This is a genomic window from Cellvibrio sp. pealriver (assembly GCF_001183545.1).
Lineage (GTDB): Bacteria > Pseudomonadota > Gammaproteobacteria > Pseudomonadales > Cellvibrionaceae > Cellvibrio.
The window spans coordinates 3680452-3738122 of sequence record NZ_KQ236688.1; the positions used below are offsets into that span (position 1 = coordinate 3680452).

The 57671-nt window shown below is 47.3% G+C and carries 48 protein-coding genes (2 of these 48 only partly in view); 22 read left to right on the forward strand and 26 right to left on the reverse strand.

The genetic code is table 11. From position 1 onward, the window contains the following. The 8 genes from VC28_RS16065 to VC28_RS16100 all read right to left on the reverse strand — a co-directional run. Positions 1 to 384, reverse strand: partial view of a CapA family protein gene (locus tag VC28_RS16065; protein ID WP_231591894.1) — the beginning only. 624 nt of this gene lie to the left of the window's left edge; the window shows 384 of its 1008 coding nt (coding positions 1-384); the start codon lies at positions 382 to 384; its stop codon lies off the left edge, out of view. A 30-nt stretch (positions 385 to 414) separates the two neighbouring features. Beyond that, positions 415 to 1752, reverse strand: coding sequence for a phenylacetate--CoA ligase family protein (locus tag VC28_RS16070; protein ID WP_049631538.1), 1338 nt, complete (start codon positions 1750 to 1752; stop codon positions 415 to 417). 91 nt (positions 1753 to 1843) lie between these two features. Next, positions 1844 to 3640: an ABC transporter ATP-binding protein gene (locus VC28_RS16075; protein WP_049631539.1), complete on the reverse strand. Its 1797-nt coding sequence runs from the start codon at positions 3638 to 3640 to the stop codon at positions 1844 to 1846. A 29-nt stretch (positions 3641 to 3669) separates the two neighbouring features. Further along, positions 3670 to 4911, reverse strand: coding sequence for a glycosyltransferase family 4 protein (locus VC28_RS16080; RefSeq protein WP_049631540.1), 1242 nt, complete (start codon positions 4909 to 4911; stop codon positions 3670 to 3672). Beyond that, positions 4901 to 6046 carry a glycosyltransferase family 4 protein gene (locus tag VC28_RS16085; protein WP_156184348.1) on the reverse strand — a complete coding sequence of 382 codons (1146 nt, stop codon included), beginning with the start codon at positions 6044 to 6046 and terminating at the stop codon, positions 4901 to 4903. Before VC28_RS16085 ends, VC28_RS16080 begins: the two co-directional genes overlap by 11 nt. Next, complete coding sequence (locus VC28_RS16090; RefSeq protein ID WP_049631542.1) at positions 6028 to 6957, reverse strand: glycosyltransferase family 2 protein; 930 nt, start codon at positions 6955 to 6957, stop codon at positions 6028 to 6030. Before VC28_RS16090 ends, VC28_RS16085 begins: the two co-directional genes overlap by 19 nt. A gap of 173 nt (positions 6958 to 7130) precedes the next feature. After that, on the reverse strand, positions 7131 to 7748 hold the full coding sequence (locus VC28_RS16095) for a PEP-CTERM sorting domain-containing protein (RefSeq protein ID WP_049631543.1): 618 nt from the start codon (positions 7746 to 7748) through the stop codon (positions 7131 to 7133). Between the two features lie 134 nt (positions 7749 to 7882). Next, a complete protein-coding gene (locus VC28_RS16100; protein ID WP_082191578.1) occupies positions 7883 to 9019 on the reverse strand; it encodes a glycosyltransferase in 1137 nt (378 codons plus the stop codon). Between the two features lie 51 nt (positions 9020 to 9070). On the opposite strand from VC28_RS16100, the gene VC28_RS16105 reads away from it, so the two are divergent. Together VC28_RS16105 and VC28_RS16110 are read left to right on the forward strand one after the other, a co-directional pair. Further along, positions 9071 to 10216: a glycosyltransferase family 2 protein gene (locus VC28_RS16105; RefSeq protein WP_049631545.1), complete on the forward strand. Its 1146-nt coding sequence runs from the start codon at positions 9071 to 9073 to the stop codon at positions 10214 to 10216. Next, positions 10213 to 11349, forward strand: a complete 1137-nt coding sequence (locus VC28_RS16110; RefSeq protein WP_049631546.1) for a DegT/DnrJ/EryC1/StrS family aminotransferase — start codon at positions 10213 to 10215, stop codon at positions 11347 to 11349. The genes VC28_RS16105 and VC28_RS16110 overlap by 4 nt, the downstream gene beginning before the upstream one ends. Positions 11350 to 11353: 4 nt before the next feature. Here the strand turns inward: VC28_RS16110 and VC28_RS16115 are convergent, their stop codons facing one another. The 4 genes from VC28_RS16115 to prsK all read right to left on the reverse strand — a co-directional run bounded on the left by VC28_RS16115 (position 11354) and on the right by prsK (position 17563). Beyond that, entirely contained in the window at positions 11354 to 12787 is a 1434-nt protein-coding gene (locus tag VC28_RS16115; RefSeq protein WP_049631547.1) for an archaeosortase/exosortase family protein, read from the reverse strand. Positions 12788 to 12880: 93 nt separating this feature from the next. Continuing rightward, a complete protein-coding gene (locus tag VC28_RS16120; protein ID WP_156184349.1) occupies positions 12881 to 13828 on the reverse strand; it encodes a fibronectin type III domain-containing protein in 948 nt (315 codons plus the stop codon). A 249-nt stretch (positions 13829 to 14077) separates the two neighbouring features. After that, positions 14078 to 15463: a PEP-CTERM-box response regulator transcription factor gene (gene prsR / locus VC28_RS16125; RefSeq protein WP_049631549.1), complete on the reverse strand. Its 1386-nt coding sequence runs from the start codon at positions 15461 to 15463 to the stop codon at positions 14078 to 14080. A gap of 9 nt (positions 15464 to 15472) precedes the next feature. Further along, entirely contained in the window at positions 15473 to 17563 is a 2091-nt protein-coding gene (gene prsK, locus VC28_RS16130; RefSeq protein WP_231591794.1) for an XrtA/PEP-CTERM system histidine kinase PrsK, read from the reverse strand. Positions 17564 to 17764: 201 nt separating this feature from the next. Between prsK and VC28_RS16135 the strand changes: the two genes are divergently transcribed. After that, positions 17765 to 18166 carry a c-type cytochrome gene (locus VC28_RS16135; protein WP_049632464.1) on the forward strand — a complete coding sequence of 134 codons (402 nt, stop codon included), beginning with the start codon at positions 17765 to 17767 and terminating at the stop codon, positions 18164 to 18166. Positions 18167 to 18261: 95 nt separating this feature from the next. Here the strand turns inward: VC28_RS16135 and rep are convergent, their stop codons facing one another. Next, positions 18262 to 20280 carry a DNA helicase Rep gene (rep, locus tag VC28_RS16140; protein WP_049631551.1) on the reverse strand — a complete coding sequence of 673 codons (2019 nt, stop codon included), beginning with the start codon at positions 20278 to 20280 and terminating at the stop codon, positions 18262 to 18264. 229 nt (positions 20281 to 20509) lie between these two features. Between rep and VC28_RS16145 the strand changes: the two genes are divergently transcribed. Next, entirely contained in the window at positions 20510 to 22225 is a 1716-nt protein-coding gene (locus VC28_RS16145; protein WP_049631552.1) for a putative bifunctional diguanylate cyclase/phosphodiesterase, read from the forward strand. A 59-nt stretch (positions 22226 to 22284) separates the two neighbouring features. On the opposite strand, the gene VC28_RS16150 is transcribed toward VC28_RS16145, so the two are convergent. Both VC28_RS16150 and VC28_RS16155 read right to left on the reverse strand, forming a co-directional pair. Continuing rightward, on the reverse strand, positions 22285 to 23808 hold the full coding sequence (locus VC28_RS16150; RefSeq protein WP_049631553.1) for a YifB family Mg chelatase-like AAA ATPase: 1524 nt from the start codon (positions 23806 to 23808) through the stop codon (positions 22285 to 22287). A 128-nt stretch (positions 23809 to 23936) separates the two neighbouring features. Further along, the gene (locus VC28_RS16155; RefSeq protein WP_049631554.1) at positions 23937 to 24167 is read right to left on the reverse strand and encodes an accessory factor UbiK family protein; all 231 of its coding nucleotides are present in this window, start codon (positions 24165 to 24167) and stop codon (positions 23937 to 23939) included. Positions 24168 to 24567: 400 nt separating this feature from the next. Here VC28_RS16155 and VC28_RS16160 point away from each other — a divergent pair, with 400 nt between their 5' ends. The 3 genes from VC28_RS16160 (at position 24568) to VC28_RS16170 (ending at position 26733) form a co-directional block, all read left to right on the forward strand. Beyond that, on the forward strand, positions 24568 to 24906 hold the full coding sequence (locus tag VC28_RS16160) for a P-II family nitrogen regulator (RefSeq protein WP_049631555.1): 339 nt from the start codon (positions 24568 to 24570) through the stop codon (positions 24904 to 24906). A 31-nt stretch (positions 24907 to 24937) separates the two neighbouring features. After that, on the forward strand, positions 24938 to 26206 hold the full coding sequence (locus tag VC28_RS16165; RefSeq protein ID WP_049631556.1) for an ammonium transporter: 1269 nt from the start codon (positions 24938 to 24940) through the stop codon (positions 26204 to 26206). 188 nt (positions 26207 to 26394) lie between these two features. Beyond that, positions 26395 to 26733, forward strand: a complete 339-nt coding sequence (locus tag VC28_RS16170; RefSeq protein ID WP_007639554.1) for a P-II family nitrogen regulator — start codon at positions 26395 to 26397, stop codon at positions 26731 to 26733. Positions 26734 to 26842: 109 nt separating this feature from the next. Here VC28_RS16170 and VC28_RS16175 read toward each other — a convergent pair whose 3' ends face one another. Beyond that, on the reverse strand, positions 26843 to 27166 hold the full coding sequence (locus VC28_RS16175) for a hypothetical protein (RefSeq protein WP_049631557.1): 324 nt from the start codon (positions 27164 to 27166) through the stop codon (positions 26843 to 26845). Between the two features lie 304 nt (positions 27167 to 27470). Between VC28_RS16175 and VC28_RS16180 the strand changes: the two genes are divergently transcribed. The 8 genes from VC28_RS16180 (at position 27471) to VC28_RS16215 (ending at position 37033) form a co-directional block, all read left to right on the forward strand. Next, on the forward strand, positions 27471 to 27779 hold the full coding sequence (locus tag VC28_RS16180) for a hypothetical protein (RefSeq protein WP_049631558.1): 309 nt from the start codon (positions 27471 to 27473) through the stop codon (positions 27777 to 27779). A gap of 310 nt (positions 27780 to 28089) precedes the next feature. Next, a complete protein-coding gene (locus VC28_RS16185) occupies positions 28090 to 29517 on the forward strand; it encodes a high affinity choline transporter 1 (protein ID WP_049631559.1) in 1428 nt (475 codons plus the stop codon). Between the two features lie 146 nt (positions 29518 to 29663). Further along, positions 29664 to 30602, forward strand: coding sequence for a hydroxymethylbilane synthase (gene hemC, locus VC28_RS16190; RefSeq protein WP_049631560.1), 939 nt, complete (start codon positions 29664 to 29666; stop codon positions 30600 to 30602). Positions 30603 to 30605: 3 nt separating this feature from the next. Then, positions 30606 to 31454, forward strand: coding sequence for a uroporphyrinogen-III synthase (locus VC28_RS16195; RefSeq protein WP_231591795.1), 849 nt, complete (start codon positions 30606 to 30608; stop codon positions 31452 to 31454). Positions 31455 to 31458: 4 nt separating this feature from the next. Beyond that, positions 31459 to 32577, forward strand: a complete 1119-nt coding sequence (locus VC28_RS16200; RefSeq protein ID WP_049631561.1) for a uroporphyrinogen-III C-methyltransferase — start codon at positions 31459 to 31461, stop codon at positions 32575 to 32577. Next, positions 32577 to 33782, forward strand: coding sequence for a heme biosynthesis protein HemY (locus VC28_RS16205; protein ID WP_049631562.1), 1206 nt, complete (start codon positions 32577 to 32579; stop codon positions 33780 to 33782). The genes VC28_RS16200 and VC28_RS16205 overlap by 1 nt, the downstream gene beginning before the upstream one ends. Before the next feature lie 40 nt (positions 33783 to 33822). Further along, entirely contained in the window at positions 33823 to 36222 is a 2400-nt protein-coding gene (gene pbpC / locus VC28_RS16210) for a penicillin-binding protein 1C (protein WP_049631563.1), read from the forward strand. A gap of 121 nt (positions 36223 to 36343) precedes the next feature. Continuing rightward, positions 36344 to 37033, forward strand: coding sequence for an SDR family NAD(P)-dependent oxidoreductase (locus VC28_RS16215; RefSeq protein ID WP_049631564.1), 690 nt, complete (start codon positions 36344 to 36346; stop codon positions 37031 to 37033). Here VC28_RS16215 and VC28_RS16220 read toward each other — a convergent pair. Next, on the reverse strand, positions 37030 to 38265 hold the full coding sequence (locus VC28_RS16220) for a DUF418 domain-containing protein (protein WP_049631565.1): 1236 nt from the start codon (positions 38263 to 38265) through the stop codon (positions 37030 to 37032). The two genes, VC28_RS16215 and VC28_RS16220, sit on opposite strands and share 4 nt — an antisense overlap. Before the next feature lie 297 nt (positions 38266 to 38562). On the opposite strand from VC28_RS16220, the gene VC28_RS16225 reads away from it, so the two are divergent. The 4 genes from VC28_RS16225 (at position 38563) to VC28_RS16240 (ending at position 41259) form a co-directional block, all read left to right on the forward strand. Continuing rightward, positions 38563 to 39969, forward strand: coding sequence for an MATE family efflux transporter (locus VC28_RS16225; RefSeq protein ID WP_231591797.1), 1407 nt, complete (start codon positions 38563 to 38565; stop codon positions 39967 to 39969). A 29-nt stretch (positions 39970 to 39998) separates the two neighbouring features. Then, positions 39999 to 40388: a hypothetical protein gene (locus tag VC28_RS16230; protein WP_049631567.1), complete on the forward strand. Its 390-nt coding sequence runs from the start codon at positions 39999 to 40001 to the stop codon at positions 40386 to 40388. Positions 40389 to 40436: 48 nt separating this feature from the next. Next, positions 40437 to 40895 carry a GNAT family N-acetyltransferase gene (locus tag VC28_RS16235; protein ID WP_049631568.1) on the forward strand — a complete coding sequence of 153 codons (459 nt, stop codon included), beginning with the start codon at positions 40437 to 40439 and terminating at the stop codon, positions 40893 to 40895. 70 nt (positions 40896 to 40965) lie between these two features. Further along, the gene (locus VC28_RS16240; RefSeq protein WP_049631569.1) at positions 40966 to 41259 is read left to right on the forward strand and encodes an addiction module antidote protein; all 294 of its coding nucleotides are present in this window, start codon (positions 40966 to 40968) and stop codon (positions 41257 to 41259) included. Positions 41260 to 41418: 159 nt separating this feature from the next. Here the strand turns inward: VC28_RS16240 and VC28_RS16245 are convergent, their stop codons facing one another. From VC28_RS16245 to VC28_RS16275, 7 genes are all read right to left on the reverse strand, one after another. Next, positions 41419 to 41850, reverse strand: coding sequence for a hypothetical protein (locus tag VC28_RS16245; RefSeq protein WP_049631570.1), 432 nt, complete (start codon positions 41848 to 41850; stop codon positions 41419 to 41421). 132 nt (positions 41851 to 41982) lie between these two features. Next, entirely contained in the window at positions 41983 to 42402 is a 420-nt protein-coding gene (locus tag VC28_RS16250; RefSeq protein WP_049631571.1) for a hypothetical protein, read from the reverse strand. Positions 42403 to 42441: 39 nt separating this feature from the next. Further along, the gene (locus VC28_RS16255; RefSeq protein WP_231591800.1) at positions 42442 to 43293 is read right to left on the reverse strand and encodes a glycoside hydrolase family 11 protein; all 852 of its coding nucleotides are present in this window, start codon (positions 43291 to 43293) and stop codon (positions 42442 to 42444) included. A gap of 115 nt (positions 43294 to 43408) precedes the next feature. Further along, positions 43409 to 45316, reverse strand: a complete 1908-nt coding sequence (locus VC28_RS16260; RefSeq protein WP_049631573.1) for a putative bifunctional diguanylate cyclase/phosphodiesterase — start codon at positions 45314 to 45316, stop codon at positions 43409 to 43411. Positions 45317 to 45510: 194 nt separating this feature from the next. Beyond that, positions 45511 to 45864 carry a DMT family protein gene (locus VC28_RS16265; RefSeq protein ID WP_049631574.1) on the reverse strand — a complete coding sequence of 118 codons (354 nt, stop codon included), beginning with the start codon at positions 45862 to 45864 and terminating at the stop codon, positions 45511 to 45513. A 12-nt stretch (positions 45865 to 45876) separates the two neighbouring features. Further along, positions 45877 to 46272, reverse strand: coding sequence for a hypothetical protein (locus VC28_RS16270; RefSeq protein WP_049631575.1), 396 nt, complete (start codon positions 46270 to 46272; stop codon positions 45877 to 45879). Between the two features lie 39 nt (positions 46273 to 46311). Then, entirely contained in the window at positions 46312 to 47160 is an 849-nt protein-coding gene (locus VC28_RS16275; protein ID WP_049631576.1) for a 23S rRNA (adenine(2030)-N(6))-methyltransferase RlmJ, read from the reverse strand. Between the two features lie 147 nt (positions 47161 to 47307). Between VC28_RS16275 and VC28_RS16280 the strand changes: the two genes are divergently transcribed. From VC28_RS16280 to VC28_RS16290, 3 genes are all read left to right on the forward strand, one after another. Continuing rightward, positions 47308 to 49149 carry an autotransporter assembly complex protein TamA gene (locus tag VC28_RS16280; RefSeq protein WP_231591801.1) on the forward strand — a complete coding sequence of 614 codons (1842 nt, stop codon included), beginning with the start codon at positions 47308 to 47310 and terminating at the stop codon, positions 49147 to 49149. A gap of 16 nt (positions 49150 to 49165) precedes the next feature. Continuing rightward, positions 49166 to 53056 carry a translocation/assembly module TamB domain-containing protein gene (locus VC28_RS16285; RefSeq protein ID WP_049631577.1) on the forward strand — a complete coding sequence of 1297 codons (3891 nt, stop codon included), beginning with the start codon at positions 49166 to 49168 and terminating at the stop codon, positions 53054 to 53056. A gap of 126 nt (positions 53057 to 53182) precedes the next feature. Beyond that, complete coding sequence (locus VC28_RS16290) at positions 53183 to 54289, forward strand: glycoside hydrolase family 5 protein (RefSeq protein ID WP_082191579.1); 1107 nt, start codon at positions 53183 to 53185, stop codon at positions 54287 to 54289. Positions 54290 to 54302: 13 nt separating this feature from the next. On the opposite strand, the gene VC28_RS16295 is transcribed toward VC28_RS16290, so the two are convergent. Continuing rightward, entirely contained in the window at positions 54303 to 55211 is a 909-nt protein-coding gene (locus tag VC28_RS16295; protein ID WP_049631578.1) for a type 2 periplasmic-binding domain-containing protein, read from the reverse strand. 20 nt (positions 55212 to 55231) lie between these two features. Then, positions 55232 to 57671, reverse strand: partial view of a TonB-dependent receptor gene (locus VC28_RS16300; protein WP_082191580.1) — the 3' portion only. Its footprint extends 329 nt past the window's final position; only the last 2440 of its 2769 coding nucleotides appear in the window; the start codon falls outside the window, past its right edge; the stop codon is at positions 55232 to 55234.

Genomic DNA, 57671 nt, shown 5'->3' on the forward strand with positions numbered 1-57671 from the left:
GATTCCTTGATGCACATAGATTGTTGGCTGTGCTCCGTTAAGTCCTGTGTAGGTTAAACCGTGACTTTCAAGAATTTGCAGGTTTTCTTTGAATGATTCTACGCCATGTTGCACTGAGTGATTATTTGCAACTTGTAAAACTTTAATGTTATGTTTTTTAAGAAGGTTTGCAGTGCTTGGAGCAGCTCTTAGAACAACACTTTCTGGCTCGTTGGGATTAAGTCCTATAGAGCAAATTGAGGCTTCGAGATTGCCGGCAATCAGATCGGCTTGTTTAAAAATGTGTTCTACATGTGAAAACAAATCTTTTGTTTTAGCAAACGTGCCTGGGCCATTCCCAAAGTTTGTATAATATTCACCTAAATTTATGTCGCCCACGAACATAAGTTTCACTGTTTTATCTCCAAATACGTTTTACTTTTTGATCTTGGATACTACGCTTTTAAACTTGCCGTTCGAGCCCTTTTCGATTTTTTCTACATATTCGATTTTTACATCAATTGAAGAGCTGGTTCTCTCTTTTATGTTTTGTATTAATAAGTCCGCTCTAAATGCAATTGAGTTTTCATGATTTAATACAACAAAAACAGTTATTTCATGAAAGGATTCCTGAACAATTTGTGCATTAGCTATACCGTCTATACCCTTAAATGCTGGATCCATTCTTCCGACTTTTCTACCTTCGGGTGTAATTATTATGTCGTCAAGCCGACCATCTATAGAGGTAAAAACATAGTTACCCTCTGTAGTCTCCTTACAGACAATATCACCGATCTTATAGCGCAACAATGGCATACCAAAATTAAGTAATCCCGTTGTAATCACTTCGTAATAGGTATCGAAAACATTCTTCGTTTCAATAACCGAAAATCTCGGGTTTGCGTAATACTTATCTCCTGATGAAAAAGCATTGATTGCCATTTCAGTGCAACCGTAATGATCAAGTACTTTTGTTTCGAATGTGCTTTCTATCAGTGTCCTTGCTTCGTTACTGAGATTTTCTGAAGACGTTAAGACAACTTTAGGTTTGAAATCGAATTTAAGGCCACGATAATTTGCTAGCTTGATAAGCTCAACTATTGCGGATGGATAAGTATCAATGAACTCCGGTTTCCATGAATTTAATGCATCAACATAATACTTAATGTTTTCATCTGATATGAAATAGGACGATATATACTGAGTCTTATTAAAAAAGTCGTATCTATCAGGGTGCGTTTTGGGTGACTTGTAAAGGATTCTGCCTGCAAGTGTCGTACTTTTTGAGCGATAGTGACATCCAAACTGCTTCAATGCTGCATTATAAATCGCATAGTTTATTCTTCTGGACTCGTCCGTATACTTAATGGATAGCGGTGTACCACTGCTCCCACTGGTGTTGGCGGTTTTTAATTGATGTCGAACACCTTCTTGATTAGATATAAACTCATCTTTGTTCGCTAAAATATCGGCCTTTGTTATGATAGGTAAAATATTGTTAATGTCAGTTGGAAGTATTTTGGATGTATCTACGTTGCGTAAGTATTTCTGATAGAAAGGTACATGATGCTTGCAATAACTAATAAGTTCCCTCAGTCGAGCTGCCTGCGCAGCAAAATCTTCAGGTGTAAAGTTGTTTAACAGAATTAAGTCACCCTCGTATTCCTTCGGAATATTGCCAGAAAATCTCTCTTTGTATAACTTCGCACCGAAAATACTTAATGACATATTTTGTGCTGTTCGAGGAAGATTTAAATAGATGTTTTGTAGCATATGAAATCCTTACTATTCACAATTCAGAGTGTCGCGTTGCATCAATCTAGCTAATATGCCGCTCTGACTAGTAGCAATTTTGGTGGTAATGCTAAATCATAAATCCTTTTTCAATCATTGATTTGAAATACTCATTTTCTGCAAACAGTTGCTCATAAGAGCCGTCCGCAATCAATTTACCTTCTGCAATAACAGAAATTTTGTCTGAAAGTTTGATTGCTGCAGGTCGGTGCGAAATGACAATAATCAGCACTTCTTTTTTGAGCTCATTTAAAAGATTCATCAAGTCGTGTTCTGATTCTATGTCAAGCGCGCTGGTTGGTTCATCCAGTACTAGCACTTTATTGTTGCGGTAGAGCGCTCTGGCAATTCCTATACGCTGACGTTGGCCGCCACTCAGTAGTTTTCCATCTTGGCCAAGGCCTGTTGCTAACCCTTGCGGTAACTTTTCAACAAACTCCATTGCATTAGCGTGAATGAGTGCTTGTTTGACCTTTTCCAGATCTATATCTTGTTTATCCACGCCGAAAGCGACGTTAGCAATAACATTATCGTCCAGAATAAAAATGTGCTGGGGTACATATCCAATCGTTGCTTGGTAGGCGGGCAATAGTTCTCCTTGAATATTGTGATCCCCTGCTTTTATTTGTCCGCTAATTGGTGGAAGCAATCCAAGAATAATATCAGCCAGTGTGGATTTTCCAGAACCTGATGGCCCTGCAATCGTATTTAATTTTCCTTGTATAAAATTGATTGATACATCGTCCAGCGCGAGATTGTTAGTATTTGGGTATTGATAAGAAATATTTTCTAATATTATTGAACTAACATTTTTCATTGGCTCTGCTTTTGTCTGAATGTTTTTTTCAACTATCACATCCAAATAAGACTTCAATTTCAGTACTACGCTGCCATTCGCACTCATACTTGAGATTGATTTATATATCTGTTGCATTGTGGGTAACAATTTATAACCTGCAATGGCGTAAATACTCAAAATTGAAACTACGCTGTCGCTATTGCTACTGGACAATACCAAAATAGCGAATAACAGAATTGCACTGAAAGAAATGGTTTCTATGGCAAATCTTGGAAGGTCGCCGGAAAGTGCAATATATGCAGTTGAATCGAGGCCGCGTCGATTAATGGTGCGATAGTTTTCAGTATATTTACTTTCGAGATTATTGAGTTTTATATCTTTTATGCCAATAAATGATTCAGATAATATGGCCTGAACTAAACGGTTGCGCTCAGTAATGATCTCGCCGTGCTTGGCGAGAGACTTTTTAATGATCCAGTAAGTTCCCAAGTAGGCTCCACCAATAAGCAGTGCTGATCCAATAGCAATAATAGGATCAAGAAACAAAAGGCCGACGAGAATAATAAGAGCGACAAATGCCTGGCTGCACATAATTAAATAGGGTTGTAGAACCATATAAATAAAGCGAGGTGCATCTGCAGAAATGGTCGAGATGAGTTTGTTATAGTTGGTAGATTTATGAAATAAATAATCTCGGTTGATAAATTTTTCGAAGATCTTAAATTGAAAATCACTGCCTAAGCGAATAGAAAAGCGTAGTTGAACCCAGAGCGTAAATGCGCTGATACCATTCGAAACAACAATCATTGCGATCGATAACAAGGCGAAGCCGAGAATAAATTCACTATCAGACGTAAAATTACCAATATCATAAATAGTGGACAGTACTTTATTGGTGTGTATGGTTTCCGGATTTGAAATAATGCCAACGAAAGGGGCTACGCTAGCTACCCCCACTACCTGCACTATTGCAGAGAATGCAAAAAATAACTGCAGTAGCAGCATCTTTGTTTTTTCTTCTCTGCTCAGAACGGCGTAAATACTGCGGATGATGCTTAGGATGTACATAGACAGTCAGCGTCCATTATGAATATAAATCAATGGGAAATATCGGATTTCTGTTTTTCGAAAGTCGCTATCGCATTGGAATAGATCGTGCGCATTTTCTGCTGAATAAGCTCAGCTCCCCAGTTTTTATAAGCATGCTCTTTACCTGCTTGTGCAAGTGCTTTTGCATCTATGCTGCCTTCTGCAATCTGGTTAAGCAGGTTAACCAATTCGTCAGTGTCTCCTGGGGGATATAATAATCCTGTTTTTTGGTGAATAACTGCTTCTGATGTTCCTCCTGTATCGGAAGTGACAGTGAGCACACCTAATTGCATCGCTTCTATAAGAGATCCGCCCAATGCTTCAAACCATAACGGTGTTTGTAGTGCGATATCAGCGTAGTGCAATAAATGTAAAACATCATCTCTGTGACCAACTAGCAGCACTCGATCAGAGAGTTGGTGCTCCTGAATTTTTGCTCTTAATGTTTTTTCATACTCTTCATCGCCTTCAAAGCTGCCGGCTAATATCAGTGCAATCTTGGGGTGTTTATCTTTAAGCTGGATGATTGCATCGATTGCAATATGTTGACCTTTGTCGTGACAAATACGTGCCGCATGCAGTATGACAAGATATCCGTTGGCCTTAAATTCTTGTATAAAATTCAGGTTAGATGCTGTTGTTTTGGCGAGAGTTTTTTCAGAGTCAAAGGGAGAGTGGACGACTTGGCATCGATCTCTTGGTAGTGTTTGTAGCAATTCCAGATGCGCTTTCATTAAGTTGGCACTAACAAAAATATAATCATTTGCCCGGCCCAGCATTTTCCCTTCTGCCCAGCGATAATCATCCAAGTGACGGAAATAGTAAATCAACGCAGCTTTTTTGATTGTGGCTAATCTATAAGGCAGGAAATGAGCTCCTCCATTTGCTTGAACTAAGTCGATATTCAAAAACAATGTCTTCATTAGCGTTTGTATAACAACGGAGTATTCGTTGAGTAGATCTAATAGAGCGATAAACTTTAAACCAAAGAAACGCATTAAGTTATTACTGGTGAGTTCTTTAAGTGCTTTGATATGGGCACTTTTTCGTTGGTAGTTGTAAAACGAAAACACACGCTTCGCCGTCACATGTCCGGAGAGCGGTTTGTTATATAGATCTTTAAGTGGGTGATAGTTAATGAAAATAAATTGGAATTCTTGCAGTTCATTGGCAAGATCTACCGCTCTTGCAATTGAGCCGCCCGATGTTTCAACCTGATCAAAAATAAGAATTGTTTTTTTATTCATCATTTGCCCCGCCGATGATATTTGCCATCTTTTCTATTTGCATTGAAACAGAGAAGTTATTTTCAGCGCGCAATCGGGAGCTTCTGGAGAAGTCCTGTGCGAGCGCAGTGTTGCCGCACAAGGACGTTATTTTTTTTGCGAGCTCGACATGATTACCGGGGGTAATAAGAAACCCATTTTTATTATCTTCAATGGTTTCAGAGAGACCTTGTAAATTAGAAACGATCAAGGGCAGTCCGGAAGCCATCATTTCTACACTGGACATGGTGAACGAGTCCCAACCAGTAGAGGCGATAACGCCAATAGTGGAGCTACGCATTAAGGCAGCAATATCGTTGCGATAGCCGGCAAAAGTAACATGGGCTTCTGCGGCCGTGCCAGTTAACATCTCTGTATACGTATTTGCTTCATCACCTTTGTTGCCGCAGAGTACAAAGTGAATATTATTCAGCTGGCCTAGGCTGGCTAAGTGAAGAGCAGCCTTGATAATTGTCCTAACACCTTTGCGTTCTTCCATGTGACCGGAATAAAAGACAATACGATGATTTTCTGGAATGCCCAGCGTGTGATGCGCATAAAAATTTTTGCCGTAATCAGGGTAAAATTTTTCAGTGTCTACACCTAAATAAAGTACTCGAGTAGCGCGATTTGGAACGCCCCTGCCGTGAGTGGCTGTATGGCGCATGGCTTCTGATTCAAAAACAAATAAATCCGGTCTATTTTTTCTTAGTAAAAACTCTATTTTTTTTAGCCAGAGTTTTAAGCCTGAATTAATCCCACTCATACTGGCACCCCAGTAGGAGATTATTTTTTTCACACCATTATCTTTTAATAAATGAATAACGTTAGCTGGATAGCCAAGATCGAATGCAATAACAGTTTGAATATTGTTATTGCGCAAATAAGGAATGAGTGTCTCTGGATTGGGCTTGCGGTAATCGCAATCGATTTTATTTGATGTTTTACTATCCTTTAATCCATTAAAGGACCAAAAAACACGGTCTTCTGAAAATCCGGCACGTAATGCAGCTTGATGAAATACATGTTCCAGTGATGAGATCGCATAGCCGGTGTGTTCCTCGCAGTGGATCATAATCAAAATAGCAGGTGCAGACGCTTTCATGACGATTTCAGCCACAGTTTTATCAGGGTGAGATTTTTGCAGATACACAAGTAGTGATAGAAGCGCGCTGCTTTGTCCATTTTTACTAATGCGAATATAAATTTCAGTGAGGCACTGAAAGAATTGGTTAGTGCGTCAATTAGTAAGCGAACAGGTCTGCCCATCAATTTTTTGCGCGCAGTCAATTTGGCTATATGAAAAGACGAGTGTGCACCATCAACAAAGAGTTTTTTAATATTTTCGCTGGTGTATTCGCGCTCTTTGAGTCTGTGGCCTACGCCTGCGGATGGAAAGTAAATTACCTTGTTTTTGGCCCAAACCATTTTGCGATAGAGCAGAGTTTCTTCACCTGCAGCAAGTTTGCTGCCTTGGCGGCCGAGATTGGGGTCAAATCCTCCCAGTTCAATCAAGAGCGTTTTTCGCACACAAAAATTTTTTCCATAAAATTCACGGTGAATATCATTTATTTCGAGTAGGCTGTCACCGTAATCCAGCCCTACAAAGCAGGGTGTATATTGAGGAAGAAACCACCAAGGTTTTGGTCTATCCCAAATAATACTGATTTTGCTGTAAAGGCAGTCGGGCGATAAGTTACGGATGGTGTTGATATATTCTTTCGTCCAATTAGCGGGAATATCTGCATCATCATCAGTAAATAAAATATATTCGCCTTGGGCTTTCTCCAAGCCAGTATTGCGTGCGTGCGAGAGCCCTTGTTTAGGCTCAAAGTAATAATGAAAATGCGGGTGTCGAGTGGAAAAGTGTTGCGCGATCTGTGCGGTGTGATCCGGCGAATTATTGTCGACAATAATTATTTCGATAAGGCCTGGTTCAGGCTGATCCATAGTCGCCAATTGATTCATGGTGATTTCTAATGAATCGGCGTTGTTGTAAGTGCATAGCACTATGCTGATAAGCGGTTTCATTTCCCTGGTCGTCTGCGTAGGCATTATTGAGTTTTCGCCGTTAATATTTATGCGAAAGTGTTATTTGTGAGGCGGGGAATTCTACCACAGGGATTAATAAGAGTTTGTTGCAATGCCAAATCCACACAATAAAAAAAGGCACCCAAGGGTGCCTTTTTCTTCGAAGCAGCTAATTATGCTTTTTTAGCTTGACGACGACGGGACAATCCAAGACCCATCAGGCCAAGACCGAGCAGAGCAAAAATACCTGGTTCTGGAACTTCCAGTGCTTTAACAGAGAATTCGTCTCTTGCACCGCCAGCCCAGAATTTGATTTCATCAACAGTGATGCCACCAACAACGAAGGTTTGTTCGCCGTTAGCTTGTGATGAGTTGATACCGTAGAAGGTCAGGGTTGGAGCAACTTGTACGCCGCCAAACCACAGTGACAAATGGCCAACCTCGCCTTTTACGAGGTCACTGCCGTCGCCGCCTTCATTGTCCTTGTTGAACAGGTCAGTAACTTTGATTGATTGCAGAGCGGTTGGGCTTGCAAACAAAATTCTGATGTATTCAGCGCGATCAATTTCATCAATTTCACCGCCAACAACGCCCAAACCGTCTTGAGGGTCAGCGGCGAATAACAGTGAACCAGCTGGGCCTGCGATAGCAGTAACGCCGCCGACGGTGTGGCTTGGTTGGTTGTTAGCAGCTGGAGTCCAGGCTGCTGAACCGAAATCGATAATGAGTGCGTTTGCTTGTGCAGCTGCGAACAGTGCACTTGCGGCGAAAAGCTTGCTAATAAGTTTCATTGTCTATCTCCATGATAAGTGAGTGTTTGGCGACCAACCTGGGTCGTTAGCGAGGCTAATGCATAACCTGTGCCACATCACAAAATCCTTTTTAATCAATTGCTTGTGTATTGATTTAATTTGGTGGTGTAAAGCTATTCGACATTTCTATGGTTAAGCTCGAAATAAAGCTGTAGTGTGCGTCGGGCATTTTCCTCGCTGGTATAAGTGGTGTTGAGTTGGGTTTTGATGGGGTGTTCAAATAGCTGTAACAGAGTTTCGCTATAGCCATTCACGCTGTGCTCAGTGACCAGTAACTGAGGGTAATCAGCGAGAACTTCACGTAGTCCCCCTACACTGTGAGCAACCAGCGGTTTGCCTAGCGCAAGTGTCTCCAGTGCTGTCATGGGGGTTCCCTCATGATCAGAGCACATCACAATAATGTCTAGTGCTGCAATGGCTGCTGTTGAATCGGTTCTGTGGCCGTGAAAGATCATCGCTTCGCCAAGGCCCAGCTGCTGCGCTTGAATGGTTAGCTCGTTTTTTAGCTTCCCATCACCGATAACGTGAAATTTCAATTTATATTTTGGATGTGAGTGTAGGAGCTGGCTGGCGGTTTGTATAAACAGGTCGACCCGCTTGACAGGCTCCAGGCGTCCGACGATACCGATATGAATGTGCTCTTCTGCCTGTGTGCGGATATCGGAGGCTGGTGTTAGCGCGGCAAGCGAGCGGTTGTCGATGCCGTTTTCGATAATGTGTATGTGTTTGGGTGGAAATCTATCGGTAAGCTTGTGCGCGAGATCTTTTGATACTGCTATGACAGCATCCTGGGCATATTTTCCGGTGAGGTCATCTAGCCAGACAATCAGGCGTTTCAAACCTTGCGGTTTGTGTTCGGGGGCTCCATGGGTTGTGCGCAGTGATGTGATTCGTCGCCAGGGAAAGAGGTTGGCTGCGAGATTGGCAATACTTGCCAATATGTTTTCTTTTTGGCGATGGGTGTGAATCACATCCGGGTTTACAGCTTTTATCACTTTGATAAGCCTGCCGATAATACCAATGCCGGATATATGCTGTTCATCAATAATTTCGATAGAAATGTTTGCGTGTTTAAGTTTGTTTGCAAGCTCACCATTGTTCATTAACACAACATGTAGGTCGCAATGATGTTTAAGGGCGCAGAGAAGTGTAAATGCCTGAACTTCTGCCCCAGCCCATAGGTCACCAGAAATGATGTGCAAAACCTTGATATGTGGGGTTAAAATCGGCGGGGTTGCATGTTTTTGCATGGTGTCGGTGTCTTCAGCGAATTTTGTTAGGGATAGTTTACAGAGGTTAAAATGTTAACATTTTTGTTTTGGTTGTTTTGTATCGCGGCGCTTTATAGTTATTTTATTTATCCGCTGGTGTTACGCGTGTTGGTGGCAAGGAAGGGCGTGAAAACCAATGCTGCAGTAGTCTCTTCATCGACAGCTGCCAGTGTTTCATTAATTGTGACTGCGTATAATGAAGAGTTGAGGGTAAGGGCAAAAATAGAGAACAGTTTGCAATTAGAATTTGATGCATCGGCATTTGAAATTATTGTTGCTTCCGATTGTTCTTCTGATGCTACTGATGAAATTGTGCGTGAATATGCTGATCGGGGTGTGCGTTTGGTGCGTGCGCCAGAGCGTTTAGGTAAGGAGCATGCTCAGCAGTGCGCTATTGAAAAGGCGAGCGGCGAAATTTTGGTGTTTAGTGATGTTGCAACAGAAATTCCTGCCGATGCGATTAAAAAGTTAGTCGCTTATTTTAATGATCCTAGTGTAGGAGCTGTGTCCAGTGAGGATCGCTTCATTAGTCAGAATGGCACGGTGGCTGGTGAGGGCGCATATGTAAAATATGAAATGTGGCTGCGGCAGCAAGAATCCCGATTGGCTGGATTGGTTGGTCTAAGTGGTTCTTTTTTTGCTGTTAGAAAATCGCTGTGTAGTGATTGGGATATACATTCACCTAGTGATTTTAATACTGCATTGAATACTGCAAAGGCAGGGCTAAGGGCAGTGACTGCCCCGGATGTGCTTGGGTTTTATCAAGACTTGAAGGATCCATCAAAAGAATATCAGCGGAAAATAAGAACTGTTATTCGCGGTATGACAGGATTGTCACGCCATGCGGAGGTGCTGCGTTTTGGTAAATTTGGATTTTTCTCCTTTCAGGTAATATCACACAAATTAATGCGCTGGTTAACTCCGTGGTTTTTATTGGCGTTATTTTTGACGAATGCATTGATCGCCGACGATGGGGTATTTTATTTTTTAACCTTCTTCGCGCAATTGGTATTTTATTGCGTAGCAGTAGTTGCACATTTTTTGCCAAACCTTCAGTCCATTTCAATCATTAAACTGGTGTACTTTTTTGTGCAAGTAAATATTGCCTTGCTAGATGCTGGAATTAAATTTATTGCTGGTCAGCGTATGACAACCTGGAAGCCTTCTGCGCGATGATTTGGTATGGTGATCTTGCTCCTGTAGGGAATCGTATTTCGCTTGAATCACGCGAGGAGTGCCTACTGGAAAATCAGTTTGGTAATTATCAATATTGGCTTGATTCCGGTACATCAGCGTTGGCGTTAGCGTTGCTTGATGCCAAAGCGAATTTTCCTGATATTGATAAGCCGCGCGCAATCATTCCAGGCTATTGTTGCCCTGATCTGATTGCTGCTTGTGTGTATGCGGGTGTTGAGGCGGTAGCAGTTGATATTAGTCCTAACGATCCATCCTATGATTTGGCGCAGTTGCGATTGCATTTGGATTCACAAGTTATTGCGATTATTGCAGTAAACTTTTTAGGAATTAGTGAGCGTTTGGATGAGCTGTCTAAGCTTATCGCTGATTTGCATTTGCGTACGCGTGTGATAGAAGATAATGCGCAATGGTTTCCAGAGGAAATTGGCCGCGCGCAGTTTAAATCTGATTATGTAACCTTTTCTTTTGGTCGCGGGAAGCCAATAAGTTTGTTGGGAGGTGGATTGCTTTGGGCAAAAGAACCTGTTGCGGCGAATGCTGCAGCTCACATTGAGCCGTCGGTACATTCTTCCTTCACGCTAAAATTGAAAATTGCAGCGTATAACTTGTTGCTTAAGCCCCAGTTTTACCAATTGTTAAATCGTAATCCTTGGCTTCATTTGGGTGAAACTCGCTATGTGCCGCTCGAAAAAATTGAGGCTCTCGATGCTTACAGGCGCACGTTACTGAGCGTAAATTTTACTCGTTACAGTAATCGAGAAAATCGGCTGTCACAATTTATCAATAAAACAGTGATCGATTGTGGTGTGCAGACGCTTTCTGATCATTGCGCTTCTCGTCAAAAACGATTATTGCGTTATCCCTTGTTGTGCCCGGATAGCGAGAGTCGCGATAGATTGCTTTTAGAGTTAAGTGCCGCTGGCCTTGGCGCTTCACCAATGTATGCGGCAGCTATTGATCAGATTGCCGGTGTGGATGGGTTGGTGATTGTTCCCCACGCATTAGTTAATGCTAAAAACTTTGCTGGGAGATTTATGACATTGCCAGTCCATGAGCAGGTTACGCAGGCGTATCTCGCGCGTATATTGGCTGCTTTGTCCTCCTTTCGTTAGGAATTCAGCCCTGCGGAATACTGATTACAGGCAGGGCTCTAATTAATTTATCCAGTTCGTTTTGACAGTTATTCGAGCAATTTGCTTGCGCTACTAATAATCCGAAATATTTGTCACCCATAGCATTTGCCATGATTTGCAAAAATTTTGCAGCGATATACTTTTCAGTGTGTATCTTGCCAATAATATATTGCGTGGCGATGATCGTTCTGGTGTTGCTGCCTACTTTTTTATAGATGGCTATTGCAAATTTATTCTCGGGGTTGGAGAGTGAACGTTCAAGTGACCATTGCGATCGATCAACCACCCCTTGTATAAACGGCACTATCTCCCCTCTTGGGCTAGTGGGCATATGAGTAAATAAATCCACGCGGATTTTTATTTCTTCATGTGTTATTAGTCGTTTATCCAGATGATTAATATCAGGGCTGGGTTCTGCACCTATGCGTTCTTGCACTTCCGTTTTGAACTTATCAAGATGACTTAGCTGTAGCGGCGAATGTGTTGGTGGTATGTCTGAGTTAACATAAAGAAATATTGGGCCAAGACTAAGTGCAATCAGCGATAGATAGTGTGGTCGAGCGGGGAGGCTGACTGTTTTTGCTGGATCTCTATTGATGGGCGCAAAATAAATTGCTGGTACGAGCAAGCATGCAAATAAGATCCAGCCAAAGGTTTCGTGATCTTGCATCAGGCTGCTGCTCATTTCGGTGTGATAACCGATAAGCACAAGCAAGTAGATGCGCAGCCAATTGGCGAAGAGACCTAATAGTGCCGCGATTAAAAGTGTTATGAGTGAAGTGCGAAGGCTATATTGATTGATCAAGATGAGTATGTAGCCCATCAATAACGAAATAATTAGATATCTAATACCGGAGCATCCATCGGCGATGTAGATAGTGCCACTGGGTATAAATAGGCTGCTGCCATCGATAAGTACGGTCAAGTTACTGAGCTTTACGGCTTTGCCTACAGCGAGCGCGCTGAGGTCAACGAGAGTGCTTGTGAGTTCAGACCAAATCGGGACGGTAAACAATAATAGGCCGAGTATTGGTAGCACTGTCAGCATGGTTGAAGTAGAAAAGCACGCGCCTATAAAAAAGCAGAGTGTAGCGATCAACAGGAGGTATGCGGGCAGGCTTATGCTGAGGCTTTCGAACAGGTACCACCCCAAAGAAGCACCTGCTGTTGCCAGCATCAGTAGCCAATGTAGGGTATTTGGTGATTGGCAGCTATCGGTTGTTACGTAGTTACAGCGTCCAAGTAAAACGAGCATTACGCCAATGGTAGGAATAGCGTGAGCCAGGTCTTGATCCCAGAGCACCCATTTTTGCCACAGCGTCGCAAGGCTGGGGGAGTACAGCAATGCGACGATAGATATTGCAGCAAAAATAGATAAAGCTCTGACTGGAGGGGTCAAATTTTTAAATAAATCCATATACAGAACGCTATTCAATCCGATGTGTTGTGATGCGGTTCATAATAGCGCGTGCGAATAAAAAAATCCCTAGTTCAATCTTTGAGCATGAAATTATTGTGAAACCTTCACAAAGCGGCTATAGACGCCGTTGATATCAAAAACTGCTATTTCAAATTCTGTGCCGCTGGCATCAGCGTGTGTGTATTCAGTAACTTGATTGCTGTTAATCACTATATAGGTGAAACGTTTATCCGTAGCTTTGCGGTAACGAATTTCATATCCACCAATTTCGTCTAATTCAAGATATTGTCCATTTTCCCTTTGGCTGGGGTGTGCCCAGGTCAGTTTGGCGGATTGTTGGCTTGTTGTACTACTTGATGCTGAGGAAATGCTTTTTGAGCTGCTGGAGTTTGATTTAGAACTACTTGAGCGACTGCTGTTCGGATTGGCTAGCGTCCGCACGGTGAAAACGGGTGATTTTTCCGACTTATTGCCCGATGTATCAAATACAGTAATTGTGTATTGGTAGTCTGTGTATGCAAGTAGCTGATAATCAGAAAGTATGGTGGTTGGATGGTCAAGAATTGCAATCAATTGCCCGTCACGCTCGATCTCGTAATGGTCAATGCCAGCATTATCTGTCGCTTCATCCCAAATTAATCTGAGGCTGTTTTCCGAGAGCTGGTAAAGAGACAGCTTGGTTCCTGATGGAGGAGTGGTATCTGTACCGCTTGATGCTAATGAGCTATTGGCGGTACTGTTATTAATGCTGCTACTTGAGCGGGATGCTCGCACATAAGTCTCTGAGCTTGTAGCGGAGGATGACTTATTCATGCTGCTGATGCTTGATGAGGTAGCTTGAGGGGCGCTGGACGATTTTGGTTCCGATGAACTTTGCTCTGCAATACTACTTGCTGCCATCGAGCTGTGATCTGGCTTGTTGATGACTGTGCCACCACCACCGGTTTCTGATGAACCACCACCGCCGCACGCGGTCAACATTATCGCGGATGACGCCAGGACGATGGCGCATATGCTCTTTTTAACGCTGTTGTACATCTATAACACCTACTTAATTTGGTCTTGAATGGTTCACTACCTGTGAACCAGTTGTAGCACCTGTGTATTAAACATGTGCTAGCCACATATTTTTTTATGAATTTCGCGATTAAGTATCCAGTTATTGTGATGAGCAATCCATTCTGAAGTACGTAGGCATATTCCAATTGATTATGAGACGGTTTTCAGCTGGTGTTGGATTGGTTTCAAGCAAGGATGATAGTTAAGTAACGCGCTCACTCACTTTCTTTAATCCCCTGCATCGCCATTACTGAGATATTGCTGATTCATGTCATATTTTTTTATCAAATCATAAAATGTTGGGCGGGTGACGCCGAGCAGTTTTGCTGCTGCGGAAATGTTGTTATCGGTCATGCTGAGTGCACGGAGAATGGCTCCCCGTTCGGCTTCCTGACGCACATGGCGAAGGTTCAGTGAAAGATCTCCTGCTTCTGCCAGCCCCAAGTCTTCACGTGTGACATGTTTGCCATCGGCCATAATCACGGCGCGCTTTATCTTGTTTTCCATTTCACGGATGTTGCCTGGCCATGCATAGTTTTCAATCGCGGCTATGGCATCCGGGGTAAAGCCAGTCACGTTTTGGCCGTGTTCCTTGGCAAACTTCAATTTGAAATGACGCGCGAGTAATACCTTATCGCCCAGCCTGTTGCGCAGAGGAGGGATCAATACCGTCATTTCACAGATACGATAGAAAAGGTCTTCGCGGAAACTTCCTGCTTTTACCATCTCTTCGAGGTTTTTGTTGGTGGCGCAAATGACGCGTACGTCAACAGGAATTTCTGATCGTCCGCCCACACGCTCAATAACTCTTTCTTGCAAAAAGCGCAAAAGCTTTGCTTGAAGATTGAGAGGCATATCACCAATTTCATCAAGAAACAGGGTGCCTTCATTGGCAGTTTCCACCTTGCCTATGGTGGTTTTGTTAGCACCGGTAAAGGCGCCTTTTTCGTAACCGAAAAGTTCACTTTCAATCAGGTTTTCGGGTACAGCTGCACAGTTTATTGCAACAAAGCGTTTGTTTTTGCGCGGGCTGAGTTGATGGATCGCTCGTGCCATTACCTCTTTGCCGGTACCGCTTTCTCCCAGCAGTGTGCAGGTAACGGTAGTCGGGGAGATTTTTTCCAACTGGCGACAAATTTTTAACATTTGCGGGTCGTTGGTAATCAGGCCTTCCAAAGGTTCTTGTTGGGACAGGCTGATACGACGGTTGTAGTCTTCCAGTTCGTGGATATGGAAGGCGCGTTGGACAATAAGATCCAGAGTGTTGGGATCTACCGGTTTTTGATAGAAATCATAGGCCCCCATCGCGACCGCGCGCAGTGCATTGTCGCGATCAGTTTTGCCGGTCATCACAATGACTTTGCTATTGGGGGAAATGCGCAGAATATCCTGGATACATTTGAACCCTTCATCGACACCGTCTTCATCCGGTGGTAAACCCAAGTCCTGGATAATGACTGAAGCCTCATGCAGGCGCAGTGCTGCGATGGCGTCCTGGCGATTGTCGGCGACGATGGTCTCGTATTGGTCAAAGTGCCAGCGCAATTGGCTTTGCAGTCCTGCATCGTCTTCGACGATCAGTAATATAGGTTTGGTTGAGGCTGATTTGCTCATGCGTTTACGCTAATCCTTGTTCAACGGGAGGGATATGGTGATAGTCGTGCCTTCGCCCAATTCGCTGGCGACATTCAGTGTGCCGCTGAGCTCACTGATGTACTCGCGCGATAGGTAGACTCCTATGCCCATGCCTTTGCCGGATTTGGTTGTTTCGAATGGTTTGAATAACCGATTGTGGATGAAATCCCAGTCCATCCCTGAGCCGGTGTCTTGAATGACGATGGTGACCCAGTTATTGTTGACCTGAAGTGTAACATGAACTTGGCCGTCGTCTGGCGTCGCTTCCTGCGCATTTTTAATGAAGTTAGTGATGGTCATTACCAGCCTGACCTGGTCGGCATTGATGGTGCGCTGGGTGGTTTCTATTTCGGCGGTCAGCTTGGGTGCGCTGCGTTGGCATTCGCTAATAGCTTGTTGCACGACCTCCATGATCGACAGGCGTTTAACCAGATCTGAATCATCGCGGCGCAATTTTTTCAGCAGGTTATTCATGCGGTCTACAGAGTTGCTGATGGTTTTGATTGCGTCTTCAAAGAATGCCGGATTGCCTTTGTGCTTTTCGGCGTTGCGTACGACCAGTGCTTGCTGGGCAATCAGGTTGTTCAAATCGTGAATGATGAAGGCCACCAACTTGTTGTAAGTATCGAATTGCCGACCTTCAACCAATTGCTCTGCTTGTTGGTGCCGTTTGAGGTAACTCGCAATCTGGCGTCCCATGGTTTTGAGTAGATCGAGGTCTTCCCAGGTGAGGGTTTCATCGCCACCGGGCTTGGTCAGTGCAATAAAGCCAACCAACTCTTCACCCACAATTAATGGAAACAGCAGCCACAGGTCGGGAATGTTATGCGCCCAGTGAGGTAGCAGCTCATTGTGCTGGCTGAGGGCTTCGTTATCGCCACTGTCGGGGATAAACACCCATTCCGATTCTATAAACGCGCGGCAAAACGGGCTATCGACCGGCTCCTCCTGTAAATCAACAAAGCTGGGTAGATTGGCGCGATAGACGGGCTCATAAAAGCCTTGTTTGCGCAGCCAAATGGCACCGCTGGGCGCGCGCGTGGTGGAGGCGACTGCAAAAAAGGCGCGTTGGTTGACCTCACTGGCATCGGCTGGTTGGGCAAGGTAATTGATCAGACGCAACCACTCGTTGCGATAATCGTACTTGTAGCGGAACAGGTGTTTATTGATCAAAACGGATAGTTTCATCCGGATACGGCTGGAGACAAAAACAGTCGCGATGATGAGTACTGCGCCGACCAGCAGCAAACTGTAAAACACAGTGCCCCAGTTGCCGCCGTACAAACGCACGTAATAACCGCCGAGTGACAGTACAGTGATCAATATTCCGACACCCACTAATGACGTGGTATAGAACGCAATCGGGCGGGATAAATTGAAATTGGCAGGGCGTTCATGCCGTTGTAGCAGCAGCATTCCGCCAAGGGCCATAAACAAACAGGTGGCGATGGACACTGCGGCGCGTGACTGCCACAGCATAGGGTCGAGGCCTTTAAAAATCAGGGCATGGGTAAATAGATAAATGTCGTACAGAAAAATGGCGGCAAGGTTCATGCACAGCAGTTTGATCTGGCGGTCGTTCTCGGCGGCAAAGCGATACAGCTGCTCCACACTCACCAGCGCAATGACGGCGAGGCCCAATGCAAACCAGACCGACAAGCCCGCTTGATTCATATTGGGCAGGAACAACATGGCAATTGCCAGCGCGGTAATTGGCCAGCCCCCACTGAACAACAATTGCAGGCTTGTTGGCAGTTGCCGACGTTGGGTATTGTGTTTGAGGCTGAGGCTGATACAGAGCACCCAGGCGTTAAAATGCAGGTATTCCAGAATAATCAGTATGTAGAGCGGTATCTGGTAGGTGGAGAAGGACAGGGCAATCGCGCCAAGATGAAGGGTGTGGACAGCAGCAGCCCCGGCAAACACCCAGGTTTTTTGTTTTCGCACCAATTGGAATAGATAAGCCAGCATCATCAGGGCAGACACAATAGCTGCGCTGAAGTAGGCGACAAAGGTGACGCTGTTATATTCCATACCGGCAATAATCCTGTAATAGGTATAAGACTTGGCAATAAGCATAACAGCTGGTCGTGGTAGATCAAATTGCAGCAAGAATCTTCATGCCGACATCTAATACTGCCATCGCCTGTGTGGGTATTTGCCGCTATAATGCGCGCCCGACGCTATCAGGAACCCTGCAGGTGCCTGATGATTTACAAAGGCATTGCTGCAACCGTGTTTCAGTGAGCCTATATCAATGAGGAAAACACCGTGAGCCAAATGAAAAAATTGTTCGGAATTTTGTTAGTGAGTGCTTTGGTGAGCGGCACAGCTATCGCTAACGACGACGAAGTCCAAGCGCGTATTGCCCCGGTAGGCAGTACCTGTATGTCTGGGGATGACTGCGCAGCAGCGCCAGCTCCAGCCGCGGCAGCTGGCCCAAAATCAGGTAAGGATGTATACGGTGGTTTCTGCACCACTTGTCATGGTGCTGGTGTGATGGGCGCGCCTAAATACGGCACAGCCGCTGATTGGGCTCCGCGTGCCGCCAAAGGTAAAGACACTCTTTATACCCATGCTATTAATGGTTTTAACGCCATGCCACCAAAAGGTATGTGCGCCGCCTGTTCTGATGATGAAATCAAAGCGGCGGTGGATTACATGCTGGATGGCAGCAAGTAATATTGGGTTAAGTGGGGGGGGGCTTGAGAGCTCTCCATAACAACAAAGGCGACCTCTGGTCGCCTTTGTTGTTTTTAGCTTTTTGTTACGCCTGATTAATCAAACAGGTTCAGCAGATTGGACAGGGTCTCCTCCCCTTTGGCGATATTTTTTTCCGGGCTCTGTTCGCCAAAACCTTCCCACTCGACATCATCAGGCGGTAATTCATCCAAAAAGCGGCTGGGGGTGGTTTCGCTCATCTCGCCAAACTGTTTGCGTTTGCCGGCGAGGGTCATGCTCAAGGTACGTTGCGCGCGAGTGATGCCGACATAGGTCAAGCGACGCTCTTCTTCGATGTTGTTATCTTCAATGCTGTTGCGATGTGGCAACAAATCCTCCTCCATTCCCACCATAAATACATGCGGGAATTCCAATCCTTTCGATGCATGCAAGGTCATCAATTGCACCTGGTCACTGAGATCCTCCTCCTCTTGCCGTTCCAGCAGGTCGCGCAGTACTAATTTGGCGATAGCATCCTCGATACGCGACTCTTCGTCTTCATCATCGTTGGCACTTTTATCGAGGCTTTTTTGGAGCGATTCCACCAGATAAAACACATTTTCCATGCGCTTTTCGGCGGCTTTGGGGGTGTTGGAGTTTTGGTGTAGCCAGCCTTCGTAGTCGATATCGTTAAGCATCTCGCGAATGGCATCGACCGGTGCGTCGCCACTGCAATTGCGTTTCACTTGGTTGATCCAGTGCGCAAAACGCTGCAGCCGCTCCAGGTTTTTCTCGGGAATGCGACTTTGTAAGCCCACCTCGTCCAGTGCAGCAAATAAACTGATTTGGCGCTCGCTCGCATATCCGCCCAAGGCTTCCAGAGTGCTGGTGCCAATTTGGCGGCGCGGAGTGTTGATCACGCGCAAGAATGCGTTGTCATCATCCGGGTTTACAATCAAGCGCAGGTAGGCCATGACATCCTTGATTTCGGTTTTGGCAAAAAATGAGGAGCCGCCGCTCATTTTGTAAGGAATCTGGTGGTGCTGTAGTTTCATCTCCAGCAGGCGCGCTTGATGGTTGCCGCGATAAAGCACCGCAAAGTCGCGGAATTTGTATTGTTTTTGCAGGCGTTGGGTAATGATTTCGGTGGCGATGCGCTCGGCTTCTGCCTCTTCATTTTTACAGCGGATGACGCGGATAGGATCGCCCAAGCCCATTTCACTCCACAGCGCCTTATCAAATTCATGCGGATTGTTGGCGATGAGATGGTTGGCGACGCGCAGGATGCGGCTGGTAGAGCGGTAATTCTGCTCCAGTTTGATCACCCGCAGGTTGGGATAGTCTTGCTTGAGCTGACTCATGTTTTCCGGACGGGCACCGCGCCAGGCGTAGATGGACTGGTCGTCATCGCCCACCACTGTAAGTGCGCCACGGTTGCCTACAATTAATTGCACTAAAAGGTATTGGCTGGAGTTGGTGTCCTGATATTCATCGACGAGCAGGTAGCGGATTTTGCGCTGCCAGCGCGTCAGTACATCAGGGTTGGTTTGGAACAATTCCACCGGGATGAGGATCAGGTCATCAAAGTCCACTGCATTGTAGGCGCGCAAAGCCTGGTTGTAGCGCAGGTAAATCATGGCGATGGTCTGTTCGCCCTGGCTTTGCGCCATGCCCAATGCACGCTCGGGAGTGACCAGATCATTTTTCCAGTTGGAAATTTGGTGTTGCACCAAGTCCAGATGATCGCTGTCCAGATCGCCATCTTTGAGCATCAGCTCTTTGAGCAGCGAGCGGGCATCTTCAGAATCGAAGATGGAAAAGCCGGGTTTAAAGCCGAGGCTTTTGTGTTCGCGGCGGATGATATTGAGGCCCAGGTTGTGAAATGTGGAAACCGTCAGCCCTTTGGATGCACTGCCTTTTACCAGTTTACTGGCGCGTTCCTTCATTTCGCGCGCGGCTTTGTTGGTAAAGGTGAGGGCGGCGATATTACGCGCAGGGATTTCGCACTGTTCAATCAAATAGGCGATTTTGCGCGTAATCACGCTGGTTTTGCCGCTGCCTGCCCCCGCCAGAACCAGACAGGGGCCATCGATATAAAGCACGGCTTCTTTTTGGCGGGGATTCAGTTGCGACACAGGGGTAGCCTTGGACAAGTGGGCTGGCATTCTAACAAGCCCGCTCCGCGTTGCAATTAGGACATGCATCGTTAAGCAAAGCGGTTTTGGATTGCTATAACTGCAAGGTAAAAGCAGTTGGTTTGTAGCGGTTATTTGTTATATAGCAAGGCGTTCAGTTTGCTTGGGGGCACTGTTACCATTGAGCAGATTGGCGTGTGAATGGTGTTTTTTTAAGGGATCGAGAGTAATGGAGCGGAAAATAAAAATCCTGTTTATCGACCGTGAGCAAGGTGAATACCTGCTCATCGCCGAGATTTTGTCTCACATTCGCCATGTGGAGTACGAATTGACCTGGTGCGATGATTTGGATTCCGCATTGGGGAAAATTTTATCCCAGGAATTTGATGTTGCCCTGCTCGATTATTATTGGGGCGATATGAATGCGCGCGACCTGCTCAATGCGGCGCGTGTGCAAGCCTGCCAGACCCCTATTGTGGTGATGACCGATGAAATGGAAACCGAGGTTGACCGCGAGGCCATCCGCGCCGGTGCTGCGGATTACCTGATCAAAGGCCAAATTGATCACCTGCTGCTGGAGCGCACCCTGCGCTATGCCATCGAACGTAAACAGACCGAGCAGCATCTAAGTCGCCTCGCGCACTATGACCCTTTGACCGATGTGCCCAACCGTATTCTGTTCCGCGATCGCCTTGAGCATGCGATTCATCTGGCCGAGCGCGACAACACCAGTTTTACCCTTATGTTTATTGATCTCAATGGCTTTAAAGAGGTCAACGACAACTTTGGTCACGATGCTGGCGATGCGATTATCCGCATCTGCGCCGAGCGTTTGGGCGCGTGTTTGCGCCGTAGCGACTCTGTTGCGCGCATGGGCGGCGATGAATTTACCCTGCTGCTGCAAAACATTGCGGTGAATACCGATGTCGCCCACATCGCCGAAAAAGTTATCAAGGCGATTGAACAACCGGCGGAGATCAATGGGCACGAAGTGGTTGTGGGCTGCAGTGTGGGTATTGCGATTTACCCGCAAGCTGGGCGCGATGCCGATACTTTGCTTAAGCACGCGGATATGGCGATGTACAAAGCCAAGCAAGAGGAGGGCAGCAGCTACCGTTTTTTTACCGAGATGATGAACCAGGATGTGCGTCGCCAGCTGCGGCTGGAATCCGATTTACGCGCTGCACTCAAGAAGCAGCAATTTGTATTGCATTACATTCCGCGCGTGGATGTCAGCACCGGCAAGGTGGTCGCGCTTGAAGCTTTGCTGCGCTGGGACAAACCGGGTGTCGGCATAGTGAACGCCAGCGATTTTATCGCCACCGCCGAAGAGACCGGCATTATCAACGCGCTTGGGTATTGGGTCATCCGTCAGGCATGTAATGATTTGAAGCTCCTGCAATCTATTTGGGGCGACCATTTGATGATGGCGATCAATTTGTCCATCCGCCAATTCAAAGACGACAATCTGGTGCACGAGGTTGCGCGCATTTTTGCCGATAACGATATACAGCCGGGCGATATTGAATTTGAAATCACCGAGACGGTCTTTGCCGACAATATTGAGTTGATCTCGCTGTGCATGCGCCCGTTGTCCTTTTTTGGCATTAATTTTTTACTCGACAGCTTTGGTGCGGGCAACTCATCGCTGCTGCATTTACAGCGGTTGCCGATCAGCACCGTCAAAATCGATTTGGGCTTCTTGCAGGAATTAAACCGCAGCCATACCGACAAACGCCTGGTCTCCGCCATGATTACGCTGGCGCACAATTTAGGAAAGTTGGTTGTCGCTGAAGGTGTGGAGACCAAAGAGGAAAAAGAGTGGCTCAAGGAAATGGGTTGCGATTTGATGCAAGGCTATTACTTCTCGGCACCCAAATCCTACGCTGAAATTGTCAGTTGGTTGCAGATGTCAGTGTCGCACCAACATCTGACACCTAATTAATCCATTCTCCGGAGAATGGATTAAAACGGACAGCTTGGTTATCGCGCGCCATATGTCCGTCAGCTGCCTGAATTTCCGCCACCGCTCTGCCGGTCAAGTGTCCGGTAACTCAGTGCTTCGCTGATATCGACCGTGCTGAGTTGCTCGCGCCCGGCCATGTCGGCGAGGGTGCGCGCCAATTTAAGTACACGGTGATAGGCGCGGGTGGACAATCCCAGCTTTTCAATAGCCTGTTCCAGCAACATTTTGTCGGCAGGTATCAGCTCGCAATAGCGTTCCAACTCCGGTGCAGTCAATTGATGATTGGCTTTCCCCTGCCGCGCTATTTGGCGCTTGCGCGCTTGTTCCACCCGCAAACGGATAGTGCTACTGCTGTCGCCGAGGGTTTTGTTGTGCAGCTCACCTTGGCGCAGGCTTCTTACTGGTACGTGCATATCGATGCGATCCAGCAGTGGGCCAGATATCTTGTCGCGGTAGCGCTTTACCTGGTCGGGGGTGCAGCGGCAGCGGTTGGCGTCGCTACCGTGATACCCGCAGGGGCACGGGTTCATCGCGGCGACCAGCTGGAACCGGGCGGGAAAACAGGCTTGGCTGCGCGCGCGCGAAATCCGCACTTCGCCGCTTTCAAGCGGTTCGCGCAAGACTTCAAGCACTTTGCGTGGGAACTCGGGCAGTTCGTCCAAAAACAACACCCCTGCGTGCGATAGTGAAATCTCTCCCGGCTTGGGGTTGCTGCCACCACCCACCAAAGCAATGGCCGAGGAGGTGTGATGAGGTGCCCTGAAGGGCCTTTTTCGCCAGTGATAATCCTGCGACTGTGCGGCCACAGAGTAAATCGCGGCCACATCCAACATCTCCCGCTCGCTTAAGTTGGGCAATATTCCCGGCAGACGGCTCGCCAACATGGTTTTACCGGTTCCCGGTGGCCCGTAAAACAACAGGTTATGGCCGCCGCTCGCGGCAATTTCCAAGGCGCGCTTGGCGTGCGATTGGCCTTTTACATCCAGAATATCCAACGATTCCGCGTGCAGATCACCTTCATCCAATTTTGCTTCTGCTTGCGGTAGGGCTTCGCGCTGGTGCAAGTGGGCACATACCTGCAATAAGTTAGCTGCACCAAATACGCGCGTTATCGTACTAAAGGCGGCTTCCGCTGCGTTGTCACTGCTAACAATCAGGCCGCGTTGTGCATCGCCACAGGCCAGTGCGGCAGGCAGCGCTGCACTGATCGGGCGCAGCTCTCCCGAGAGCGCCAGCTCTCCCAGAAATTCGTACTGTTCCAATTGCCCTGCGGGAAGCTGTCCGGACGCGGCAAGAATGCCCAGAGCGATAGGTAAATCGTAGCGTCCGCCCTCTTTAGGTAAATCCGCCGGTGCAAGGTTGACGGTAATCCGCTGGGCGGGGAATTCGAGATGGCTGTTGATCAGGGCGCTGCGCACCCGGTCTTTGCTTTCTTTAACTGCTGCCTCGGGCAGGCCGACAATTGAAAGACTGGGTAGTCCGTTGGAAATATGAACCTCAACGGTAACCTGTGGGGCGTTAATACCAAGCTTTGCGCGTGAATAGACGATGGCGAGAGACATTGACGATCCTTGTGTTTGTTTTTAAAGAAGTTTTCCTATCGATACGCGCGACCTTTTCCTGCTTGTGTGCCTGCGCACGATAGGGCAATGACTATAAAGGAATCCGGTTGCGGAAAATACGTATCAGATCATGCTTTGCTTTCCAGTTCGGCCAGCGCTTGTTCCAGCGTCTCCAGTTTCTGGCGGGTGCGCTGGAGCACTTCCGTCTGGGCATCAAACTCTTCGCGTGTGACCAGATCCAGCCGTGCCAATGCAGATTGCAGCATTAGGTGGAGTTCCCGTTTGGGGATCAGCTGATCGGTTTGGGAGAACTGTGACTGCAACTCTTCCAATAACCGCTGTGCTGTGTCTTTGATCATGAAATACCCCCTGCTTTTGCTGTGAGCAGGCAGTTTACCGCTTCACCTTCCCCGCTGCATTAATCCCTCTCCCTGAATGGCATTCCCGCTGTCTATCGACCTCCCAGCAGGCTATTAAATGTGGAATTTGATGACGATGTGCACAATTGGTGCTTGTTGTTTGCTGTGTTGATCAAAAATGGTGCATCACTTGTATGCGAACTTGGATATTTTTGCTTTTTGTATTCTGAATTGAGTGTAAGTTTATGATTTTTATTGATTTTATGAAATTGGCCTGCTCTGTGCAAAATTCCGGATGAATCATTAATGGAGCCGACAATGTTACATCCGTCTGCTCCAGAGAGTCTTTCCGGTGTTTCCCGCACCCTCGGGTGCGGGAATTTTTTCAGGAGTGTGATCAATGAAATTGGTAACAGCGATCATCAAGCCATTCAAGTTGGATGTAGTGCGTGAAGCGCTCTCCGATATAGGTGTGCACGGCATGACCGTCACCGAAGTAAAAGGTTTTGGTCGTCAGAAAGGCCATTCCGAACTCTACCGTGGGGCAGAGTACGTGGTGGATTTTTTGCCGAAAACCAAAGTAGAGATTGCCGTCTCGGACGCTGAAGCTGATTCAGTGGTTGAGGCCATCAGTAAGGCTGCGAACAGCAGCAAGATTGGTGACGGCAAGATCTTTGTATCCGATTTGGAGCAGGTGGTGCGTATCCGCACCGGCGAAACCGGCGACCAAGCGTTGTAATTCACTTTAATAAACAGACGGGGAACAACCAATGGAAGAGAATATTTATCATCTTCAGTATGCGATGGACACCTTTTACTTTTTGGTGATGGGTGCCTTGGTAATGTGGATGGCAGCAGGTTTTGCCATGCTCGAATCCGGCTTGGTTCGCGCCAAGAATACAACTGAAATCCTGACCAAAAACGTGGTGCTCTATGCGACAGCTTGTACCATGTATCTGGTGTGCGGTTACGCGATCATGTACGGCGGCAACTTCTTCCTTTCAGGTATTGCCGATGTCAATGTTGATGAAACCCTGAAAAGTTTCGCTGAGCGTGAAGATGGTTTCACCGGCGGGTCGATTTATTCAGGCGCGTCTGACTTCTTCTTCCAGGTAGTGTTTGTTGCCACCTGTATGTCTATCGTTTCCGGTGCTGTGGCCGAGCGTATGAAGCTCTGGGCATTCTTGCTGTTCGCCGTAGTGATGACCGGTGTGATCTATCCAATCGAAGGTTCCTGGACATGGGGCGCAGAAGGTCTGTTTGGCCTGAACATCGATGACCAATTCGGCTTCAAGGATTTTGCGGGCTCAGGCATTGTGCATATGGCGGGTGCTTCTGCAGCTTTGGCGGGTGTGCTGTTGCTGGGTGCTCGTAAAGGTAAATACGGTCCAAACGGTGAAATCAATGCGATCACCGGTGCTAACTTGCCAATGGCGACTTTGGGTATGTTGATCCTGTGGTTTGGTTGGTTTGGTTTCAATGGCGGTTCAGTTCTGAAACTGGGCGACATCGCCAACGCTAACACTGTTGCAATGGTTTTCCTTAATACTAACGCTGCAGCGGCTGGTGGTTTGCTGGGCTCATTGGTTGTTGCCCGTTTGCTGTTCGGTAAGGCTGACTTGACCATGATCCTCAACGGTGCTTTGGCTGGTCTCGTCGCCATTACCGCAAGCCCTGATACTCCAAGTGCGCTGGCTTCCGTCATCATTGGTGTGGTTGCGGGTGTGTTGGTAGTGTTCTCAATCCTTGGTCTGGACAAGTTGCGTATCGATGACCCGGTGGGTGCGATTTCTGTTCACGGTACTGCGGGTCTGTTTGGTCTGTTGGTTGTTCCATTCACCGCTGAAGGGACTACGTTCCTCGGTCAATTAGCCGGTGCAGCGATTATCTTCGCTTGGGTATTCGGCGCTAGCCTGGTGGTTTGGTACATTATCAAGTTGGTTATCGGTATCCGCGTCTCTGAAGAAGAAGAGTTCGAAGGTGTTGATATTGCCGAGTGCGGTATGGAAGCTTATCCAGAGTTTACTCGCTCCAAGTAATAACAATCACGCTGCCTTGTTTGATTGTGATCAAGGCAGCGTAAATACCTCACCTACTTTATAAAGTTGTTGTTGATGTGTGAAGCTTGGGTGTATCTTTACTGCAAGCTTTCGGGCTCACGCCGATCCCATGCGAGGGCATGAGTTTCTGGCACAGCATTCACAAGACTCCAGCAAAGGAATTAATAATGAAACTGATTACCGCTGTTGTAAAACCATTCAAACTTGATGACGTGCGCACCGCATTGTCAGACGTTGGTGTCCAGGGCATGACTGTCACTGAAGTAAAAGGTTTTGGTCGTCAAAAAGGCCACACCGAACTTTATCGTGGTGCTGAATACGTTGTAGATTTTCTGCCGAAAGTAAAAATCGAACTTGCTGTTGATGATTCAATGGTTGAGCAGGCGGTAGAAGCTATTACCAAAGCAGCACAAACCGGAAAAATTGGCGACGGTAAAATTTTTATCGCACCATTGGATGAAATTATCCGCATCCGCACCGGTGAAACAGGATCAGACGCAGTTTAATTGACTGTATTTTCCCTGCTGCTGGTAATTTCCAGTAGATAAAAAACGTCACAATTTTGTGGCGTTTTTTTATGGCTGCTGATATAGCGTGAAAGATGATGCTGATTATTTAAGATAAAAATTTAGTCAGGCTTGCGCGCAATCGATTAATAAAAACTCGCTGCTGAATAAAAAAATAAATAGGCAGTGCAACAACCATCAACAGTATCGCGCTGGTTTGTTGCGACATGCCAAGTGCTGGCCTAACCACAAGCACAAAGAAAAAACACAGGGCTGCCATAGTCAATGCGCTGATGAGGTTGTTGCGCCAGATACGCATTTTATTTTCTTCAGAAAAAGCATCTTTATAGGCTTTTGCAAGCAACGCTTGTTGCTCTGGCAGATCAAATGACGACAGTTCAGGAAAATGTTTTACAAGGCGTTTAAAGTTCATAAGCAGGACAAAAGAAACCCAAAATGGATGTGTGGATATTTAGTGTGCAAATTTTTGGTGAAATTGATCTTGTTGTCACTTTTTTGCACGCATCTAGCAAGCGCTAGACTTGCTCAAGGTTAATAACTAAAATCCGCCGCGATGGCAGTGAGTAAGATAAAAAAAGCCTAAAAATTTATGGCCAATAGTCATGACGTTTAAAAGAGTCTGCGCTATATATTAGCCGAAGCCATTGCTGCTATCAGTAATGAACAAGTCGGGATAAAAACCAAGATCCACATTGTACAAGTTTTCAGGTGACATTATGACTGATGAAGACCCCATTAACGATGAAGAATTAGAAGACTCAGTAGACGGGGAGGAGGATGCCGACGAGGCGGATGAGGCGCTCGATAGCGATGACGCAAGCTTCTCAAGTCCTGCCAGTAAAGTAGTCGAATCAGAGGCGCTGGAGGATTTCAGCATAGCGTCACGCCAAAAAGCGCGCGATGAGCTGGAGGCTCAGATTGCTGCATTCTTGGCCAGAGGCGGTAAAATCAATGAGGTGCCTGCAAACGTCACCGCTGATCCGCCTAAAAAACCGACACCCGATTATGGTGGTCGCCCTATTTGATCAGCCGATTAAGTAATACCAAAGCCCCGCTTAACAGCGGGGCTTTTTTATGGGCAAGTTAATTGCATAGAAAAGTGGGAAAAGAGACCTTGCAGGTCGTAATTTTGGTTTAATTTTCAGGTATTTCCATTATATTAGCGCTGAAAAATACAGGCGCATTTTTGGTTGTGCCTGCGCGGTCATTTTCAGTTTGTCGGGCGAGTCCAGACTCAGTTTTCCAGCATGTCGCTATTTAATTCCGGTGCGTCTGCGGTGAGTGTGCACATCTGTTCCATTCCAATAACTCAGCCAAGATTAAAGGAACCAACGAATGTTAGTCAGTTTTGTTGTGCTCTATCTGCTCATTTCAATCGGGATCGGGGTCTATGCCGCGACCAAAGTCCATAACGCGAAAGACTACATTACAGCGGGCAGGCAGCTGCCGATGGGTGTGGTTATCGCCATGGTGTTTGCAACCTGGTTCGGAGCAGAAACGGTTCTGGGTATTCCTGGCACCTTCGTGGAAGAAAATCTGGGTGGCCTGATTTCAGATCCTTTCGGCGCTTCCTTTTGCTTGATGTTGTTTGCGCTGGTATTTGCACGCCCTCTTTATCGCAAAAATCTGCTCACCTTGGGTGATTTTTATCGCGAGAAATACAGCAAGCCGGTTGAGATTGTGGTGTCCATCGCGATTGCGCTCTCGTACCTTGGTTGGGTTTCTGCACAAATTACTGCGTTAGGATTGGTGTTCCATGTATTGACCGACAGCGCCATTAGTATGGAATTGGGCATCATCCTGGGTGCTGCGATTGTCATGACGTATACGCTCGTAGGTGGCATGTGGTCTGTTGCAATGACCACTGTGGTGCAGATGACGGTAATTGTCGTCGGGTTGCTGTGGATTGCGTTTTTGGTGTCGGACCAAACCGGTGGTGTGGCTCCTGTTGTAAAACACGCCTATGAAGCGGGTAAATTTGAATTCTGGCCGAGTTTGGAATGGGCCGCGGTGATTACCTTTATTGCCGGTTTTCTCACCATGGGCTTTGGTTCGATCCCGCAACAGGATGTATTCCAGCGTGTGAACTCTGCCAAAAGCGAAAACATCGCCGTATGGGGGACTTTCTTCGGTGGTGTGGCCTATTTATTTTTTGCCGCTATTCCACTTTATCTCGCGTATTCCGCGTTTATGGTTGACCCGGAAATGGCGGCAAGAGTGAGTGAGCAAGATTCCCAATTAGTGCTGCCGACTTTCGTGCTGGAACATATGCCCGTGTATGCCCAGATTATTTTCTTTGGTGCGTTGTTGTCGGTCATTATGAGTACCGCGAGCGGCACTTTACTGGCTCCTTCCGTTACGCTGTCAGAAAACGTGATCAAGGAGTTGATGCCCAATGGAAAAACCATGAGCGATAAACAATTCCTCACCATGATGCGCATTGTGGTAGCGCTTTTCTCGGTGTTAGTTGCGCTCTATGCGCTTTACTCGCTGCAGGAAGAGACATCCATCCACACAATGGTCGCCAATGCATACAAAGTGACTCTGGTGGTTGCGTTGGTTCCTTTGTTTGCCGGAATTTATTGGAAAAAAGCGAGCAATTTCGGCGCAGCAAGTTCAATCATCGCCGGACTTGTAGTGTGGATTCCATTGGAATTCATCATGCCTGATGCAGTACTTCCACCCCATTTTGCCGGATTTATTGTTGCTGCAGTCGTCATGGTTGTTGCCAGTCTTCTCAAGCCTGCCAAAGCAGCTGTTTGATCCCTTTTTCTGGTTCATGGATGAGCCTCTCCTGTGTTGTATTTCCCTTTCCTGATTCTTGAGTCGCGGCGAATATCCCCTTTATGCCTATTTCGGGGAGGCTGATGTTATCATTTGCATCTTGTTAACTTACCAGTATCAGATCCATGTCGACTCCTTCGCTTCTGCGCATTGCCACCCGTAAAAGTTTGCTTGCCCTGTGGCAGGCGGAATATGTCAAAGCCGAATTGGAAAAGCATCATCCCGGTTTGACGGTTGAATTGGTGCCGTTAACCAGCCGTGGCGATAAAATTCTCGATGTCCCTCTCGCCAAAATTGGTGGCAAAGGCCTGTTCGTCAAAGAATTGGAACAGGCTTTGTTAGCAGGTGATGCGGATATCGCGGTGCATTCAATGAAAGATGTCCCCATGGATTTTCCAGCGGGTTTGGGGTTGGCGGTGATTTGCCCGCGCGAAGATGCACGCGATGCATTTGTTTCTAACCGCTTTCATTCGCTCGATGAATTGCCGCAAGGTGCAGTAGTGGGAACATCAAGCTTGCGTCGCCAGTGCCAATTGCTTGCCCATCGTCCGGATTTGCAGATCCGGTTTTTGCGCGGTAACGTGCAGACGCGCCTGCAAAAACTCGATGATGGTGAATACGATGCAATTATTCTCGCCGCTGCGGGTTTGATCCGTCTGGAGTTGAAAGAGCGTATCCGTACTTATATCGCGCCAGAGCAAAGTCTGCCCGCCGGTGGGCAAGGTGCAGTAGGCATTGAATGCCGCAGCGATGATGCCGCGACGCTCGCTCTGATCAAACCCTTGCATCACCAAATCACTGCTGAGCAAGTGTTGGCAGAGCGCGCGATGAACCGCCATTTGCAAGGCGGCTGCCAGGTGCCCATCGCCTGCTATGCTATTCATCGTGGTGATTCCTTGTGGTTGCGCGGATTGGTAGGTGCACCCGATGGTAGCCAGATGTTGTTCGATGAAATTTCCGGTGCAGTGGCAGATGCTGAAAAAATGGGAATCGAATTAGCCGAGCGTTTACTGGCGGCTGGTGCCGATAAAATTCTCGCTGAGGTTTACGCAAACGCGGAATAAGTCATGACGGCCAAGCTGCAAGATTTTTGTGTCGTGATCACGCGGCCTGCTGCACAGGCAACACCATGGGCGGCGCAGTTAACGACATTGGGATTCACCTGTGCGTATTGGAATTTGCTGGAAATATCGGCGGTAGCCAGTGAAGAAAAAATTCGCGCGATTAAAAACAAAATTCTGGATTTTGACCTTTATCAGAAAGTTATTTTTGTCAGCCAGAATGCTGTGGATTTTGGCATGGAGTGGCTGGAAAATTATTGGCCGCAGTTGCCAATCGGCATCGAGTATTTTGCTGTGGGCGCAACTACGGCTAAAAAACTGTCTGAATATGGCGTTACTGTACAAGACCTTGCGATAAGTAGCCGTGGTGGAATGACCAGCGAGGATTTATTAACGGCGGAAAACTTGCAGCACGTCGATGGCGAAAAAATCCTGATTTTTCGCGGTTGCGGTGGACGAGGGCATCTTGCAGAAGAATTGCGCAAGCGCGGTGCATGGGTTGATTACTGTGAATTGTATGAGCGTCAATTACCGGCAAACGCAGCGGAACAATTGGCGCAACTGATGGCATCAACCGACGTTGTGCATAAAGAAATTATTGTGAGTCTGCATAGCGGCGAAAGCTTGCAAAACATGTTAGATGCAATAGCGCAAAAACCTGCGCAAGAACAACTGCAAATACACATGTGGCTACAGGGGCGAATATTATTGGTGCCCAGCCAGCGAATCAGGGATGCGGCACAAACAGCAGGATTCAAGCGAATTATCTGCGCTGAAAATGCTACAGACAACGCCATGACGGCAGCCTTGTTACATTATTGTCGCACACAAGAGTGCACTTCATTACAGGACTAACACAGTGACTGATTCAGATACGACCGTTCAATCACCCGCTGATAACGCATCCACCAAAAATTATTCTGCGAGCAAAGAGGCTGGCGTTGCCAATAAAACCCATGCCGGCAGTTTTGCGTTGTTGTGGTTTTTTATTGTGTTGTTATTTGCCGCTGTGTGTTACGGAGCCTATTTCGTTAGCAAGCAAGCAGAGCATCAAAAAAATGTTATTGATAGTCTGCTCAACCAACTTGAGCAACAAGTGCAAGCTGCTGAAACTCGTCAGCAAGTCATGGAAAGTAATATTGAAAAAGAATTGGTCGAGCAGCAAGAAGCAGTTCAAGCGAACCTGAATGATCTTGCAGAACAACTTGATAGTAATAATGCCCGTTTGATGTCGCTCTCCAGCGTCAATCGCGATGAATGGAAATTACAGGAAGCACAATATTTATTGCGGTTGGCTGACCAACGTATCTTGTTGGAAAAAGATAGCCAGAATGCATTGGCATTAGCATTATCAGCAGACGATGTATTGCGCGATATAGACCAGGCCGACTTGGTTGGCGTGCGCAAATTACTGGCAGAAGAAATTGCGGTATTGAAGTTAGCGGGCGTGATTGACCGCGAAGGTATCTATTTGCGGTTGTCCGCATTGTCTAATCAAATTGAAGCGATTCCTTTTATTGAACCTCTGGGAACCCAAAGCGATCTTCTGGAAGAAGAAGTGATTCCGGAAAATGAAACGTTGAAGCAAAGAATGACGCGCGGATTTTATAATCTGTTGCACAAACTGGGTTCTTATGTACGGGTGCGCGATCATGGCAAAACCATCAATGCCGTGTTGCCGCCTGCGGAACAAAAATACCTGCAACAGAATTTACGCTTAATGCTTGAACAGGCGCAGGTTGCTTTGCTGCGCAACGAAAAAGGCATCTATCAGGAAAGCTTGGTTAAAGCGCAAAACTGGATTAACCAGTATTACAATCTCAATGAAAAAGCATCGGCCGTATTGGAAGAATTGCAGGCGTTGCAGCAAGAAGAAGTTGCCCCGGAACTGACCAATTTTAGTAATTCTGCAACTGCGTTAGCTGAATATATTGCCAAGCGCGAAAAAATGGCTGCTGCTCGTCGCGGGGTGCGCTAATGAGACGTCGTCTATTTAAAGCGATTTTCTTTGTCCTTATCGCGCTTGGTTTGGTGTTTTTGTTGTGGCGTGGCGACGGTTATTTGTTAATTGCTTACGGTACCAAAACTATCGAAATGACCTTGTGGGTTGCAGCACTGGTTGTCGTATTGATTTATACCGGCGTGTGGTTTATCCGCAAACTTATGCTCGGTGGTGTTGAAATGGCGCGCCGCTTCCGTGAAATATTTTTATTTGGCAGCGTTGAGCGCGCACAAAAACGTGCGGCGACTGGTATGGTCGATTACCTCACCGGCGACTGGCTGGAAGCACGCAAAAAATTGGTGCGCACACTCGATAAAGTGGAGTACCCACTCGCGAACTATATTGCTGCCGCGCGCAGTAGCTTTGAAATGGGCGATGAAGCAGAAGCAGACAATATTCTGGATAAAGCACTCACGCTTGCGCACAGCGAATTGCCGGTGGCATTGACGCGTGCCCGCTTGCATGTTCAATCGGGGCGCTATGAAGAAGCGATTGCGATTCTAAAACCAATTGACATCAAAATGCCGCGTCAGGCTGCGGTACTGGATTTAATGCATCACATTTATATTGCGCAAAAAAATTGGCGCGCATTGGAAGAATTGTTCCCGGTTATGCGCAAAGCCAAAGTGCTTTCCAATGTAGAGTTTGAAGCCTTGGAAGTGTTGCTGGCCAGTGAAAAAATGGCAGCACTGGCGAGTGAATCAAAATCGTTATTGATTGCTGAACGTTTGCCTGCATTGCAAAAATTGTGGAAGTCTTTCCCGCGCAGTGTGCAACGCTCCCCAAAAGTAGTTACCGCGTATGCGCAGGCCTTGGCTGAAAATTATCAGGATCAGGAAGCCGAAGTGATTGTGCGTAAAGCACTGGGCAACCAATGGTATGACCCATTGGTCGCGCTCTACGGCCGTTTGCAAGTAAAAGAAATTCATACCCAAATCCGCACCGTTGAATCATGGTTAAAAAGCAAACCCCAGGATGCTATGTTGTTGTTGACCATGGGGCGTTTGATGGAGCGCAATCAACAATGGGAATTGGCGCGCGAATATTTCCAGCGCAGCTTGAACCAAAAGCAGGATTTGGAAACTACAGCTGAGTTGGCGCGATTGATGACCAAGTTGGGCGATCACAAAAAAAGTGCCGAGTATTACCAGCAGAGCTTACTTCTCGCTGGGCACAAATAACTTTCCCTTGCGCAAATAACTTTCTTTTTTGGTTGTTGGTATGAATGGGTGGCGATGGATATTAGCGAAAGGTCATCGCCACCCATTCATCAGCAGCGCTGTGATTTTTCTGTTGTTTATTGTTGCCTGTTTACAATGGCTCCCACTTCCTTCCAGTCTCACCCACGCAGCATATGCGCGTATGTTGCTCGCACGCGATGGCAGTTTATTAGGTGCCAGCATTGCGCAAGACCAGCAATGGCGGTTTGCGCCCGCGGAATATTTGCCCGAAAAATATAAAAAATCGCTGCTGTTATTTGAAGACCAATATTTTTATTCTCACCCTGGCATTAACCCGCTATCTATCATGCGCGCAGCAGGTGGTAATTTTTCTGCAGGCAAAGTCACCAGTGGTGGGAGCACTTTGACCATGCAGTTGGCACGCTTGCTGCGTCAGGGTGATGCTCAACAGCAGAATAAAAAAATGCCTGCAAGGAATGTTGCCAGCAAACTAGTTGAGGCTTTTATTGCATTGCAATTAGAGTGGCGTTTTAACAAAGATGAATTGCTCATCCACTATGCCAGCCATGCGCCTTTCGGTGGCAATATTGTCGGCTTGCGTGCGGCAGCTTGGCGTTATTTCGGCAGGGCACCGGAAAATTTATCCTGGGCAGAGTCTGCGTTATTGGCGGTATTGCCCAACAGCCCCGCGCTGATTCATCCCGGTCGCCAGCGCGATCTATTGCAACAAAAACGCGACCGTTTATTAAAACGGATGCACGCAAAACAGTATTTTTCTGATCTGGATTTGCAGTTGGCTTTATTGGAGCCCTTGCCGGAACGTCCGCAGCAGTTACCGCAACTTGCACCCCATTTATTGGCAACACTGAAAAAACAATATCCGGATGAATGGATATTGCACTCCAGTATTGATCCATTTATCCAGCGCACTGTGCAACAAATAACATCGCGACACAGCGCCCGCCTTGCAAATGAAGGCGTTAATAATATTGCCTTGGTGTTGATCGATCATGAGCGCATGGAAACACTGGCGTACATTGGCAATGAATCCTGGCAGCAACAAGAGCGCTATGCGCCGCGTGTGGATATTGTGCAGCGCCCCCGCTCAACAGGTAGCATTTTAAAACCGTTGCTCTATGGCTTGATGCTACAAGAAGGTCAATTAACACCGACACGTTTGGTGCCGGATATTCCCACCCAATTTGGTGGCTACAGCCCTAAAAATTATGACCGGAGTTTTCGCGGTGCTGTGCCCGCACAATTTGCACTGGCGCATTCATTAAACGTGCCTGCTGTGCGCATGTTGCGCGATTACGGTATTGGAAAATTCCAGCAAAAATTACAAGCAATGGGAATGAGCACATTGTTTCGCCCCGCTGATGATTATGGTCTGACATTAATTTTAGGCGGCGCAGAAGGAACCTTATGGGAGCTCACGGGGATTTATGCTCGCCTTGCCGCCAGCGCGCGTGATGGCGATATAAAACAGCACGCACCTTTGTTGTTGCTTAACCAAAAAACAAACCCAATAAAATCAGCGCCAATAAAACCGGTGCTCACGCAGGGCGCTGCCTGGTTGACGTTACAAGCGCTGATTGATGTAGCGCGCCCAGGCAATGACAATTATTGGCGCGATTTTTCCGGCAGCCAAACCATCGCCTGGAAAACCGGCACCAGTTATGGCCTGCGCGATGCATGGGCGATTGGCAGTAATGGCCGTTACACCTTAGGCGTATGGGTGGGTAATGCCGATGGTGAGGCGGCGAGTTTTATCAGCGGCCAAAGCAGTGCTGCACCTATATTATTTGATGTGTTTGATGCGCTCCCCACTATTAATTGGTTTGCCAAACCTGCACATGCTTTAAAAACTATTTCGGTATGTAGCGACGATGGTTATCTGGCTGGTGGCCAGTGCGCTGCGGTTGATAGCGAAATTCCCCGCACCAGCCATTTTGATCAGGTCACGCCATTTCATCGCCGCATTCATTTGGATGGCGATGAGCAATTTCGCGTGCACGGTCGCTGCGAAACCGTAAGCAATATGAAAGCGCGCGATTGGTTTGTATTGCCGCCGGTGCAGGAATTTTATTGGCGTCAGTATCACAGCGAATACACATCGCTGCCGCCCTGGCGCAGTGATTGTGTGAACAACCTGTTGCAGACCGATGAAGACCAGCCCATCGAGTTTGTTTACCCTAATGAAGAAAGCCGCATTTATATTCCGATGGATTTGGACGGAAAGCGCAGCCGGATTATTTTAAAAGCCATCCATCGCAACCCGGCCGCGCAACTCTATTGGCATTTGAATGATGAATTTCTCGGTGCAACAAAAGTCTTTCATGAACGCGAAGTTGCATTGGAGCCGGGCATCCACACCTTGCTGGTGATTGATAAGCAAGGCTATCGGCTGGAGCGTCGGTTCCGCGTGATCAGTCAATAAATCGGCGTGGCTTTTTGCAGCTGCTAGCAGGCATACATCGGTAATCTTTTTCCTTACGTATCAATACAAATGCGCTAAACATCATTAGCGCAACTAACGGGTATTGATGTGGAGCACGCGGATGAGTCGCTATTTAATTGTGGGTGGTACACGGGGAATTGGTAACGCACTTGCCAAGCAATTGTTGGCACAGGGGCATGACGTTTTTATTTGGGCGCGCCATGCGGCGGATGTGAGCGGCGCGCAGGTGTTTATCAATAACCCGGCGGAGTCTGCGCCCGACCTGACTGGCTTGCCAGACACTTTGGATGGCGTAGCCTATTGCCCCGGTAGCATTAATCTCAAACCTTTTGCACGGCTATCGGCAGACGATTTTGTTGCGGACTTTGCGCAAAATGTGTTGGGTGCTGTGCGCAGCTTGCAAGCAGTCTTGCCGCTGTTAAAAAAATCCCCGCAGGCGAGTGTAGTGTTGTTCAGCAGTGTTGCTGCATCGGTTGGTATGCCATTTCATGCGAGCATCGCCAGTAGCAAAGCGGCGGTCGAAGGTTTGGTTAAAAGCCTTGCGGCAGAATGGGCTCCTGCGATCCGTGTTAATGCATTGGCTCCGTCCTTAACGCAGACATCGCTTGCAGAAAAATTAATAAACACCAGTGAAAAAATTGATGCCGCTGCCAAGCGTCATCCACTGCAAGCGATTGGCAAAGCAGAGGATGTTGCCGCAATGGCAGCGTTTTTGTTATCGCCCAGCGCGGCGTTCATCACCGGGCAAGTTATTGCGCTTGATGGAGGAATCTCCAGTATCAAAAATTAATTTGATGGCGATGCATGATTGCGCGCTGGTTTTTTGAAGGGCACATTGGTGGTCATGTAAGTTGCACTGCGCCATAACCATTCAACCGGGCCGTAATAAAAACGTTTTGTCCACCAGTGCGCAATCACAATTAATAGTCCATAAAAAGCGATACCGATTAATAAGCTATTGGTTTGCCCCAAGGTGAGGTAGCCACCGTATCCCGCCGGATAGAATAATGGCACACCAAGCACAGACTGAATTAAATAAATACTCAGGCTTATGCGCCCACAAGGCGCAAGCAGGTTTAACACTTTTCCGCTAGGTCGCCACAGATAACACTGCATAAACAGCAACAAAATCGCGGCCATTACCGCCGTGCTCAGGTAAGAGCCAATAATTTGTTCCAGGTACATTTTGGCCATGCCTTTTTCCTGAAAGAGAGTGGCTGGCAACTGTTTGAGATATTCATCGGCAAAATAAAATACAGCGGTTGCGGTCACTGCTACCCACAATGCAATCATGCGTGCTTTGGCAAAGAGCTCAATCCGGGTGAAAAAACCAATGCGCCCCAATACCAGCCCCACAATAAACAACCCCACTAATTGGATACCGCGCCCGGATTCCACAAAAAATAACCATTTGGCGGTAAGGCCGTCCCAGCTATTTATCGCAGCCAGTTCGCCGAAATTGGCTTTGGTGAGTGCGCTATACACTTCGGGGAAAACTGCCCAGTGTGAAGGGGCATCGTTAGCGCCGGGGAAATTATTCAACGCAGCATAAAACTGATAATAAAAAGGTAATTGCAACAAACACAGCATCGCCGCGGCGACCAACCAGCGGTTACTGACTTTTTGCACAAACAATAAACTCAATCCAATAATACCCAGCACCGATAAAATATCGCCAAGATATAGCAGCGTGTGTATATAACCGATTATCAATAAAACCACTAATCGCCACGCAAATCGGTAGCTAAAATTCACACCTTTTTTGGCTTGGTTATCCATGATGATGAAAAAACTCAAGCCAAACATCAAAGCGAAAATCGCATAGGCCTTACCGGCAAATAAAAAGAACACAATATTGTGCAACGTGGTCGGGTCTTGATTGATCCAATAAAGCTCAAAATATTCCATAAAATGCACCAGGCAAATGCCCATCAGTGCAAAGCCGCGTATCGCATCAACCAGTTCAATACGATGGGGTTTGTGAACAAGCGGTGGCAGTGGGTGCGCGGTAGTATTCTGCATAGGAGAGTTCCAGAGAAAATGTATATTATTGTTTGACCTGCTCAAAGCCGCATTCGCGGAGGCATTTTTCTTATTCCCTTTATTCTAGCGGTCTTTATTAAAATGCCATTTTAAGAATGGTTAAGTCGTTCGAGTAAGCGCGCAAACCCTCTGCCACTTTTGCACTGTTGTTAGAGCCGCGCACCGCTTTCGGCAATTACCTAAAGTGAACCCTTCCTATCGTTAGGGAATGCATCGTATTAGCTGTTTTAGCCCTTACCACTTTTTAACAATCGCAATTGCTAAATCAGCTCTATAATGGCTACCAATTTCCCGCCGGAGTTTTCTGTGGTCGCCTCGCCTGAATTAATTTCAATCCATGATAAACGCGCATTCTGGCGCGGGGTCATTTTGCTTTCTTTGCCGGTTGCAGCGCAGATGCTATTGCAATCGCTATTGGGCATGGCCGATGTGATTATGGTGGGCCACTTGGGTGCCGATGCCATTGCCGCCGTCGGCCTTGCTGCAAAAATCCACTTTTTGTTATTGGTATTAATGAGCGGCCTCGCGACCGGTTGCAGCATTCTGATTGCGCAATACACCGGCGCAAAAGATTTTGTCAGTTGCCAGAGAACCCTGGCGGTGACTTTATTGGTGGGTACGCTGGTGATGGTTCCCTTTGTGCTCGCGTTTGGCTTTGGCTCAAACACATGGGTGGGCTGGATTAACCCCGATCCGCAAGTCGTATCGCTTGCAGCGCAATATCTCATTATCACCGCACCGGCATTATTGCTTACCCAATGGATTGTGATTTACGAGGCATCGCTCCGCGCACTGGGCAGCACCACTATGCCTTTGGTTGCCGGTGTATTTGCCGCGGTGCTGAATATTATTGGCAACTACGCATTGATCGGCGGCAACTGGGGCTTTCCTGCTTTGGGTGTTGCCGGTGCAGCCTGGGCGACCTTGGGCTCGCGTGTGTTGCAGTTGGCAATTGTCGCGGGTTGGATCTATGCAAAAAAACACGGCTTTGCGTTAAGCCTTGCGCAAATGCGCATGGGGTTGGATAAAACCCAAATCCATCGCTACCTCGCGTTCTCGTTACCGCTGGTGGCCAATTATGCGATATGGGCGGTGGGCAATTCCACTTATCATTTGGTAACGGGTTATGCAGGCACAGAAGCGCTCGCGGTGATGGGTGTGATTGTTCCGATCGAGAGCGCATTTTTTGCATTATTTGTCGGGCTCGCCAATGCCTCGGCGGTATTGATTGGCCGTGAACTGGGCGCAGGTAATAACGATACTGCGTGGTATCTGCACCGGTTTTTTGATCGCATCACATTTATACTGCTGATTATTTTTTGCAGTGCACTCTGGTTTGCGCGCCCGTTAATGTTGAATATTTTTGACCAGTTGGATGCAACATCCACCGAGTTGTTATTCAACACCCTCGGCGTGTTTTGTTTGTTGGTGTGGGTAAAAATCATCAACATGATGCGCATCATCGGTGTGTTGCGCGCGGGCGGCGATAACCGTTTTACCTTGATTACCGATACCATCGTCATGTGGGTATTTGGCTTGCCAATTTATATTGCGGTGGTTTTTCTCACCAAAATTTCGTTTGTCTACATTTATGCGCTTATGTTTCTGGAAGACGGTTTGAAGTTTATTCCAGTCATTAAACGAGTGATCAGCCGTAAATGGATGAATAACTTAACCCAATAGTCAGCAAAACTCATTAACCGGAAATCACAGTGCATAAATTTACTTTAATGGATTCGCATATTTTGCTCGGCATTTTCTATGCCGACAAAGGTGCTGATATTGTATGCACAGAGTTGATCGCAAGTTGCGCTGCAATAAACCCTGAAATTCCCTCGCTGGAAGCATTTGCAGCGGCGTTTAACAAACTGTTATATACAAGTATTATCCATCTGGATGGCGATAAAATTTATTTTACCGATTTTGGCCGCGAGCTTATTCATCAAGCCAACACTAACGCTGGAATCCACCCAAATGAACCAGTACAACTTGTGCTAAAAGTGTTGTCCGGTTTTAAATTAAAAAGTATGTGCAACAGAAATGTGTGGTCGCAAGAGCAGTATCAGCAGGCGGTGAATGCACAGCGAAGCAATGCCAACTGAAAAAACCAAAGTGAAAAACTCACCTAAAATGCAATAAAGGAATTAGCTATGCTCATTAAAATCGATGACCTGCGCGGCCCCGAAGTAGCGCAAATACTCACCGAACACCTGGACGATATGTACGCCGTATCGCCCCCCGAAAGTGTGCACGCATTGGACTTGGAAAAACTGCGCCAACCGGAAATCACTTTCTGGTCAGTATGGGACGGCAACCAGCTTGCCGGTTGCGGTGCAATAAAAGAATTAGATGCAACTCACGCCGAAATTAAATCCATGCGCACCGCCAATGCCTATCGCGGCAAAGGTGTAGCGGTAAAACTGATGGAACATATTTTAAGTGTCGCCGCCGAGCGAAAATACCATCGCCTGAGTTTGGAAACCGGCCCACAAGAATTTTTCCTCCCTGCACGCAAACTTTATGAGCGTTTCGGCTTTGAATACTGCGGCCCATTCGGCGATTATCAAGAAGACCCTTACAGTGCGTTTATGACGAAAGTGCTTGTTTGATGAATTAAAAACGCCGTGCGAGAAAATTAATAATGCGATTGCCATGGCTAAGGCCATGAAGGAATAATTCATGAAGCCTACATTTACCCTGTTTGATGCAGCCGACTATTTAGAAGATGAAGAAACTATTGCGGCTTATTTAAATGCTGCAATTGAAAGTGGTGATACCGAACTTTTACTTGTGGCGCTTAAAGACGTTGCCAATGCTCGCAGCATGACTCAATTAGCCAAAGATTCTGGTTTAGCCCGTGCGAGCTTATATAAGGCGCTTACTCCCGGTGCAAAACCACAATTTGAAACTGTCATGAAAGTAGCTGGGGCATTAGGTTTAAAGTTGGAGTTTCATCCCGTCACGCAGCATTAATCCAGTAGAAAATTGCAATTACCCTTCATAAGTTTTTAGAAAAATGCTTGATAGAAAAATAAAAAATGCCGTGCGAGAAATTGCACGGCATTTTTTATTTGAATTTCTAGCTAGAAGCCGAAGCTGATGTTTGTTGTGGTGTGGGCGCGAATGTCAAAACTACTCACTTGTTTTGTCGAGAATTGTAGTTTCGGTGATGTACATATAATTCAGTAAATTTAAACTGGTTTCGTTTATGTTTTCATTTTTTAAAAATACATCATTAGCTGATTTTATTCTTCCATATGAATCAGAGAAGAGTATTATTGTGTCTCTATCATCATTGGAGTAGGCATCTCTATTTTTTTGATGAATAAGCAGGACACAATTAAAAATTTCTTTATCAAAATTATGTAGTTTTCCGTTTTCATTATAAATAAATTCTTTAATGTCATCGCCGTTTAAGTCATCCAGTTTTTCTTTGATATTGTAAATGGAGCTTTTGTATTCGGTTAGTGTGTTGGCGCAAGGTAATTTTCCATAGTGCACTGTTTCATAGGGTGAGCACCCTAAAGACCCAATGATTGCAATTAATAAATAACATTTATTCATATTTTCACCAATTAAATTTGGTAATGAAATTTTTCTTAATTTTGAATTTTCAGATAATTTTACTTTTTGTCAATTACAAAGTTTGGTAGCGTTACATACTTTCTGTTGCTTTATTTCATTCAATAGCATGCATTACCCCTCTTTAATCTCAACCCACTTTTTATTCGCAGAAGACATAATCGCTAAATAGCGTTTTTCAAAATCGGACTGGTCTATTTGGGCGTTGCGGGTGGTGAGTAATTGCAGTTCGGTGTGTAGGTCCATTAATTGGTTGCGGATATTGATTTCATGAATCCATAATTTTTCGGGGGAGCGCAGTACTATATAGCTGGTCACCATCGGCAAGATTATGGCGAAAAACGTAGCGATGTTTTTGCTGGGAATGTTTAGTAGGAAAAAATCGAAGGCGGTGGCTATGGCGATCAAAACAGAAATAAATGATGAGGCTGCCCACAAGCTGCGGTGCAAGTATTTGTGTCGCGCGGCTTGCGTGCTGTGGCTGTGGGCGGCCTGTTTAATTGTGCTGAGTAGAATGTTGTTATTGTTTTGCATAGCAATCCCTCGCGTTGTGGGGTTTGTTTTTTCTGGCGTTTATTGTGCAGAAGCATCCCATACTTTGCCAGAGGCTGTGCCGTCTTTTGGTGGGTTGAACACTTCAACGGCCATTACTTGGTAAGTGGGGTCGTCGCTGGCGTTGAAGTTATTCATGTCTGGCAGAATCCACCCGCTATCGGCCCAGGCTTTTACGTGATCCGCAAAAATAATTTTGTGATCTTGCCCGAGTGGTAATTGCTCTTTGGGTTTGCTCCAGTATTGATAAAAAGTGGTCGGGCCATTGATGGAAGGTTTTTGTTCCCGAATTGAACGGTAGGTGGAATATTCCACGCCACCACTGACAAACGTTTTTCCAAAAACGCCGTCTTTGCTGGGGTCGTAAGTCCAGCGTTGCAGAATGTAATACTCCACCAAGTGCGCCGGATCTGAGGCGGACATATTTTTGTCGTATCCCCAGCCATATAAGGTGATGTAGCTAGCACCGCTGTCTTCGTTGAAGCGATAGCCAATCACTCTGTTGGTATCGCCATAGTGCCAGCCCGGGCCGCCGACATAATTGTAGCCGCCGCCTTGCCAGCTCACGCTAAAGGCACCATCGGGGCTCATGGTGAGTGAGGTTGCGCCACCGTCTTTCCAATGCGTAAAGAAAAAATCGCCCACGTGACCGGTGGCGTGGTTTTGGGTGATGGTGGTGTTGTCGGTGAATTTTTGGGTATAGGCCTGGTATTTTTCGATACCGCTGGTTTGCACCTGACTTGCCGCAACTGCTTGAGTCTCAGCTGGAGTTTGGGCTTCAGTTGTAGCGGCTGTGGGTGGTTGCTTTGAACAACTTGCGATGCTGAATGAGGCGAGCAAAAGCGCTGTTTTAAAACCGAAAGAATGTTTCAAGTGGATGTCCTCCATCTGTGTGTAGTGGTTGAGCCTATTGAGTAAAGCACTGATACGAATCAAATCAAACGCACTAGTATACTAGATGGGTTTTTTACAGGCGTAATAGGAATTTTTATTCCTGATCTTTGCGCCAAAATTCGATAAAACCGGGCACTTCATCGGCGGGCATGGGGCGCGCCCAGTAGTAACCCTGTGCTTGGGTGCAGCCAAGGCTGCGCAAGAGGGCGGCGGTGCTGGCATCTTCTACACCTTCGGCGATGGTTTTTAAACCGAGGCTGGCAGACATTTGGATGATCGCGCGGACAATCGCGGCATCGCCGGTTTGGTCATCCATTTTGCGCACAAATGATTGGTCAATTTTGAGCGCTTCTACTTCAAATTTTTTCAAATACCCTAAATTGGAATAGCCTGTTCCAAAATCATCAATCGATAAATGCACGCCTTCTGCGCGCAGTGCCGATAAAGTAGTGGAAAGCCGTTCGCTGTCTTCAATCAATAAGGATTCAGTGAGTTCCAGCTCCAGATATTGCGGTGGTAATCCGCTGGCGGCGAGTGAGCCCAGCACAATAGTGTCGATATTGCCGCGCTTGAATTGGATCGAAGAAATATTCACGGCCACTGCAAACTCCAACAGGCCTTGGTCGTACCAACGTTTGGCTTGTTCGCAGGCTTCAATAATGACCCATTCGCCTAATTGGATAATCAAACCGGATGATTCTGCGAGCGGAATAAAGGTAGCAGGGGAGATATAACCTTGCTCCGGGTGGTGCCAGCGCAGCAGTGCTTCCAATCCGCAAATTTCATTGGTTTGCAAATTGATCTTAGGTTGATAGTGAAGGCTGAACTGGTTTTCTTGCAGCGCTTTGCGCATCCCGGAAATTAAACTGATGTGCTCCAGCATGTTGCGGCTAATCGCCGGATTAAAAAAACGGAAACTGTTGCGGCCGGAATCTTTGGAGTGATACATCGCGATGTCGGCTTTTTTAATCAGCGTGTCCAGGTCATCGCCATCTTGCGGTGCCAGTGCAATCCCAATCGAGCAGGTGCAAAAAATTTCAATATTGCGGTAGAGATAATTTTCAGAAACCAACTGCAAAATTTCCAAACTGGCTTGCGATACTTGCTCGGCGGTTTGGATGTGCGGCATAAACACAATAAATTCATCGCCACCGTAGCGGCACACGCGGTCGGCATCTTTGGTGTAACTGAGCAAACGCAGCGCCACTTCTTTTAAAATCTGGTCGCCCGCCTGATGCCCGAGTGAATCGTTAATGGGTTTTAAGTTATCAAGATCAATAAAAATAATGCCGAGCAAATTTTGCCGCGCGCGTGCATCGCGGAATAAATTGTCGAAATTGCGTTGTGCCATCATGCGGTTGCATAAACCGGTCAATGGGTCGTGCATCGCCATATGTTCAATATGGGTTTTGGCGTTTTTGACGCGTTCATTTTCGCGTGCGAGTTCATCCAATGCGGAGCGATAATCGTGTGCGAGCATCCATACCGCAATACCAATCACAATCAAAATAACAACGGTAATACTGCCGGTGATCAGGTTAATAGGTTCTATAGTGTTTTGGTGTATGCCGTAATCATTTACATAGGCGATGCTCATTAACATCAATACCATGATGCACAGCAATACCACTAGCAGGCGTTTGTTGCCGAGCATGGCGGCAAAAATCAATACGCCGCAATAGCCCAATAATGCACTGTCGCGAATGCCGCTGCCGGTCCAGGCAAGGTAGGACAGCATCAGGGTAAGTGAACACAAAAAAATGGCGGTCGCGGTTACCGGGTGTTTTTTGTAAATCGCCCAATCAACACTGAATAAAAAAATTCCGGTGGCCATCATGGTGATGGAGTCGCTGTAGCGACCGGCGCTGATGGTCATGATGCTGACCAGCAACAATGCAATTTGGGTGATGCGCAGTATTTGCACCAGGCGTTTGATTTTTTGCCGGGTGAAATTTTGTTGGCTGGATATGGTTGGCGGTACAGAGCGGCCGGGGTTGTTCACATGACACCTTGAGTTAATGAATTTTTAACCAGTGGGGCAAAATGTGTCCGTGTTTATGGGAATTAGTCAGCGCTCCTGTTCGCTGTCCCGGATAAACCCCGAGTTTGTCTTTAGGTATAGACGATCCCGCGTGAAGTGCTAGCGATCATGCTAAATACAGCAGTGATTGGAAGGTTATTGCGTGTTATTGAGGGTTATCCAGTCAATTTATCTCTAAACATAAAGAAAACTGCACCTAAAAGGCATAAGCCTGCCCACAGGTAATCCAGCTTCAGTGGTTCTTTCATATAAAAAACCGCGAAGGGCACAAACACACTCAGGGTGATGACCTCTTGCAGAATTTTCAGCTGGCCGACATTCATGACCGTATAGCCGATGCGGTTGGCAGGAACCTGCAACAAATATTCAAATAGCGCTATACCCCAACTGACCAGTGCCGCAATGATCCAGGGTTTCTGGTTGAGCTCTTTTAAATGCGCATACCAGGCAAAGGTCATAAAAATATTGCTACAAAACAAAAGACCAATCGCGATAAGTGACGCTTGCATGGATGTGGTTCCTTACTGTGGTTGTTTTGCCTGATCGATTTTTTGCCCGGCATAGTAGGAGCTGATAATACTCAATACCCAACTTGCCAATAGCAGCCATTTGCCATCGTCCCAATAGGGCGATGAAAAAAATGCGCCGTGCAGTTCACTGGCGAGATAAGCAACATCAAAATCAAATATTCCCTTGTCTGCTTTTTCTTGCAATTCGGCATTCAAGCGGAAGGCAACGGTAAATAAATTTTTAAACAGCATGATAATAATCAATGCCGCAGGCACTGCAAAAATACAGCCGCGCACATAGCGGCGTAAAAAAAATAAACCGGCACCGGGGAATATGGTTGCAGACAAAATCGCGGCGCGTTTGGCTGTGCTCATAGTCTCGGATGTTTTGTTCGCTTTTTCGTTCATGCTGTGGTTATCTCATCAGAATATGATTTTGATACACGATTATTTTTCCGGCACCAATTGTTCCAGGCGATAAAATGCATCGCCTTCTTCTGTATTCAGGTTATCCACCAGCCAAGGCAGGGTTTCTTCCATGGCTGCCCAGAGTGTCCAGGGTGGATTAATCACAATCATCCCGCTGGAGGTCATACCGTATTCCGGGTGGTCAGCGTGCAGCCCAAATTCCATCAGCTGGATATTTTTAATGCCGGATTTTTTCAATGCCAGTTCAAGGTCATCAATACGCTGGCGCAACACCACTGGATACCAAATCGCATAAGTGCCGGTCGCAAAACGTTTGTGCGCTTGCATGATTTGTTTGACCAATAATTGGTAATCACTTTTGACTTCGTATGAAGGGTCAATCAATACCAATGCGCGGCGATCCGGCGGCGGTAAAAGTGCCTGTAAACCGGCAAAGCCGTCGGCCTCATCGACTTTAATGCGTTTATCGCCTTGCATACATTCACTCAGCATTTGGAAATCCGCCGGATGAAGCTCGTGCAAAAATAAACGGTCGATAGGGCGCATTAAATTTTGTGCAAACAGGGGTGAGCCAGGATACAACTGCAAGCGCTCACCGTCATTGACCGCGCGCACCTGTTCAAGATAGCGGGCGATAGCCGCAGGTGGGTTGGTGCACTCCCATAAACGGGTGATGCCATTATCGTATTCGCGATTTTTTTGCGCCTGATATCCGCCCAGCTTGTACACACCGGCACCGGCATGGGTATCAATAATACGCAGGGGTTTCTCTTTTTGCGTCATATACTCCAGCGTGTGGACCAGTACAGTGTGTTTGAGCACATCGGCAAAATTGCCAGCGTGAAAGCCGTGGCGATAACTGAGCATAAAGAAGATCCAACCGAAAAGTAAAAACCGGATTATAGCGGCCGACAGGAACAATTACCCGAACAAGATTGTCACAAAATTGGCCTTTTAGCGTTTGTCTTTAGCAGTTAAAGTACCCTCTCGTTCCCTAATGCATCGTATCCCAATGTGAAGATCCTGGAATTGCTGACTTCATTTTCATCGCTGTCCTGCTTACTGCCGCGCCCTCGTTGGTTGCGGCCTCTTGTTGCTCGTGTGCTTGCGCGTTTATGGAACAGAGCTGCATATCTGCCGTCTGCCTTGCTGTTGTGTCTGGCAATTGCGCCTGCAAAAGCGGCATCGCCAGACATTGAATTGCATGGTGGCACCAAAAGCCTGCGCGAAAATATTTTGTTGCACCTGTCATTGGCAGATGAAAGCTGTAAAACACCGCTCTGGCGTTTGCAGGCACTGCTGGCCGAGGCAGAAAATGAAGTGATGATCGCCGCCCAGGCGCTGGGGTATTACCAGCTGGAATACGAAACAAAATTACTGAAAAACAAAGAGTGTTGGGGCTTGGATATTACCCTCACGCCTGGTGATCCGGTGTTGGTGAAAGAGATCCGTATTGAGATCAATGGTGAAGGCAAGTTGGATCCGATTTTTCAAAGTCTGTATGAAAAACCCGGAATCAAAATTGGCAATAAATTAAATCACGGCCGCTACGAAACCCTGAAAGCGCGCTTTGGAACCCTGGCAGCAACCCATGGTTATTTTGATGCGGAATTTGAGCATTCGCAGATCAAGGTTAATGTCGGCGAAAAATCTGCGATTATTGAATTGATTTACGATACCGGTCCACGCTATCGCATTGGTGAAATCCGTTTACAACACGACATTCTGGATGACGATTTTTTGCGCCGCTATTTCACCTTTAATGAAGGCGATTACTACGATACCGATAATTTATTGGAATTAAAAAATCTCTATAACGCCAGCAATTATTTTGCCGTGGCCAGTGTTGCTCCGAGCCTGCAAGAGCTTGAAGGTAATAAAGTGCCGGTTGATATTCAGTTGGAGGCGCGCAAGCGCCGTGAATATTCGATTGGTCTTGGTGCAGCAACCGATACCGGGCCACGATTATTACTGGGGTTTGATGACCGTTATGTAAACCAGCGCGGTCACTCTGTTGCGGCCGATATAAAAGCGGCCGAGAAAAAAACCGAGGCCTTGCTCACATACACAGTGCCCATGCGCCGCCCAGCGTATGAATTTTTGCGTGTCTACACCGGTTACGATAAAGAAATTACCGATACCTCGCGCAGTGAAAAAGATATTTACGGAGCCAGTTACAGTTACTTCCAAGCCAATAAATGGCTGCAGGTTTATGCACTGGATTATGTGCAGGAAGATTCGATTATCGGAACCGATCCGGAAACCAGTACCGATTTAATTATTCCCTCGGTGACTTATAGCCGCACCCAAACCGATGGTTCGCCTTATCCGATGTCCGGCTGGTCGTTAATGGGAAAATTATCCGGTTCACCACAAAGTCTGGGGTCTGATTTCAGTTTTATTCAATTACATATGCGCGCAAAATACATCACCGGTTTTGCCGGTGGGCGCGTTTTGTTGCGCGCTGAAGCGGGCACGACACAAACCGATAATTTTTCCATAGTGCCAGCATCGGTGCGGTTTTATGCAGGCGGTGATTCCAGTGTGCGCGGTTACGATTACGAATCCCTCGGCCCGATAAAAATAGTGGATGGAAAAGAAGTTGTTGAAGGCGGTAATAATTTATTGGTCAGCAGTATTGAATACGATTATCGCTTTGAAGATTCCAATTGGGCAGTGGCTGCCTTTTTTGACCAAGGTAATGCCGCGAACGATACCGATATTGATGTTATGCGTGGAGCGGGTGCCGGTGTGCGCTGGATTTCACCGATTGGACCCATTCGTGTGGATGTTGCGCAGGCATTGGATGGCGATAAAGGTTGGCGGGTGCATGTCAGTATGGGGCCTGATTTATGATGTTGTTGGGTAAGCCATGCTAAAAAAATTACGCAAACTCTTTTTTAGCGTTCTTGCGCTGTGCCTCATCCTGCTGGCGACAGTGAGTGCGCTGGTAGAAACCGAAACCGGTAGTCACTGGCTGGTGAATCGTGTCGCTGGTTTGGTGGATATTCAACTGGGCGCTATGTCCGGCAATTTACGCCGCGGCCTTGATATTGAATTTATTGAATATCAAACCGCTGACAAAAAAAATGAAAACCAACACGCGCCACAAGCGAGCCGTTATCGCGCCGAGCAGGTTTCATTTCGCTGGCGTCCGGCCGATTTACTCTACAGCGCCGTGTTTATCCAATCGCTTCAGGCAAACAAAGTACGTATCAATATTCCTGCTGCGGTTGATGATAATAAATCGTCCGAACCTTTTAACCAGTGGCCGCATTTGCGTTTGCCGGTGCGTATCCGTCTCGACCGGTTATTGATAAAAGATATTGAATACCAGCAAGGCGATACGCGCCTGCACTGGTCGCGTGTGAGTGGTTCTATTAGCTGGGGTACGTTTCACTTGCGCTATAAAAATCTGGCGCTGATGAGTGACGACTACGCATTGTTATTAAGCGGATCAACCAGCCTTGCATTTCCTTATACAACGGATGCGAATCTGCAATGGCAGTGGCACGCAGCGGCGACAGAAGAACAGCCGCAGCCACTCCAATATATGGGCACGACCGATATAAAAGGGAATTTGCAAACCCTGCAATTGCATTTGCAAACCAGTTTGCCCGTCGTGTTGGCTGCTGATATCCAGACGGCTCTGGTTGATCAACAGCAGAATTTTCAAATGCGCCCTACAATCAACCTGAGCGCGCAGTGGCAAACACAAACCTTGCCTGCCGATTGGTGGGTGCCGGAACAACCTGCGCCGATAACTAGTGGAAAGTTAAATGCACAAGGCCATTGGGAAAATTATCAGGTGCAATTGGATGGCGACATCTATTTGCCCGATGCTCCAGCATTGGCAGTGAATGGTAAAGCAGCAGGCGATTTGGAAAATATCCAGATTGAGCATTTGCGTATTAATGAATTATTGCCGTCACTATTATTGCAAAATCAATCATCGCCAAATCAATCTTCCTCAAATCAATCTCTCTCAAACCAATCGCTTCCAAACCCATTGCCCCAAGGGCTTAACATCGCAGGTAATGTGCGCTGGTTACCGCAACTGCAATGGCAATTGGATGCCGAAGCAAAACAATTAAATGCCGCGAGTGTATTTGAAAATTGGACGAGCAATATCAATGCCCAATTCAACACGCAGGGCGGTTTTGATTCAGCCAAACAACAATGGACTGCCGCGTTGCAGGATTTGCAATTATCTGGTGAGTTGCGTGGTGTTAATTTGCAGGGCAGCGGCAGTGTCAGTTTTGACGGGCAACAATTCCGCTCGCCTGGCTTGGCGCTCACCCTGGGTGCTAACCAATTCACCCTGAAAGGCGATGCAGGTAACAGTGTCGCGTTGGATTGGGAATTGAATGCGCCGCTCTTGCAGCAATTGGATGAGAGTATTCAAGGCAGTATCCGCAGCAGCGGCAATCTGCGCGGCAATTGGAAAAATCCGCGTTTGCAAATGACGGCGGCTGCAGAAAAATTTCGCTGGGGCAATTACGCGGTTGAAAAACTGGATTTATCTTTAACACCGCTTGCCAGTTTGCAAATGGGCGCTGAAAAAAATCAGCCTGATAATGCCAGTGATCAAACTGAATCTTTAGCGGCGATTGATGCTACCGGTTTATTTGCACCGGAGCTGCTGACAGAAAATTATCAACTGGCGTTCAGCGCAAACCAATTGCGCATTGCTGACAACCGCTTTTCCAGTATCCAACTTAATGGCAATGGCTCTTTTGATAAGCACCAGCTCCAATCTGTTGTGAAGCATACGCAGTTTGGCCGTGCCGATATCAAGCTCGCAGGCGGTTACGATGGCAGTGAATGGCGCGGCCATTTTGAACAGTTGGCGGTAAAGTTAAAAAAAGTGCCGCGCTGGTGGCTGATGTCGAGCAAACCCATTCGCATTAACCGTCAAGCAGTGGTGATGGGCGCGCAATGCCTGACAACCCGCACCAATTTAACCGCGGCGGTTGAACATTTGGATCAAGTTGCGCGTGAGCAAACCATTAATGAATGGATGCCCAACCAGTCATTTACTAAAAATACCTACGATTGGTTAATTACCCAACAACCATTACCCGCGAGCAGCGTGGAGCGCTATTCGCTACCGCAGTTGTGTGTGCGTGGCGATTGGGCAACCAATACCGGAGCAAAATTTGTTGCGCAATTGGATTCAGTACCGCTGCGGCAATTTCTCTCGCTGTTTAAAACAGAAGTATATTTTGCCGGTGTAATGGATGGGTCGTTCCATTTTGCGAGCAACAATTTTACCTTGGCTGACATCACTGCTGATGCCAATATCACCACGCGCAATGCGGAGTTGCGCTATCAATACACTGGTGGTGCTACCGAAGTTTATCCATGGCGCGATTTTAAAATCAGCGCGCAATTAGCACAGTCACAATTAAATGCACATGCCGGAATGGAGTGGACTGGCTATGGTCGCATTGATGCGCACAGTCAATTGGATCTCGCACAAAAAACCATTAAACAAACCACATTGCAGGCAGCATTTTCTAACCTTGCGCCATTGGAAACCTTGCTGACGTTTGCCAATGATGTGAAAGGCGATTTCCGCGCAGACTTGAAAGCCGGTGGCAGTTTTGCAAAACCCTACGTATTGGGTGAAGTGAGTTTGCGCAATGGCACTGCTAATTTGCCGCGTTTGGGGCTGGACTTGAGCAATATCGAACTGCAAATCAATTCAACCCAGGCAGGCAGTGTTAATTGGGTGAGCCAGATGCAATCCGGTAAGGGGCGCTTGTCGATAGTGGGCGATCTCAACCAGTTGGGAACGCCCGACTGGAATGTGCAGGGTTATGTCAATGGCGCTGATTTCCAAGTGATCGCACTGCGTGAATTAAAAGCGACTCTGACACCGAATATAAAAATTATCGCAAATAAAACCGCTGCCAATATTACCGGCGATGCAGTTATTCCCTGGGCGCGTGCCAATATCAAAAGCCTTCCAGCATCAGCAACCCAGGTATCCGATGATGCGGTGATTGTGGATGAAAAATTTACAGAGGATGCTCCTGAGCAAAAAATGGATATTCTCAGTAATGTGACTTTGTCATTGGGGGATGATGTCACCTTTAAAGGATTTGGTTTAAACAGCAAGCTGACGGGTAAAGTTAATTTGCTGAAAGAAGCGCAACGGCAATTTTTCACCAGTGGTTATGTCAGTGTGGTGGATGGTAGTTATAAAGCCTACGGTCAGACGCTAACCATTGATCGCGGCCGCTTATTATTTCAGGGCTCTTATGAAAACCCCGGTTTGGAAATTCGCGCATCGCGCATTATTCGCGATGAAGAAAATACCAAAGTGGGTTTGGATATCAACGGCACCTTGCAACGCCCGAAAGCAACGGTATTTTCATCGCCCAGTGTGAGTGATGGCGAGGCCATGAAAATGTTGATGACCGGCAAACCCGCGGGCGAATTTACCAAAGGCGATGCCTCGTTGTTGTTAAGTGCAATGGGTGGTTTGGGAATGGATTCCGGTGGTTTTGTTGCCGCTGATATCAGCCAGTTTTTTCGCCTGGATGAATTGGAATTAAAATCTGATCAGGGTTTGGATCAGAGTGAGTTGTGGATTGGAAAATATCTCACGCCCAAATTGTTGGTGCGTTATGTAGTGGGTATTTTTAATAAAGCCTTTAGCGTGGGTATGGAATACCAACTCACCGACCGGTTGCGACTTGAGGCCGAGTCAGGCGAAGCGCAAAGCGTGGATGTTGTCTATAAAATAGAGAAGTAAACTATAAAAATTAAATAGAAAAATAAAATAAAAAGTAAACTTGGGTTATTTCCGCTGCACAGCGGCGTTACTTGTGTTATTTCTGGGCTGCTTGTACACCTAATAATAATTTCAGGAGACGCTAGTATGAAATTTCGTAAGGGTTGTTATCGCTCGCTGTTCATTTCATTTTTTATTTTCATCAGTGCAAATCTATTAGCCCATAATGTCTGGGCCGATAATGCATGGGAAAGCACCAGTGGTTGGTGGAATGCGACAGATATTCCCGCGTTTGATAAAAGTAAAATTACCCGACAACTTTCACTAATAAAAGTGAAGGGTAATGTGTTTGTCGATGAGTCTGGCAAAACAACTGTATTTCGCGGTGTGAATATTGCTGACCCGGATAAAATCGCACGCGACAAACATTTCACCAAAAAACATTTTGAAGTCATCAAGGCATGGGGCGCGAATGTGGTGCGTATTCCTGTGCATCCATCCGCCTGGCGCAAGCAGGGCAAAAAAGCCTATCTGGAATTACTTGACCAAGTCGTGATTTGGGCGAATGAATTGGGCATGTATGTGATTATCGATTGGCACTCCATCGGCAATTTGAAATCGCAAATGTTCCAGAATAATTCCTACTACACCGACCGCGGTGAAACCAACGATTTTTGGCGCACGGTATCCGAGCGTTATGCCGGTGTGAATGCAGTGGCGTTCTATGAAGTTTTTAATGAACCAACCGTATTCAACGGGCGTTTGGGGTTGTTGAGTTGGGCGGAGTGGAAGGCGATTAATGAAGAGATCATTACGGTGATCCAAGCGCATAACCCCAATGCGATTTCACTGGTAGCAGGTTTTAATTGGGCCTATGACTTAACGCCGGTTGCCACTGCGCCTATCGAGCGCGAGAACGTGGCCTATGTGAGCCATCCTTATCCGATGAAAGTGGGTGCGCCTTACGAAAAAAACTGGACGCGTGATTTTGGTTTTATCGCCGATAAATATCCGGTCTTTGCCACCGAAATTGGCTACCAATTAGCGACTGATAAAGGCGCGCATATACCGGTGATTGACGATGGCAAATACGGCAAACGCATTACCGATTACTTTGGCAGTAAAGGTATTAGTTGGGTGGCCTGGGTGTTTGATCCGGATTGGTCGCCACAATTGTTTACCGACTATGAAACCTACGAGCCAACCATGCAGGGCAAACATTTCCGTGCGGTTATGCAGAAGGAAAATAAATAATCCTTGGTGTTTATCAGTCCGGAAAGCTTAGCGATTTATCGCATTGCTGCGCGTCCGGTAAGTAGGGCGACGGCAAGCAAAACACTTTGCGCTGCCGCAGGTTCAGTTGTGCCAGATCGGCAGCGTGGTGTTGGTTGAACAGGCGGGTGAACTCGCCTGATTCCTGCAATTTTTTCAGCCCCAATTCAACCCGCTGCGCGAGCTGTGGAAATTTTTTGCTGACGTGCAAATAGATTGGGTAGTTGTAATAGATCAACAGGTTGTTATCCAGTGTTAAAAACGGGTACTGGGCTTTCTTGTCGCGCAAGGTGTACATCACTTCATCGGCACCCAGAGGCAGACACTGGAAACGTTTTGCGGCGAGCATGTCAAACAGGGCTTCAAAAGTGGGGGCCTGTTTGAGTGCGATGCCGTTGTGTTTATAAATTTCAATATCCTGCCAATTCAAACCCTGCCCGATAGATAGTTGGTGCAGGGAGGTAAGCTCACGCGGATGCTCGGGAAAGTTGGCCGGATTGATCAGGCACACCCTGTACCCCAATAAACCGCGCAGGATGTCCACCGGAATGGTATGCACCTCGGCGCGCGCGATGACCGTACCCGGCGATGCCCACAGCAAATTGAGGATTTGCCCTTCCGTAATCAGCAGCGCTTGCCGCTTGGCACTGGGTTCTTCGCCAAACGGGACGATGGTGTAATCGCCAAATTCGGTGCGGGTGACTTCCAGAATCCGTTTGATCAGTTCGAATTTGTAAGCGTGACGGGCATCTTTAAGCCCGCGGTCATAGTAACGAACGACCATGGGTGTTGCTGTTGCGGAGGCTGTGGTGGCTGTTTGGGTATTGCCATGGGTGCTTCCACTGAGCAACCACAACAGCGGCAGCCATACAGGCAAAAAGTTGTGCAGTCTGATCTTGGCCATTCTTGGTTCCGTGTCTGGCATTACCATTTTATTGTTGCGCCCAAATACCAGCGACGTCCGGCCTGATCATAGGTCATGGTGTCGGTATTGGTATCCAGCCAATTACTTACATAAGGCGCACTGCGGTCGAACAGGTTGTCTATGCCCAGCGCAAGTTCGAGTGTTTTGGCGGCTTGATAGCGCATCTGTAAATGATGATAGCTAACCGCAGGAATATTGGCACCGATACTGCCAGGTATTGCATCCAACTGGGTGCCTTTGTGCAAGTAACGGATGCCGTAGCTGCCCGACCAGTTGGCGCGCGCAAGGGTCAGGCGCGCCTGCGAGCGCCACTTGAGATAGCTGCCGCGCCCGCTGGTGACTTTACCGGCATAGTCAATGCGCCCGGCATTTTGGTAGGGCTGGATCTGGTAGCTATCCAGATAACTGGTGTACCAGTCGAGCTGTGCCTGCCAGCCCTCCCACTCTGTCTCCCCGCTGAGCCTGAGATCTACCCCTTGTTGTTTCTCGTGTGCGGCATTCACCCATTGCACCGAGAGGTAATTGATCTCGCCACTAAACGGATTGCGGGTGAAATGGCTGGCTCCGCACAGGGGGTGCGATAGATTAGTGGAGTTATAGCAGGCGGCAAGGCGGGTGGTGCCATCGATAGTCACTATCGCTTTGTCGATATTGATGCTGTAGTAGTCCAGGCTGGCACTCAGACCTGGCGCAAAAGCGGGCTGCCAGAGGATACCGAGGGTGCGCGTGTTGGCCTCTTCCGGTTGCAAGTCGGGGTTGCCGCCTACGGTGGTAGGAACGCTGGTAACCAGTTGCTGGTAGTTGGCTGGCACCCCGGCTGCCTGGCAGTTTTGGCGTGTGATCGAGTTGGCGGGCAGGCTGCTCCAGTTGCTGCAAGGGTCGCGGGTGATGCGGTTTTGCACCAGATTCCCCAGAAACAGTTCAGGCACGTTCGGGGTGCGGAACGCACTGGCGTAACTGCTGCGCAGCTCCACGTCATCCAGTGGTTGCCAATTCAGCGCCAGCTTGTAATTGGTGTTATCGCCAAACAGATCGTAATCGGAATAGCGCAATGCACCACTGAGCTCCAGCGATTTAATGGCGGGCAAGTCGCGCAACAACGGGATATTGGTTTCCACAAAGGCTTCTTGCGCCTTGAGCCTGCCCTTAACCACTTCCTGCTCGCCACTGTTGGCGATACCGGCCAGCACGAGCGGGTCGGGATAGCGCCAGGCTTTGTCTTCGCGTACTTCGGCACCCGCTGCCAGCATCAAGGCACCAGCCGGAAGTTGCATCAGTTCGCCGCTCAGGTGGGTGGCGATGGCCTGTTGCTCATTGCCGCCGCGATCTTGGATATCCGTCATTATGTAGTCGAGCACCTGCGCACTCAGGTCGCCATAACCCAGATAGTCGCCACAGGGAATAGCGGCATTCGGGGCATTACTGCAAACGCTGGTGTCGAGTGTTTGGTCTACCCGGTCAAGGTTGGCGACATTAGTCCAGCCATCCAGTCCGGTGTTGCGGCTGTGGTTGATACTGCTCTGCCATAGCCAGTTGTCCCCGATCTTGTACTCCATGCCGATCAGGCCGTAGCTGTAATCAATATCCTGATAAAAACTCCGTGTACCGGCTTCCAGCAGTCGCCGCCGCTCCAGTACCAGGTTCTGGCCTGTGGGGTTGGTCGGGTGATCGGCGCTGATCGACATTGGCCGGTTTAACCCCAACGTTCCGGGGGATGCCAGCTGCTCAGCCTCTTGTTTGGTGTACATAACGGTTGAAAACAGCCGCAGTTGGCTTTGGGTAATAAGCTCCGCTTTGGCGCTCAGGCTGGTGCGGTCAACCGGGTTGATGGCATTGAGATAAGGGTTGGCGTTGAAATTATGTTTGCTGGCGGAATAGGGCTCATAAAAGTCGCCATCGCCGCCTGCTATTTGGTTGAAGTTGATGCGTTGGCCATCGGCAAGGCGGGCGCGCCCACCAATCGTATTGCCGCTGTTTACGCAGACGAGCTCCCCATTCACCTCGCCCAGCCCACAGGGAGCGCGGCTGGCCATATTGATGGGGTCACTGGTGTAGTGATTCAGGTCAAGCAGCAGGGATGCCTGATTGTTGCTGGCACCCAGCTGACCGTTTGCGCCCCAGCTGATCCGTGCGTTGCGTGTTGCGCCATCGTGCTTGCTGGTTTCGCCATAGCGGATACTGGCTTCAGCACCCTGCAGGTTGGTGCGGGTAATGATATTGACCACTCCAGCCACGGCATCGGCACCGTAAATAGCCGAGGCTCCATCGCGGAAAATTTCAATCCGCTCTACTAATGAGAGAGGGATGGCATTCAGGTCAACTGCAGCATTGGCACCTGTGCCGCCATTGGCAATGCGATGACCATCGATCAAGACCAGCGTCCGGTTAATGCCCAGCCCGCGCAGGTTTACGTGGGTGCTGCTGTTGCCGTTAGTACCC

Coding starts and splice junctions, on each gene's coding strand:
- prsR (WP_049631549.1), bottom strand. CDS start 15,463: ATGAGCAAATCAGCCTCAACCAAACCTATATTACTGATCGTCGAAGAC.
- VC28_RS16115 (WP_049631547.1), bottom strand. CDS start 12,787: ATGGATTTATTTAAAAATTTGACCCCTCCAGTCAGAGCTTTATCTATT.
- hemC (WP_049631560.1), top strand. CDS start 29,664: ATGTCGACTCCTTCGCTTCTGCGCATTGCCACCCGTAAAAGTTTGCTT.
- VC28_RS16285 (WP_049631577.1), top strand. CDS start 49,166: ATGCTAAAAAAATTACGCAAACTCTTTTTTAGCGTTCTTGCGCTGTGC.
- VC28_RS16180 (WP_049631558.1), top strand. CDS start 27,471: ATGACTGATGAAGACCCCATTAACGATGAAGAATTAGAAGACTCAGTA.
- VC28_RS16275 (WP_049631576.1), bottom strand. CDS start 47,160: ATGCTCAGTTATCGCCACGGCTTTCACGCTGGCAATTTTGCCGATGTG.
- VC28_RS16070 (WP_049631538.1), bottom strand. CDS start 1,752: ATGCTACAAAACATCTATTTAAATCTTCCTCGAACAGCACAAAATATG.
- VC28_RS16185 (WP_049631559.1), top strand. CDS start 28,090: ATGTTAGTCAGTTTTGTTGTGCTCTATCTGCTCATTTCAATCGGGATC.
- VC28_RS16225 (WP_231591797.1), top strand. CDS start 38,563: ATGGCTACCAATTTCCCGCCGGAGTTTTCTGTGGTCGCCTCGCCTGAA.
- prsK (WP_231591794.1), bottom strand. CDS start 17,563: ATGCTTATTGCCAAGTCTTATACCTATTACAGGATTATTGCCGGTATG.
- VC28_RS16135 (WP_049632464.1), top strand. CDS start 17,765: ATGAAAAAATTGTTCGGAATTTTGTTAGTGAGTGCTTTGGTGAGCGGC.
- VC28_RS16100 (WP_082191578.1), bottom strand. CDS start 9,019: ATGCAAAAACATGCAACCCCGCCGATTTTAACCCCACATATCAAGGTT.
- VC28_RS16120 (WP_156184349.1), bottom strand. CDS start 13,828: ATGTACAACAGCGTTAAAAAGAGCATATGCGCCATCGTCCTGGCGTCA.
- VC28_RS16220 (WP_049631565.1), bottom strand. CDS start 38,265: ATGCAGAATACTACCGCGCACCCACTGCCACCGCTTGTTCACAAACCC.
- VC28_RS16235 (WP_049631568.1), top strand. CDS start 40,437: ATGCTCATTAAAATCGATGACCTGCGCGGCCCCGAAGTAGCGCAAATA.
- VC28_RS16295 (WP_049631578.1), bottom strand. CDS start 55,211: ATGGCCAAGATCAGACTGCACAACTTTTTGCCTGTATGGCTGCCGCTG.
- VC28_RS16110 (WP_049631546.1), top strand. CDS start 10,213: ATGATTTGGTATGGTGATCTTGCTCCTGTAGGGAATCGTATTTCGCTT.
- VC28_RS16090 (WP_049631542.1), bottom strand. CDS start 6,957: ATGAAACCGCTTATCAGCATAGTGCTATGCACTTACAACAACGCCGAT.
- VC28_RS16290 (WP_082191579.1), top strand. CDS start 53,183: ATGAAATTTCGTAAGGGTTGTTATCGCTCGCTGTTCATTTCATTTTTT.
- VC28_RS16080 (WP_049631540.1), bottom strand. CDS start 4,911: ATGATGAATAAAAAAACAATTCTTATTTTTGATCAGGTTGAAACATCG.
- pbpC (WP_049631563.1), top strand. CDS start 33,823: ATGAATGGGTGGCGATGGATATTAGCGAAAGGTCATCGCCACCCATTC.
- VC28_RS16165 (WP_049631556.1), top strand. CDS start 24,938: ATGGAAGAGAATATTTATCATCTTCAGTATGCGATGGACACCTTTTAC.
- VC28_RS16265 (WP_049631574.1), bottom strand. CDS start 45,864: ATGCAAGCGTCACTTATCGCGATTGGTCTTTTGTTTTGTAGCAATATT.
- VC28_RS16105 (WP_049631545.1), top strand. CDS start 9,071: ATGTTAACATTTTTGTTTTGGTTGTTTTGTATCGCGGCGCTTTATAGT.
- VC28_RS16270 (WP_049631575.1), bottom strand. CDS start 46,272: ATGAACGAAAAAGCGAACAAAACATCCGAGACTATGAGCACAGCCAAA.
- VC28_RS16075 (WP_049631539.1), bottom strand. CDS start 3,640: ATGTACATCCTAAGCATCATCCGCAGTATTTACGCCGTTCTGAGCAGA.
- VC28_RS16240 (WP_049631569.1), top strand. CDS start 40,966: ATGAAGCCTACATTTACCCTGTTTGATGCAGCCGACTATTTAGAAGAT.
- VC28_RS16155 (WP_049631554.1), bottom strand. CDS start 24,167: ATGATCAAAGACACAGCACAGCGGTTATTGGAAGAGTTGCAGTCACAG.
- VC28_RS16205 (WP_049631562.1), top strand. CDS start 32,577: ATGAGACGTCGTCTATTTAAAGCGATTTTCTTTGTCCTTATCGCGCTT.
- VC28_RS16170 (WP_007639554.1), top strand. CDS start 26,395: ATGAAACTGATTACCGCTGTTGTAAAACCATTCAAACTTGATGACGTG.
- VC28_RS16150 (WP_049631553.1), bottom strand. CDS start 23,808: ATGTCTCTCGCCATCGTCTATTCACGCGCAAAGCTTGGTATTAACGCC.
- VC28_RS16195 (WP_231591795.1), top strand. CDS start 30,606: ATGACGGCCAAGCTGCAAGATTTTTGTGTCGTGATCACGCGGCCTGCT.
- VC28_RS16175 (WP_049631557.1), bottom strand. CDS start 27,166: ATGAACTTTAAACGCCTTGTAAAACATTTTCCTGAACTGTCGTCATTT.
- VC28_RS16245 (WP_049631570.1), bottom strand. CDS start 41,850: ATGAATAAATGTTATTTATTAATTGCAATCATTGGGTCTTTAGGGTGC.
- VC28_RS16095 (WP_049631543.1), bottom strand. CDS start 7,748: ATGAAACTTATTAGCAAGCTTTTCGCCGCAAGTGCACTGTTCGCAGCT.
- VC28_RS16160 (WP_049631555.1), top strand. CDS start 24,568: ATGAAATTGGTAACAGCGATCATCAAGCCATTCAAGTTGGATGTAGTG.
- VC28_RS16250 (WP_049631571.1), bottom strand. CDS start 42,402: ATGCAAAACAATAACAACATTCTACTCAGCACAATTAAACAGGCCGCC.
- VC28_RS16215 (WP_049631564.1), top strand. CDS start 36,344: ATGAGTCGCTATTTAATTGTGGGTGGTACACGGGGAATTGGTAACGCA.
- VC28_RS16145 (WP_049631552.1), top strand. CDS start 20,510: ATGGAGCGGAAAATAAAAATCCTGTTTATCGACCGTGAGCAAGGTGAA.